The sequence below is a fragment of the Cellulomonas sp. genome (assembly GCF_015234515.1).
In the GTDB taxonomy this organism is placed as follows: Bacteria; Actinomycetota; Actinomycetes; order Actinomycetales; family Cellulomonadaceae; genus Cellulomonas.
Map to the genome: position 1 here is coordinate 57,672 of NZ_JADGMY010000014.1, position 56,371 is coordinate 114,042.

The following is a 56,371-nucleotide window of genomic DNA, read 5'->3' on the forward strand; positions in this document are numbered from 1 at the left end:
AGGAGTACGTCGCCCTGGCGGAGGCCGCCGTCGCTGCGCTCGACGCCGCCCCGACTGAGCGCCGCCGCACGCTCGAGCGGCTGCGGCGCGTGCGTCGCGAGATCGCGCGACGTGACTTCTTCCCCCCGCCGGAGCGTGAGCATGCGGCCCGGGCGCTGGACGACCTCGCGGAGGGTGTCGCCGACGACGAGGCGGTGGTCGCGACCGGTCGGGTCCGGACGGAGCGGGGGGCCGTGTCATGAGGTGGGCGACGCGCGCGGGCGTGCACATCGACCGTGCGGCGAGCGCGTGGCTCATCCGGCGGTTCGTCGACCCGGACGCACAGTTCGTCTTCGTCACCGACGCGGACCAAGTTCCGCCCGACGCGACGCCCTTCGACATGCGTGGCGTCGACCTCGGCCACCACGGCGGGGAGTGCACGTTCGAGACGATCGTGCGGCGCCACGACCTCGTCGACCCGGTCCTGGTGCGCATCGGGCAGATCGTCCACGAGGCCGACCTCGACGACGGCCGGTACGACGCGCCCGAGGCCGCCGGCCTCGACACGGTCCTCCGGGGCCTGTCGATGACCGGTGACGACGAGCGGACCCTCGCGCTCACCGGCCCGGTGTTCGACGGCCTGTACGAGTTCTTCCGCCGCGAGCTGCTGCTCAGCCGCGAACCCGCCTGACCCCAGCTCTCCTCGACGGACCGAGAGGCACGCCCTGATGAGCACCGACCCCACGCAGGCCACCAGCCCGCCCGGCACGACGAGCGGTGACCTGGTCCCCTTCCGGACCGCGGTCCGTGCCTGGTTCACGATCTCCCTGCAGACGTTCGGCGGCCCGGCGGGTCAGATCGCCGTCATGCAGCGCACGCTCGTCGACGAGAAGCGGTGGATCGGGCAGCGGCGGTTCCTGCACGCCCTGAACTACTGCATGCTCCTGCCCGGCCCCGAGGCGCACCAGCTCGCCGTGTACACCGGGTGGCTGCTCAACGGGTTCCGCGGCGGGCTCGTCGCCGGCACCCTGTTCGTCCTGCCGGGCGTCGTGGCGCTGCTGGTGCTGTCCGCGGTCTACGTGGCGTTCGGCGAGACCAGGGCCGTCACGGCGCTGTTCGCCGGGCTCGCGCCCGCCGTGCTGGCGATCGTCGTGCAGGCGGTGGTGCGCCTGGGGCGCCGGGCGCTCGCGGGCCCGGCCCTCGTGGCGCTGGCGGTCGCGTCCTTCGTCGCGCTGACCGTGCTCGGCGTGCCGTTCCCGCTGGTCATCGTCGCGGCGGGCCTCGTCGGTTGGGCGCTGCACCGCGTCGCGGCGCACCTGCTGACCGCTCGTGCGGGCCACGGGACGCAGGACGACGGGCCGCCGCCGCTCATCGCCGACGACGCGCTGCACGCCGCGGTCCCCTCGGGGCGGCGCACCGCCCTGACCCTCGTCGTCGGGATCACCGTGTGGCTGCTGCCGGTGCTCGCGGTCGTGCTGCTCACGGGCTCCGACAGCGTGCTGTCGCAGCAGGGCGTGTTCTTCTCCGGGACGGCGCTGGTCACGTTCGGCGGTGCGTACGCGGTGCTCGCGTACGTCGCGCAGCGCGCCGTCGAGACGTACGGCTGGCTGGCCCCGGGGGAGATGGTGCGCGGTCTCGCGCTCGCGGAGACCACGCCCGGACCGCTGATCATGGTCGTGCAGTTCGTCGCGTTCGTCGGCGCCTTCCGCGACCCGGGGGCGCTGGACCCGTGGCTCGCGGCGACGGTCGCGGCGCTGCTGACCACCTGGGTGACGTTCGTGCCCAGCTTCCTGTTCATCTTCCTCGGTGCGCCGTACGTCGAGCGGTTGCGCGGCAACGCACCGCTCGGCGCCGCGCTCACGGGCATCACCGCCGCGGTGGTCGGCGTCATCGCGAACCTCGCGGTGTACTTCGCGTTGCACACGCTGTTCGCGTCGAGCTCGCAGGTGTCGCTCGGCGGCCTGCGGCTCGAGGTGCCGGACCTGGCGTCCGTGCAGCCGGTGGCGGTCGTGATCGCGCTGGTCGCGGCCGTGCTCGTCTTCCGGCTGCGCTGGTCGGTGCTGCGCACGCTGGGGGTGTGCGCGGCCCTCGGGGCGTCGGCAGGGGTCCTCGGGCTCGTGGGCTGACTGTGAGGATGCGCGGCGCCGCGTCAGGTCAGCTGGAGCGTCGTGACGCAGGTCGGGCTGGCGTCCGTCGTGCTGAACGGCACGGCACCGCGCAGCCGGCGTGGCCCACCTCGATCGTGCGCCCGCCGTGACGTGAGGAAGGGCCCCGCGACGGTGTCGCGGAGCCCTTCCTCGCCTGGTGTCAGGCCTCGACGGTGACCGCGACGACCACGGGCTGCGGGCCGCCCCGGCGGCGCAGCACCCGCTCCGCCGCGCGGCGCACCACGGCGTCGAGGGCGTCGGGGTCCGTGAACGTGGAGGCGGGCGCCTGCGAGAGTGCCTGGCGGATCGCGCCGTCGACCGCCTCCTGGGAGGCCGTCGCGTGCGCGACACCCGTCGAGATGAGCTCGACCGGCTCGGCCAGCGTCGCAGCGTCGGAGTCGACCACTGCGACGACGGTCACCACACCGCCGTCACGCAGCTCGCGGCGCTGCGCGAGCAGCCGCTCGTCGGTGCGTCCGACGACCCCGTCCTCGACGAACACCTCGGCCGCAGCCACGCGGCCGACGATCGTCGCGCGGCCGTCGACCATGTCGATGACGTCGCCGTCACGCGCCACCACGACGTTCGCCGCGTCCATGCCGGTGCGCACGGCGAGGTCCGCGTTCGCGCGCAGGTGCTTCGACTCGCCGTGGATCGGCATGACGTTGCGCGGGCGCAGCGTGTTGTACAGGTACACCAGCTCACCCGCGCTCGCGTGCCCGGAGACGTGGACGCGGGCGTTGCCCTTGTGCACGACGCGCGCGCCGCGGTCCGTGAGGCTGTTGATGACGCGGTAGATCGCCGTCTCGTTGCCCGGGATCAGGGACGAGGCCAGCAGGACGGTGTCACCCTCGCCGACCTCGATCTGGTGCTCGCCGCGGGCCATGCGGGACAGCGCCGCGAGCGGCTCGCCCTGCGACCCGGTGCACACGTAGGTGACCTTGTGGTCGGGCATGCGCTCGAGCTGCTTGGTGTCCACGACGACCCCGTCGGGGATCGTCAGGTAGCCGAGGTCCTGCGCGATCTTCATGTTGCGCACCATCGACCGGCCGACGAAGCCGACCTTGCGGCCGTGCTCGACGGCGGCGTCGACGACCTGCTGGATCCGGTGCACGTGGCTGGCGAAGCTGGACACGACGACGCGGCGCGGCGTGTTGGCGAACACCTCGCCGATCGCGGGCGTCAGGTCGCGCTCGGAGATGGTGAACCCGGGCACCTCGGCGTTGGTGGAGTCGACGAGGAACATGTCGATGCCCTCGTCCGACAGCCGGGCCAGGTGGCGGACGTCGGTGAGACGCCCGTCGAGCGGGAACTGGTCCATCTTGAAGTCGCCCGTGTTCACCAGCATGCCGGCGGGCGTCCGGACGGCGACGGCGAGGCTGTCGGGGATCGAGTGGTTCACCGCGACGAACTCGAGGTCGAAGCCGCCGATCGTGAGCCGGTCACCGGCCGCGACCTCGACGGTCGCCGGAGTGATCTTGTGCTCCGTGAGCTTCGCGCCCAGGAACGCCAGGGTGAGCCGGGACCCCAGGACCGGGATGTCCCTGCGCTCCCGCAGGAGGTACGGCACGCCGCCGATGTGGTCCTCGTGCCCGTGCGTGAGCACGATGGCGTCGATGTCCTGCCAGCGGTCGGCCAGCGAGGTGAAGTCCGGCAGGATCACGTCGACCCCGGGGTGGTCCTCCTCGGGGAAGAGCACGCCGCAGTCGATGACGAGCAGCCGGCCGGCGTGCTCGAGGACGGTCATGTTCCGTCCGATCTCGCCCAGGCCGCCGAGCGGCGTGATGCGCAGTCCGCGCGGCGGCAGGGCGGGCAGCCGGTTCTGAGGTGTTCGCTTCATGGTTCTCCTCTACACAGCGGTGGCCGACACGGCCACGGGAAGGTCAGGGCGCGACGGTGCGCGCATCGGGTGACGACAGGTCAGGCGGCGCCGACGAGCAGCTCGGGCAGGGTGAGCGTCGGACGGTCCCGCCGCAGCGCCTGCAGCACCCAGCGGTCGCGCATGAGCGCGAGCCGCGTGCCGTCGGTGCGGGTGACGAGCTCGACACCACGGGCGCCGGCCAGCGCGGCGACGTCCTCGTCGGTGGCGAGGCGGGCGAGTCCGTACGACAGGGACTGGGTGCGCACGGGCGCACCGAACTCGTGCTCCATGCGGAACGTCACGACCTCGAACTGCAGCGGCCCGACGGCGCCGAGGATCGGCTCGCCGTCGCCCCGGTCGGCCGAGATCAGCAGCTGGACGACGCCCTCGTGGGCGAGCTGGGCGATCCCCTTGCGGAACTGCTTGGAGCGTCCGGGGTCGGCAGCACGCGCGGTGACGAAGTGCTCGGGCGGGAACGACGGCATGGCCGGGAACCGCGTCGCGGGTCCCTCCGGGTCGTACAGGGTGTCGCCGACCGCCAGGGCGGTGGCGTTGACGAGCCCCACGACGTCGCCGGGGTACGCCGTCTCGACGATCTCGCGGTCGCGTCCGAAGACGGTGGCCGCGTGCTTGGTGGCGAAGGAGCGTCCGGTCTGCGCGTGCACGACCGGCATGCCGCGCTCGAAGACGCCGGACACGACGCGGACGAACGCGACCTGGTCGCGGTGCTGGCGGTCCATGCCCGCCTGCACCTTGAACACCACCGCGCTGAACGGGTCGTCGACCGCGCGCTCGCTGCCGTCGGCGGTCTCGCGCGGGCCCGGTGCGGGCGCGAACCGCAGGACGGCGTCGAGCAGCTCACGCACGCCGATGTTCGTCAGCGCCACGCCGAACAGCAGGGGGGTCGTGCGCCCGGCGAGGAAGGACGCGACGTCGGGCGCGGGCAGCAGCCCGGCCTGGTCGATCGCGTCGGCCGCGTCGGCACCGAGGACGTCGACCGCCTCGTCCGGTGCGAGGTGCTCCTCCTGCGCGAGGGTGGCCCCGCCGGGGGCGCGGTGGTACGTCGTCACGGCCCCCGTGCGGGGGTCGAGCAGGCCGCGGAGGTTGCCGGACTCGCCGACGGGCCACGTCACGGGCGCTGCGACCAGGCCGATCCGCTGCTCGAGCTCGTCGCAGAGCTCCAGGGCGTCCTTGCCGGGCCGGTCCCACTTGTTGACGAACGTCAGCACCGGGACGCCGCGCGTGCGGCACACCTCGAACAGCTTGAGGGTCTGGGGCTCCAGGCCCTTCGCCGCGTCCAGCAGCATGACGGCGCAGTCCACCGCGGTGAGGACCCGGTACGTGTCCTCGGAGAAGTCGGCGTGCCCGGGGGTGTCCAGCAGGTTGATCACCGTGTCGCCGTAGCGCAGCTGCAGGGCGGCCGACGAGATCGAGATCCCGCGCTTCTGCTCGATCTCCTGCCAGTCGGACACGACCCCGCCGCGGCCGGCCTTGCCGTGCACCGCACCCGCGCGCGCGATGGCGTGCGAGTGCAGCGCGAGCGCCTCGGTGAGGGTGGACTTGCCCGCGTCGGGGTGGGAGATGACGGCGATGCTGCGACGGGGCGCAGGTGCGACGTCCTGAGGATCGGTGCTCACTGCTTCGGTTCCGTCCCGACCTCGTGGCGTGCGTGCTCCGTGCGCAGCTCGTCCGCGAAGGCCTCGGCGTTCTCGAGCTGCTGTCGCAGGCTCGCGCAGCGCTCGTCGACGGCGATGCGGAACGTGTCCAGCCGGTCGACCAGCGTGCTGCGTTCCGGTGCGGGCGTCGCGGTGTCGGCGAGCGCGTCGATCGTCTCCAGCAGCTCGCGCATCTCCTCGAGGGAGAAGTCCAGCGGCTTCATCCGGCGGACGAGCTGCAGCCGGGTGATGTCGGCCTCGGAGTACAGCCGGAACCCGCCCTGGGAGCGTGCCGACGGGACGACCAGCCCGACCTCCTCGTAGTAGCGGATGGTGCGCAGCGACAACCGCGTCCGTTCGGCGACCTCGCCGATCTGCTTGTGGGCGGCGCTCACGCAGTGCCCTCGGTCGTGGTCATGGGACCAAATCTACCGCAACGGAAGAGTGGTCGACGCACCCCTTGTCGAGGGCTGAACATGCGTTTAGTGTGTTGAACATGGGTTCAACGCCGCCGGCGGAGCTCGCGCCGCACCGCGACCTGACGACCCGCGCGCGCATCCGCGACGCGGCGGTCGCCCGGTACGCGCGGGAGGGGTTCGGCGTCGGGCTGCGGGCGATCGCCGAGGACGCCGGCGTGAGCGCGGCGCTGATCCTCCACCACTTCGGCTCCAAGGACGGGTTGCGCGCCGCGTGCGACGCGCACGTCCTGCGCCTCGTCCGGGAGGGGAAGGAGCAGGCGCTCGTCACGGGCGGGGTGCAGGACCTGCTCCTGCAGCTCGCGTCGATGGACCAGTACGCGCCGCTGGTCGGGTACGCGCTGCGCAGCATGCAGGCCGGGGGAGCGCCCGCGCGCGAGTTCGTCGAGCACTTCGTGGCCGATGCCGAGGTCTACATCGCCGCGGCGGTCGCCGCCGGCTCCATGCGACCCAGCCGCGACGAGAAGGCGCGCGCCCGCTACCTCACCGTGCAGGGCCTGGGTGCGCTGCTCCTGGACATGACGCTGCACCCGCCGGACGACCCCACCGACGTCGTCGGCGTCCTCCACCGGTACCGCGACCGGATGATGCTGCCCGCGATGGAGCTGTTCACCCACGGCCTCATGACCGACGACCGCATCCTCGACGCGTACCTGCGCTACGTCGACGACGCCCCCGAAGGGCAGGGGGCCGCCGACCGCGCCTGACCGTCCGAGCCCACCGCCGATCACTCCCGAGAGGGTGCAGCCATGGCAACCGACCACACCACGTCCCCCGTCATCGAGGTGCGGGGACTCACCAAGTCGTTCGGCGCCGTGCGGGCGCTGGACGAGCTCGACCTGGAGGTCGCGCCCGGCGAGGTCCACGGGTTCCTCGGGCCCAACGGCTCGGGGAAGTCCACGACGATCCGCGTCCTGCTCGGCCTGCTGCGCGCCGACGCCGGGACCGTGCGGCTGCTGGGCGGCGACCCGTGGTCCGACGCGGTGGCGCTGCACCGGCGCCTCGCGTACGTCCCGGGCGACGTCAACCTGTGGCCCAGACTCACGGGCGGCGAGGTCATCGACTTGCTGGCGAGCCTGCGCGGCCCAGTCGACCGCTCCCGCAGGGCCGAGCTGCTCGAGCGATTCGACCTCGACCCCGGCAAGCGGGCGCGGACGTACTCCAAGGGCAACCGGCAGAAGGTCGCGCTGGTGGCGGCGCTGGCGTGCGACGTCGAGCTGCTCGTCCTGGACGAGCCGACGTCGGGCCTGGACCCGCTCATGGAGCTCGTGTTCCAGCAGTGCGTCCGCGAGGCGGTCGCCCGCGGCACGACCGTGCTCCTCTCGAGCCACATCCTCGCCGAGGTCGAGAAGCTCTGCGACCGCGTCACGATCGTCCGCGCCGGTCGGACCGTGCAGAGCGGCACGCTGCACGAGCTGCGCCAGCTCACACGCAGCACGGTGCGGGTCACGACCCCGCAGGGGCCGGCGGTCCTCGCCGGCGTCGCGGGCGTGCACGACGTCGCGTCGGACGGCGGGCGGCTGACCTTCACGGTCGACGACGGGGCGTTGTCGCAGGTCATGGCGGTGCTCGGTGCGGCCGGGATCAGCGACCTCGTCGTCACGCCTCCCACGCTCGAGGAGCTGTTCGTGCACCACTACGGGACACCCGCCGCTGCCGTCGCCGCGACGAGCGCCGCGGGCGGTGCGCGATGACGACGACCACCCGGGCGCGCGCGGACCGCGTGCCCGGGGAAGGGGCGCCGAGCGCCACCGGGCCGAGCACCGCGTGGGCGGGGACCGCGCGGCTCGTGCGGCTGGCGCTGCGGCGCGACCGGCTGCGGATCGTGGTGTGGGCGCTCGCCGTCGGTGGGCTCGTCGGGTACCTCGCCGCAGCCATCCCGGTCGCGTACCCCGACGCCGCCGCGCTGCAGACGCGCGCGGCGATCATGAAGGAGCCGTCGGGCGCGTTCATGACCGGCCCGGGGTACGGCCTGGACGACTACACGTTCGGCGCCCTGCTCGCCAACGAGCTCCTCGGGATGGTCGCGGTCGCGGTCGCCGTGATGTCGATCCTCGCGGTCGTCCGGCACACCCGCGCCGACGAGGAGGCGGGACGTGCGGAGCTGCTGCGCGCCGGAGCGGTGGGACGGGGCGCCCCACTGGCGGCGGCCCTCGTCGTCCTCGTCGTGGCGAACGCGGTGGTCGCGCTCGTGCTGCTCGCGGCCCAGCTCGCAGCAGGTCTCGCACTGCCCGACTCCCTGGCCGTCGCGGTCGGCTGCGCCGTGGTGGGCGTGGTGTTCGGGGCCGTGGCCGGCGTGACCGCGCAGCTGAGCGAGCACGCCCGGACCGCGTCCGGTGCGGCCGGTGGCCTGCTCGGGCTCGCCTACGTGCTGCGCGGCGTCGGCGACGCGACGCAACCGGGTGGCAACGCGCTGTCGTGGGCGTCGCCCGTCGGGTGGGCGCAGCAGACCCGGGCGTTCGTCGACCTGCGGTGGTGGCCGCTGCTGCTCGGGGTCGCGCTGGCCGGGGTCCTGGTCGTCGTGGGCTTCTCGCTCGCGGCGCGGCGCGACGTGGGCGCCGGGCTCCTGCCGGCACGGCGCGGCCGCCCTGACGCCCGGCGCGGGCTGCTGAGCCCCGCGGGACTGACCCTGCGGCTCGAGCGGGCCTCGATCGCGTGGTGGGCCGTCGGGCTGCTGGTGTTCGCCGTCCTGACAGGGTCGATGGGACAGGGCATCGTCGACGCCTTCGAGTCGCAGCCCGAGCTCGCCGCGGTCATCGGCGGGGCGAGCAGCGGCGACGTCCTGGGGTCGACGCTGTCGGCGTTCCTCGGGTTCTTCGCGATGGCTGTCGCGGTGTACGGCGTCGTCTCCGTCAACCGCCTCACGCGGGAGGAGACCGAGGGGCGGACGGGCGTCGTCCTGTCGGCATCCGTGAGTCGCTCCGCCTGGTTGTGGGGGAGGCTCCTGGTGACGGTCGCAGGCACCGCCGCGCTGCTGGTCGCCTCGGGCCTCGGTCTGGGACTGGGGGCGGCGACCGCGACGGGGGACGCCGGTCTGGTCGCCGAGCTCGCGGTCGCGAGCCTCGTCCACCTGCCGGTCGTCCTGTGCTTCGTCGGCCTCGCAGCCGTCGCGCACGGCCTGCGGACGGGAGCGTGGTGGGTCTGGCTGCTGCTCGTGGCCTCGATCCTCGTCGGCCTGTACGGGCCGCTGCTGGGTCTGCCGGACGCGGTCGTCGACGCCGCCCCCTTCGCGCTGGCGCCGCAGGCACCGCACGAGGCGGTCACGGTGCTGCCGCTCGTCGCGACGACCGCGGTGGCCGGGGTGCTCGCCGCCGCGGCGACGGCGGCGCTGCGGCGGCGGGACCTCACCGCCTGACCGTCGGGCGCAGGCCTCGCGCATGGCCCTACCCTTTCCTTGCGCGGTCCGGTCCGGCCCGGCGCTCCGGCACGGACGAAGGTGGCTCATGGCAGGCGGTCTGGCTGCGCTCCTGGACGACATCGCGACGCTCGCGAAGCTGGCGGCGGCGTCGGTCGACGACGTCAGCGCGGCCGCGGGCCGTGCGAGCGCGAAGGCTGCGGGCGTCGTCATCGACGACACCGCGGTGACGCCGCGCTACGTGGCGGGCGCGGCGGCGAACCGCGAGCTGCCGATGATCTGGCGGATCGCCCGCGGTTCGCTGCGCAACAAGCTGCTGTTCATCCTCCCGGCGATCCTGCTGCTGAGCCAGTTCCTGCCGTGGCTGCTGACGCCGATCCTCATGGTCGGCGGCACGTACCTCGCGTTCGAGGGTGCCGAGAAGCTGTGGGAGGCCGTCAGCGGCAAGCAGCACGACAAGCCCGCGGTCCCCGCGCCCGAGCAGGGCCCCGAGGCCGAGACGCGCATGGTCTCCAGCGCGATCCGCACGGACTTCATCCTGTCGGCCGAGATCATGGTGATCGCACTCAACGAGGTCGCCGACGAGGAGCTGGTGGCGCGCGCGATCATCCTCGTGGTCGTCGCGCTGGCGATCACGGCCGTCGTCTACGGCATCGTCGCGCTCATCGTGAAGATGGACGACGTCGGTGTGCGGCTCGCGGCGACCCGCCACGGGCTCGTCGCCGGCTTCGGCCGCGGCCTGGTCAACGCCATGCCGAAGGTGCTGGCGGTCCTGTCGACCGTGGGCATCGCGGCGATGCTCTGGGTCGGCGGTCACATCCTGCTCGTCGGTGTCGACGAGCTCGGGTGGCACGGCCTGTACGACGTCGTGCACCACCTCGAGGAGGCCGTGCACGGGGTCGCCGGTGTCGGCGGGTTCCTCGCGTGGCTCGTCAACACGCTCGCCTCGGCGCTCATCGGCGTGGTCGTCGGTGCTGTCGTCGTGCTCGTCATGCACCAGGTGCACAAGCGTCGGCACCCGCACCCCGACGGTGACGCTGACGCGGCGCCCGCGACGCACTGACGCCGCAGGCCGTCCTGGGGCTCAGTCCGTCGAGGGTCCGAACCTCTCGGCACGGATCGCGCGCGCGTCGTGCCCGAGGACCAGCAGCATCCGCGTCATGGCCTCGACGAAGCCGGTGGGTCCGCACACGTAGCAGACCGGCTCCAGCGCGGCCGGCCAGCCGTGGTGCGCGAGGTCCCGCAGCCCGATGCGGGCGGGTGGGCGCGCTGCGTCCGGGGGAGCCGCGCGCGTGAACCACACGTCGGCGTCGACGCCGTCGAGGGGCCCGCGCGTGAGCTCGTCGAGGAACAGCGCGTCGGTCGGCATGCGCACCGAGTACAGGACGCGGAACGGGGTCCGGTCGCCCGCGGCACGACGCGCTCGCACCATGGCGACGAGGGGCGTGACCCCCGACCCCCCGGCGAGCAGCAGGACGGGCGCACCCTGCGCGGTGCCGGGCTCCCAGACGAACCAGCCGCCCACGGGGCCGCGGACCTCGATCCCGGCGCCCACCGGCAGGTCGTCGACGAGGTAGGTCGAGACCTCGCCGCCCATGACGCGCTGGACGGTCACGTGCACGTGGCCCGGGTGCGCGGAGTCGGTCGGGGCGCTGACCGAGTAGGCGCGCGACGCGGTGTAGCCGTCGTCGGCCGTCAGTCGCAGGTCGACGTGCTGCCCGGCGCGGTGGCCGGGCCAGCCGGGCGCCTCCAGGACGAGCGTGCGGGCGCTCGGCGTCTCGTGCCATGCGTCGACGACGCGCGCGACGCGCCACCCCGCGGTGGTGGCGAAGCGGTCGCCCAGGCGGGCGGCGCGCGGTGCGGCGTCGGGGGCCTCGTCGGCGGTGACGGCGGCCGTCACGGGTCGCCCTGGTAGCGCTGCTCGCGCCACGGGTCGCCGTAGTCGTGGTAGCCGTTGCGCTCCCAGAACCCCTGCTGCTCGGCGTCGAGCAGCGTGATGGAGCGAACCCACTTGGCGGACTTCCACAGGTACAGGTGCGGGACCAGGAGCCGCGCGGGGCCGCCGTGCACCGGGTCGAGCGGGCGGCCGTCGTAGGTGTGAGCGACCCACGCCTTGCCGCCCAGGAGGTCCGCGACGGGCAGGTTGGTGGTGTAGCCGCCGTAGCACCCGACGAGCGCGTACTGCGCGGCGGACGGGACGTCGGCCAGCAGCACGTCCAGGCTGACGCCGCGCCACCGGGTCCCGAACTTCGACCAGCGGGTCACGCAGTGCAGGTCGACGAGCGTGTCCTGCTGGGGCAGCGCCATGAGGTCGGACCACGTCCAGCGGAAGGTCGTGCGGTCCTCGGTGCTGACCTCGAGCTGCCAGGTCCTGCTGTCGACGTTCGGGGTCGGGCCCGCGGACAGGACCGGGAAGTCGTGGACCTGGTACTGCCCCGGTGGCAGCGCGACGCCCGACGTGCGGGGCCGGCCGCGGAAGCCCGGCGTCAGGGCGGGCGGCTCGGCGCTCGGTGCGTCGCTCGGCGTCACGCGACCATGAAACACCCGCGGTGCTTCGTGGCGACAGCCCCTGACCGGCCGGCGGGCGTGCCGCCACAGGACCAGGAGGGCGAGGTACCGTGGCAGTGGTCGGAGCATCGAAGGAGCGGACGTGACGAAGCAGCCCCGCGAACGGCTGGACGCGACCGCCTGGCTCGCGCGCTATCTGGTGGGCCCGGCGCAGGTCAGCGACCCGCGCCGCACCGGACGCGACACCACCGAGGCCGAGCGGCAGCGCGAGGGGGCGCTGCACGACGGCTTCGAGCGCGTGCGCGACGCGTCCGGCCGCGTGTACCTCGTGGCCAAGGGCGACGACGCCTGACGCGTCCTCAGGGCGTGACCGGGTGCAGCCGCCGCTCGGCGACGTCCGGCGACAGGGGCAGCACGTCGTCCGTCAGGGGATGCGGCGTGCCGAAGCGGTGGGCCGTGACGCTGACCGCCTGCTCCCGCAGGAAGGGCAGCAGCTCCACGCGGCCTGCCTCGGTGACGGGGTGGTCCCACACGGCGACGTCGGGCCGTCCGGCCGTCACCGCCGGGCCGGCCGCGGCCCCGACGAGGCGAACGCGCCCGCCGTCGAGCGCCCGCCCCCGGGCGGCCCAGGCGTCGGCGTCCTCCACGTGCACCGGCCCGACGGCCTCGACGGCGGCAGCGATCCGCTCGGGCAGCTGCGCCGGCACCGAGACGACGACGGGTGCCGTCGCGCACGCCGCGGCGGCGACCACGCGCACGAGGTCCGCGACGGGAGCGCCGGCGTCCTGGCGGACCAGCACGGGCGCCACCACGGGCACGTGTCGCAGCACGTCGCGCTCGCAGGCCAACGCGCTGACGTCGTGCGCCGCGAACACGTCCCGCACCGCGGCCGCGTCGCTGCGGGTCGCCCGCTCGACGCGGTCGGCGTCCGCGGCGGGCAGCTCGCCGCGTGCTGCGGTGACGAGCGCGGCCACGGCGAGGGCGACCACGTCGGCGCCGACGGTCGCCGGCGCCGACTCCCACGAGCCGAGCGACAGGAGGTAGCTCGGGCCACCCGCCTTGGCACCGGGGCCGACGGCCGACCGCCGCCACCCGCCGAACGGCTGCCGGCGCACGATCGCACCGGTCGTGCCGCGGTTCACGTAGAGGTTCCCGGCCTGCACCCGGTCCAGCCACGTGCCGATCTCGTCGGCGTCGAGGCTGTGCAGGCCGGACGTCAGGCCGTAGTCCACGTCGTTCACCAGGTCGATCGCGTCGTCCAGCGTCGCGGCCGTCATGACGCCCAGCACGGGACCGAAGTATTCGGTGCGGTGCGTGCGGGACCCGCGCCGGACCCCCGTCACCACGCCGGGGGTCCACAGCCGGCCGGCGTCGTCGAGCCGCCGCGGCGCGAGCGCCCACGCCTGCCCCGGTTCCAGCTCGGTCAGACCGGTGAGCAGCTTGCCGGTCGCGGGCGCGATGAGCGGCCCCATCTGCGTGCGGGCGTCATCCGCCTCCCCGACGACCAGCGACGACACGGCGTCGAGCAGCTGGGACCGGAACCGCCGCGAGGTCCCGACCGCCCCCACCAGCACCACGAGCGACGCCGCCGAGCACTTCTGCCCCGCGTGCCCGAAAGCGGAGGCGACCACGTCCCGCACCGCGAGGTCCAGGTCGGCGCTCGGTGTCACGACGATCGCGTTCTTGCCGCTCGTCTCGGCCAGCAGCGGCAGGTCCGGTCGGAACGAGCGGAACAGCTCGGCCGTCTCGTACGCACCGGTGAGGATGACGCGGTCCACGCACGGGTGGGCGACCAGCTCGCGGCCGAGCGCGTCCTCGTCGACCTGCACGAGCCGCAGCACGTCGCGCGGCACGCCCGCCTCCCACAGCGCGTCGGCGAGCACCGCGCCGCACCGCTCCGCCGGGGCGGCCGGCTTCAGGACGACGGCCGACCCGGCGGCCAGGGCGGCGAGCGTCGAACCCGCGGGGATCGCGACGGGGAAGTTCCACGGGGGAGTGACGAGCGTGAGCGCGTCCGGCACGAACGTCGCACCGTCGACGCGGTCCAGGCCGCGGGCGAGCTCGGCGTACCAGTGGGCGAAGTCGACGGCCTCGGAGACCTCGGGGTCGCCCTGGTCGACCGTCTTGCCGGCCTCGGACGCCATGACCTCCAGGAGGTCACCCCGGTGGGCCTCGAGCGCGGCGGCGGCCCGGTCGAGGATCGCGGCGCGGTCGGCCGCCGGCCGCGCACCCCAGGCCCGGCCGGCCCGCTGCGCGTCGCGGACGACGGCGTCGAGGGTGGCGGCGTCGTGCACGCGCGCGTCCTCGATGCCCGCGCCCAGGCGCGATGCCGGCACGCGCGCCAGGAGCTCGCGCACCCACGCCCGGTTCTCCGGGACGGACGGGTCGGTGTCGGGGGTGTTCGTGAACGCGCCCGGCGCCGACGGCGGCACGGCGGCGTGCCGGTCGGGCACGCGGTGCCGCCCGGGCACGGGCGTGCCGACGTCCGCGAGCGACGCGAGGAACCGGTCGCGCTCGCGGGCGAACAGCGCGTCGTCGTCGGCGAGGTCGAACACGGCGGACATGAAGTTGTCGTCCGACGCGCCCTCCTCGAGCCGGCGCACCAGGTAGGCGATCGCGACGTCGAACTCCTGCGGCGCGACCACCGGGGTGTAGAGCAGCAGGCTGCCCACGTCGCGCCGCACGGCCTCCGCCTGCCCGGGTGCCATGCCGAGGAGCATCTCGATCTCGACGCCGTCCTGCACGCCGCGCTCGCCCGCCAGCAGCCAGGCGTGCGCGACGTCGAAGAGGTTGTGCCCGGCCACACCGAGGCGGACGTTCGCGACGTGCTCGGGACGCAGCGCCCAGTCGAGCACGCGCTTGTAGTGCGCGTCGGTCTGCCGCTTGCTGCCCCACGTCGCCAGGGGCCAGCCGTGCAGCTCGGCCTCCACGCGCTCCATCGGCAGGTTCGCGCCCTTGACGAGCCGCACCTTGATGCCGGCACCGCCCGCCGCCCGTCGGCGTGCCGCCCACTCCTGGAGCCGCTGCATCGCGGGCAGCGCGTCGGGCAGGTACGCCTGCAGCACGATGCCTGCCTCCAGGCCGGTGAGCGACGGCCGGTCCAGCAGGCGCGTGAACACCTCGACGGTCAGGTCGAGGTCCTTGTACTCCTCCATGTCGAGGTTGACGAACTTCGGCGTCGGGGACGCCGCAGCCTGCTCGAACAGCGGCACCAGGCGCTCGACGACGTCCGCCGCCGACTCCTCGAACGCCCACGGCGCGTGCGGCGCGACGACCGCCGACACCTTGACCGACACGTAGTCCACGTCGTCGCGGGCCAGCAGCCGGCGGGTGCCGGCCAGCCGGCGCGCCGCCTCCCGGCGGCCGAGCACGGCCTCGCCCAGCAGGTTGACGTTGAGGCGCGTGCCGTCACGGCGCAGGCGGCCGATCGCGGCGCCCAGCCGGCGGTCCGTCGCGTCGACGACGAGGTGACCGACCATGTGCCGCAGCACGCGACGGGCCACGGGCACGACGACGCCCGGCAGGGCGGGAGCAAGCGTGCCGCCCGCGCGCAGGGCGGCGCGCAGCGGCACCGGGAGGAACCGCGGGGGGTGGGCGGCGAGCTCGCGCAGCCGCCGGGCGGCGACGGCGTCGTCCTCGGGGCGGACGACCCCGTCGACGAACCCCACCGCGAACGCCAGGCCGTCCGGCTCGCGGAGCAGGCCGGCGAGGTTCCGGGCCGCGGGGTCGACAGGCTGCTCGGCCGCCACCGCCAGCCACCGGCGGACGAGCGCCACGACCGCGTCCGCGTGCGTCGCGGGGTCGGTCATGGTGCCTCCTCAGGCGCGGGCGCAGTCCTGGCAGGTGCCGAGGAAGTCGATCGAGTGCTCGACGTCCCTGAAGTCGTGCTGGGCGGCCAGTGCCTCCACGAGCTGCTCGAGCTCGGGGGCCGCGACGTCGACGGTGCGACCGCACGTGCGGCACACCAGGTGGTGGTGGTGCTCGCCGCGCGGCTCGCAGCGCAGGTACGTGTGCTCCCCGGTGGGCTGCAGCAGGACCTCGAGCTGGCCCTGCTCGACCATCGCGTTGAGCGTGCGGTAGACCGTCGCCAGGCCGATCTCCTGGCCGCGCTGCTGCAGCATCTGGTGAATCTGCTGGGCGCTGCGGAACTCGTCCACGCTCTCGAGGAGCTCCGCGATCGCCACGCGCTGCCGGGTCACCCGCTGGCCGATCATCCGCGCACCTCCTCAGCGTGCCGCCTGACGTTCTCAACCCGGACACCGTAGTTGAGAATTCCGTCGCGCGGGAGACCGCGGGATCATCCGTGGGCCGTCGCGACGCCGGCCGGTGAGGGCGCGATGCTGCGACGAGTCGGCGGCGGCGTTCGGCCGGGCGTTCACCCGGGCCACGGGCAAGCCGCCCGGAAGCGTGCGGGGCAGGACCGGCGGCCTCGCCTGGCGTCAGGTGACCGCCCCGAGCTGCCAGGGGACGAACTCGTCGCGCCCCAGGTCCAGCTCCTCGCTGACCGTGGCACGCCCCGAGGCGACGTCCAGGACCAGGTCCAGGATCTCGTCCCCCACCTGGTCGAGCGTGGCCTCGCCGGTGACGACGCGCCCCGCGTCGAGGTCCATGTCCTCGCGCATGCGCTCGAACATCTCGGTGCTCGTGGCCACCTTGATGCAGGGCGCGGGCTTCGAGCCGAGCACCGACCCGCGGCCCGTCGTGAAGACCACGACGGTCGCACCGCCGGCCACGATGCCGGTGACGGAGACCGGGTCGTAGCCCGGGGTGTCCATGAACGTGAAGCCCCGGTCGACCACCGGCTCGGCGTACTCGTACACCGCCGTCAGCTCCGCCGTACCGCCCTTGGCGACCGCTCCGAGCGACTTCTCGAGGATCGTCGTCAGGCCGCCCGCCTTGTTGCCCGGTGACGGGTTGTTGTCGAGCGTGCCGCCGCCGCGCTGCACGTAGTCCTGCCACCAGTCGATGCGGTCCAGCAGGCGCCGGCCGACGTCCTCGCTCACGGCGCGCCGCGTCAGCAGGTGCTCGGCACCGAAGACCTCCGGGGTCTCGGCCAGCACGCTGGTGCCGCCCTGGGCCACCAGCAGGTCCGACGCGCGGCCGAGCGCGGGGTTGGCCGTGATGCCCGAGTAGCCGTCGGAGCCGCCGCAGTTGAGCCCGAGGACCAGCTCCGAGGCCGGCACGGTCACGCGGCGGCGCGTCTCGAGGTCGTCGAGCATCGCGCGCACCACCTCGACGCCCGCGCGGACCGTCGCCCGGATGCCGCCGGACTCCTGGATGGTGAGGTGCTCCACGAGCGTGTCCGGGGATGCCGGCAGGTCGGTGAGCATCCCCTGCACCGTGAGCATCTCGCAGCCCAGGCCGAGCACCAGCAGGCCCTGCACGTTGGGGTGGGTGGCGTACCCGCGCAGCGTCCGGCGCAGCACCTGCCCGCCCTCGGACTCCGGCACCAGCCCGCACCCGGAGTCGTGCGTGAGGGCGACGGCGCCGTCGACGTGGGGCCAGGCGTCCATCACCGGACCGCGGAACTGGTCGGCGATCATGCGGGCCGTCGACGCCGAGCAGTTCACGGACGTCACGATGCCGACGTAGCTGCGGGTGCCGACGCGGCCGTCCGCGCGACGGAACCCCGCGAACGTGCGTGTCACGGTCGCGGGCGGCAGGCTCGTGCGCGCGGTGCCGAACTCGTAGTCGTGCGTGACACCGTCCATGCCGAGGTTGTGGGTGTGCACGTGGGCGCCGGCCGCGACGTCAGTGGTGGTGCGACCGATGACCTGGCCGTACTTGCGCACCTGGGTGCCGCCGGGCAGGGCGCGGACCGCGAGCTTGTGGCCGCGCGGCACGTCGTCCGTGGCCGTGACGACCGTGCCGCCGACCGCCACGGACGTCCCCGCTACGACGTCGCCGACGGCCACCGCCACGTCGTCGTCGGGGGCGAGGAGGAGGGCGGCGCTCGGCCTGGCCGGCGGGACGGTGCCGGGGCGTCCGGGGGAGACGAGAGGCACGGCGAGGAGTCCTTGGGTCGATGGTCGGGGAATCGACCGCATCTTGGCACGCGTGGCCGGGGAGTACTCGCGCGGTTGTGGTCCGTGCAGCTAGCGCTGGTGGTCCGGCAGGTCGAGCAGGCCGCTGAGTGCGTAGTCGATGCGTTGCATCGCGTCCAGCTGCAGGTAGCCGACGAGCTCGCCGAGACGCGCCTGCGGGTCGACGGCTGTGAGCGCGTCGCACAGGGCGAGGGTCTGGCCGTGCCCCGGGATCTCGATGGCGGGCCGGAAGACGAACGGGCGCGCGCGAGTGGACGTCGGCACCACCAACCAGGTGCTGAGGTGGTCGAACCGGGAGGCGAGCACCACGACGGCGAACCGCGGCCCGCGCTGCTCGTGCCCGCGAGCGTCGTGCGCTCTCAGGCGGTGGACGTCACCGCGCATCAGCCGGCGAGGTCACGCAGGACGGATGCGACCTCGGCGCGGTCCTCGGGATCGGCAGCGGTGGCGCGGGCGTCGATCTCGGCCTGACGCCGCCACTGCTCGCGGCGCAGGAGCGCGATGCCGTCGCGGATGACCGCCTCCACAGGCTCGCCGCGCTCGGTGCTGAGGGCGTTGAGCTCGTCCCGTGTGGAGGTGCGGACGCGAACCGTCGTCGTCTCGGCCATTCCGCAAGTCTACATGGCGTCTACAAAGTCGGTCGGCACGGACGGCGCCCCACAGCACGTCGTCACGACACGCCGGGGGCCCGTCACGCGCCGAGTGACCGCCGTCGGGCCATGATCGAGGGACGGGGCCGTCGGGGGGACCGGCGCGGGTCGCCCCGCGGCATCGACGGAGCTGACATGACCACCACGCGCGACGCGCAGCTGCCCGAGTACACGCCCGAGGAGCAGGCGGAGATCCTGCGCGACGACCGCGGGGTGCCCGTGGGCGTCGTCGCGAAGTCGCGGTGGACGCCAGCCAAGGTCGCACTGTGGGTCGTGATCTCGCTGGTCGGGGCCCTGGGCTGGACGATGCTGGCGATCGTCCGCGGGGAGCGGGTCAACACCATCTGGTTCGTCGTCACCGCGGTGGCGACGTACGCGATCGCGTACCGCTTCTACGCGCTGTACATCCAGCGGCGCATCATGCGTCCCGACGACACCCGCGCGACCCCGGCCGAGCGCGTCAACAACGGCCGGGACTTCGACCCGACCGACCGGCGTGTGCTCTACGGGCACCACTTCGCGGCCATCGCCGGGGCCGGGCCGCTCGTCGGGCCGGTCCTCGCCGCGCAGATGGGCTACCTGCCCGGGACGCTGTGGATCATCCTCGGCGTGGTCGTGGCGGGCGGCGTGCAGGACATGCTCGTGCTCTTCTACTCGATGCGCCGTGGTGGGCGGTCCCTGGGGCAGATGGCCCGCGACGAGATCGGGCGGTTCGGGGGCACCGTCGCCATCGTCGTCGTGTTCGTCATGCTGATGATCGTGCTGGCGGTGCTCGCTCTGGTCTGCGTCAACGCGCTCGCCGAGTCCCCGTGGGGCGTGTTCTCCGTCGGCTGCACCATCCCGATCGCGCTGCTCATGGGCCTGTACCTGCGGTTCGTGCGGCCCGGGCGGGTCACGGAGGTGTCGGTCATCGGGTTCCTCGCGCTGATCGCGGCCATCGTCGGCGGGCGCTGGGTCGCGGAGTCGTCCTGGGGGGAGTTCTTCCTGCTGTCGCCGACGACGCTCGTCGTGTGGATGGTGATCTACGGGTTCCTCGCCGCCGTGCTGCCCGTGTGGCTGCTGCTGACGCCGCGCGACTACCTGTCGACGTTCATGAAGGTCGGCACGATCGTCGTGCTCGCCGTCGGCATCGTCGTGGTGCGGCCGGTCGCGCAGATGCCGGACTTCACGGAGTTCGCGTTCAACACGCAGGGTCCCGTCTTCGCCGGTGCGCTGTTCCCGTTCCTGTTCATCACCATCGCGTGCGGCGCCCTGTCCGGCATGCACGCCATGGTGTCGTCGGGCACGACTCCCAAGATGATCCAGAAGGAGTCGCAGGTCCGGATGATCGGTTACGGCGGCATGCTCATGGAGTCGTTCGTCGCGGTCATGGCGCTGGCCGCCGCGGTGTCGCTCAACCAGGGCGTGTACTTCTCGATGAACATGTCGCCCGCAGCGATCGAGGCGACCGCCGGCGAGCAGTTCTCACCCGACGCGTCACCCGAGGACAACGCGGCTGCGGCCGTCGCGAACCTGCGCGTCTCGGACCCCGCGGGCAACCAGCCGGAGATCGCGTGGGACACGGTCGTCGACGGCGAGGACGTCACCCTCACCGGCGCCGCCGCGCTCGAGGCGGTCGCGAGCGACGTCGGTGAGCCGTCGGTCGTCTCCCGCACGGGCGGTGCGCCGACGCTGGCGGTCGGCATCGCCAACGTCATGCACAACGTCGTGGGTGGCAAGGCGATGATGTCGTTCTGGTACCACTTCGCGATCATGTTCGAGGCGCTGTTCATCCTGTCCGCCGTCGACGCCGTCACGCGCGTGGCCCGCTTCCAGCTCGGTGACGCCATCGGCAACGCGATACCGCGGTTCCGGGATCCCAGCTGGCGGCTCGGGTCGTGGCTCACGACGGGCGTCGTCGTGGCCGCCTGGGGCTCGCTGCTGCTCATGGGCGTGACCGACCCGAACGGCGGCATCCGCACGCTGTTCCCGCTGTTCGGCATCGCGAACCAGCTCATCGCCGCGTGCGCCCTGACCATCGTCACCGTGATGGTCGTCAAGAAGGGCTACGTGCGGTGGGCGTGGATCCCGCTGCTGCCCCTCGCGTTCGACACCGCGACCACCTTCACCGCGTCGTACCAGAAGATCTTCTCCAGCGACCTGGCCGTCGGGTACTGGGCGCTGCACCAGGCGACGAAGGACACGATCGCTGCCGGCGGGCTCGACGGGAAGGCCCTCGCCGACGCGAACGCGACCGTCCGCAACACCGCGATCCAGGGGACGCTGTCCATCGCGTTCGTCGTGCTGGTGGCGCTGCTCATGGTGACCGCGCTGATGGCGGTCGTGAACGCGCTGCGGGCGGGAGCGGCCCAGGGCCAGGACGTCGGGACGAGCGAGGACCCGCCCGCGCCCTCGCACTTCTACGCACCGTCCGGGCTGGGGGCCTCGGCACTGGAGCGCAAGGTCGAGGCCGAGTACGCGGTCGTCGGGGACCCGCGCCTGCTCGCGGGCGGGAAGCACTGACATGAGCGCGACGGCGGACGACGCAGGACGCGACCGGATCGCGCTCTCGCGCGTGCGGGGGGTGCGCTGGATTGCACTGTCACGCGTGTGGGGGGTGCGCTGGATCGCACTCTCGCGAGTGTGGGGGGTGGGGCGGGGGGTGCGGTGGTACGTGCGGGAGCTGACGGGGGAGGCCGCGTACGACCGGTACGCCGCCGCGCACGCCCGCTCGCACCCGGCCCACGCACCCCTGACCCGGGCCCAGTGGTGGCGCGCCCGCGACGACGCCCGCGAGTCCATGGCCCACGAACGCTGCTGCTGACCACCCCACCCAGGGCGCGAGAGTGCAATCCAGTCACTCAGTCATTCCCGCGAGAGTGCAATCCAGTCACTGCCGGGGACGGTCGTGGCGCTCGTGGAGGTGGACTGGATTGCACTCTCGCGAGGGAGGGGGTCGGTCGCTTTCGTGAGAGGGCAATCCAGTCACGCCAAGTCGGGGGTACCGCTTCTCGGGGAGTGCGCTGGATTGAGCTCTCACGCCCTGAAGAGGGAGGTCCTTCTCGTCAGGCCGGAGGGAGGGGCGGTTCGGGGGTCAGCGGGGGTCAGCGGGGGAAGCGTAGGCCGCTCGCGCGGCGGACCGGGCGCTCGACGGCGGCCCGGACGGCGGCGGCCGAGCCGACGACGCGGACGTGCTCGCGCGCCCGCGTGATCGCCGTGTAGAGCAGCTCGCGGGTCAGCAGCGGGGACGACGCGGGCGGCAGCACCACGGTGACCAGCGCGAACTGGCTGCCCTGCGCGCGGTGCACGGTCATCGCGTGCACCGTCTCGACCGCGGGCAGCCGGTGCGGGCGCACGAGCCGCGGCGCGCGCGGCTCGCCGAACGCCGCGACCACCCCGCCCTCGCCGTCCGCCACGACCACGCCGGTGTCGCCGTTCGACAGGCCCGTGGTCCGGTCGTTCGTCGTGACGAGCAGCGGGCGGCCGACCGGCCAGGGACCCGGGTGCAGCTCGCCGGAGGTCTGCTCGACCCAGCGCTGCGCGAGCGACGCCCACCGCGCGACGCCCGCCGGTCCGCGCCGGTGCGCCAGCAGCAGGCGGTGCGTCCCCAGCGCCTCGAGCGCCCCGGCGGCGTCACCGGCACGCGCCGACGCGGCGACGCGTGCACCCGTCGCCTCGATGTCGAGTCGCAGACCGGGGACCTCGTCGTCCTGCGGCACGTCGCCGGCCGGCTCGACCAGCCTCGCGTGCGCCCCGCCCGCGCGCAGCAGGTCCAGCGCCGCGTCGGCGTCACCGCGTCGGACCGCGTCGGCGAGGGCACCGAGCTCGTGACCGAAGCGGTGCGGCACGACCAGACGCACCACGCCACCGTGCAGCGCCGCCACGTCGCGGGTGTCGTCGAGCGTGTCCGGCAGAACCCCGTCCGGGCCGCCGCCGTCGCCGGGCACCAGCGGGCCCGCCGCCCCTCGCGGGGTCACCCCCGGGACGTCGTCCGGCAGCACCTCCACCAACCGGACGGGCAGCGGTCCTGCGGGCACCGGACGCGCCACGAGGTCGCCCAGCACTGCGCCGACCTCGACCGACGCGAGCTGGTCCGGGTCGCCCACGAGGACGAGCCGCGCGTCCGGCCGCAGCGCGTCGAGCACGCGCGCGAGCAGCGGGAGCGACACCATCGACGCCTCGTCCAGGACGACCACGTCGTGGGGGAGGCGGTGCGTGCGGTCGTGCGCGAACCGCGTGCTCGACGGGCGCCACCCGAGGAGGCGGTGGATCGTCGAGGCGGTGAGCGGTTCCGCCGACCCGGTGCCCGACCCGGCTGCCATCCGCGCGAGCTCCGCGTTGACCGCCTCCTGCAACCGCGCGGCGGCCTTGCCCGTCGGCGCGGCGAGCGCCACCCGCAGGTCGGGCCCGGCGACGTCCCGCAGCACCGCCACGAGACGCGCGACGGTCGTCGTCTTGCCGGTGCCGGGGCCCCCGGTCAGCACGGTCAGGCGTGACAGCGCGGCAGCTGCCGCGGCGAGCCGCTGCCGCGCGTCCTGCGGGCGGTCGAACCGGGCGTGCACCGCGGCGCGCAGCGCGTCGTCGTCGACGTCGAGCAGCGAGGCGAGCCGCGCGTCGACGTCGCGGCGGACCACCTGCTCGTCCCGCCAGTACCGGTCGAGGTACACGCGCCCGTCGACCCACCGGACGGGACGATCGGGGGGCCCGTCGACGCCGTCGGCGACGAGCGGGCTGGCGCGGACGGCCGCCGTCCACGGGTCGAGCTCGGGCCACGGGAGCTCGACGTCGGGTGCCGGCGCGTCCGAGTCCTCGGGCGAGCCCTCGGCGGCGAGCGTCGGGGCGTCGGCCAGGTCGACGCACACCGACCCCGACCGCACCGCGCGCACGGCGAGCGCGGCGGCCAGGTGCACCGTCGGGTCGACCTCACCCGTGAGCACGCCCAGGCGCTCGGCGACGCGCACGTCGGCGGACGTCAGGACGCCGGCCGCGGCGAACGTCGCGAGGAGGGCTCCCGCCCGCCACGGTCGGCGGGGGTCACCGGGGTCGACGTCCGCCCCGGGCAGTCGGTGCGGGGCCGTGCCCGTCGGGGGCTGCGCTGCGCTCACGATGCCGCCCTCCTGCCGTCGAGGAGGGCGGAGAGCGCCACGACCAGCGAGGCGGGCGGACGCCACGACACCACCCCGCACGGCGAGCCGTCGACCACGGGCGTCGCCGGACCGCACATGCCGCGCACGAACAGGTACGCGCCGCCGCCCAGGTGCCGCTGCGCGTCGTACCCGGGCAGCCGCCAGCGCAGGAACCGGTGCAGCGCGACCGTGTACAGCAGCAGCTGCAGCGGGTAGTGCGCGTCGAGCATCGCCACGCGCATCGCCTCGGGACGGTAGTGCCACGCGGTCAGCGGCTCGTCGGGCGGGCCCAGCCGGTTGGTCTTGTAGTCGACGACGACGTAGCGGGTGTCGCCGTCGACGTCGGCACGCAGCACCGCGTCGATGCTGCCCGTGAGGTAGCCGCGCAGGGCACCGGGCCGCGTCGCCGGGTCGGCGTGCAGCGCGTCGAGCCGGCCGGCGTACGCCGCGAACGGGTCGTCGGGCGCCAGGTGCGCACGCAGCAGGTCCGCGACGTCGCGCAGGGTCGCCGGGTGCCGCCCGGACCCGTCCAGGTCACCCCCCGCGAGCGGCAGCTCCAGGTCGAGCTCCGCCAGCCGGTCGTGCGGCGGGATCTGCGCGAGCGTGCGCCCTCCCAGCAGCGGCCCGCCCGGCGTGCGCAGCGAGGGCAGCAGGGCCTCGGCCAGGACTTCGGGGTCGAGGCCGAGCCCGCCGCCGTGCCCGGCCGCCTCGGCGCAGCGGGCGCGCAGCTCGCCCACGAGGTCGTCCGCGGACGTGTCCACACGCTCGAGCACGTGGTGCACGAGGGTGCCGAACGCCGTGCCACCCGGCAGGTCGCTGAGGGGCGACCGCACGGCGCGCAGCGTCGCCACCAGGACCGGGTCCGGCATGGTGCGCGCGAGGACCTCGGGGTCGGGCTCGTCGCTGTACCCGGCGTGGGGCGGACGCACGGGGACGGGCCCGTCGGCCTCGTCCTGGATCCCCGGCTCCTCCGGCTCGTCGGCGACACCGACACGGTCCGGTGCCGACGGCCCGGCGGGCCCCGCGTCGTGCGCGGCGGCCGTGATCCCCGAGTACGACGTGCGCCGCCACGTCGTGTCGACGCCCCGCCGCAGGTGCGCGACCTCGAGCGGCACGGCGTCACCGCGCGCCGGCTCCCACCGCACGACGGGCGGCGGCGCGTCCACCGTCTCGTGCACGACCGTCCCGCCCGAGCGGGCGGCCAGGGCGTCGAAGCCCGCCGCCGCCTGGTCGTCGCGGGGCACCGGCACCGTGGCCGGCGGCAGCCCCTGCGCGTCGCGGGCCCCGAGCGCGAGGCGGCCCACCGCGCCCGACGCCGACACCGTGCTGGGCGCCCACCACACGACGACCTGGCTGCTCGCCCGGGTCAGCGCGACGTACGCCAGCCGCAGGTCCTCACCCGCCTCCTCCGCCTGGTGGCGGGCCCGCGCGTCGTCGTAGCCGGGGCTGGCCGGTCCGCCGACGTGCAGGCGGCGGGTGCCGTCGGCGTCGTGGTACCGCAGCACGTTCGGCATGCGGGGGACGAACCGGTCCCACGCGAACGGGACCATCACCACCGGGAACTCCAGGCCCTTGGCGGCGTGCACGGTGACGACCTGCACGGCGGCCGCGTCGGTCTCCAGGCGCCGGCTGCGCTCCTCCGCGTAGTCGCCGGCGGCCTCGTCGATGCGCGCGCGCAGCCACTCGGTCAGCGCCGCCGCGCCCAGGCCCGCGTCCCGCGCGGCGGCGTGCAGCACCTCGCCCACGTGCCGCACGTCGGTGAGCGCGCGCTCGCCGTCGACGCGTGCCGCGAGACGCTCGTGCAGCCCCGCCGCGGCGCTCGCCTGCAGCAGGGCGGCCACGCCCTGAGCCGCCATGACGTGCGACCAGCCGCGCAGCAGGTCCGCCAGGTCCTCGCGCTCGACGTCGCTCGCACCGGCCAGGCGCGCGGCGTCCCAACCGACGAAGGGCGTCAGCGCGGCCGCGGCGACGCGCGCGGGGTCACCGGTCGACGCCAGCGCGCTCAGCAGCAGCAGCCAGTCGCGCGCCGCGGACGTCGCGAAGACGCTCGACAGCCCGGACACCACCGCCGGCACGCCGGCCGCCACCAGCGCCTCGCGCACGGCCAGCGCGTCGGCGTTGCGTCGCGCGAGCACGGCGACGTCACCGGGCAGCACGGGACGCCACGCGTCCCCGTCGCGCAGCCTGCTGCCGTGCAGGGTCCGGACGACCTGGGCGGCCACGTCGCGGTGCACGAGCGAACGCACCACGTCGACCCGGGGGGCCGCGCTGCCGGCGTTCACCGCCCGGCGCGTGACGCGCCGCACGACCACGGGCGGGCCGCCCTCGAGCCGGCGACCGGTGCGTGCGGCCTCGACCGGGTGCACGACGATCCGCGGGTCGCCGAGCGCCGCGCCGCCCACCAGGTGCGACAGCCCGTCGAGCACCGGCGGGTCGGCGCGCCAGCTGCGGCCCAGGGTCGACGTCGTCGCGACGTCGCGGGCCTCGAGGTAGGTGTGGACGTCCGCGCCCCGGAACGCGTAGATCGCCTGCTTGGGGTCGCCGATGAGCACGAGCGTGCGGTGCCCGTGGAAGGCGGCCCGCAGGATCTGCCACTGCACCTGGTCGGTGTCCTGGAACTCGTCGACCATGACGACCCGGTACGGCGCGCGCACGCGCTCCGTCGCGGCCGCACCGGTCGTCGGGTCCGTGAGGGCCGCGTGCAGCAGCGTCAGCAGGTCGTCGTAGTCGACCACGTGCGCGGCGCGCCGCCGCCGGACGATCTCGCGTCGCGCGGCCCGTGCCAGGCGGAACCGGTGGTCCGGGGGCGTGCCCGCGGGTGCGTCGTCCGGCGCGAGCAGTGCCGCGTGGTCGCTCACGGCGGCGCGCGCCACCTCCCGCGCCTCGGCCACCGTCAGGACGGGCCGCTCGGCCCCCGCGTACGCGGCGAGGTAGAGGTCGTCGACGACCTCCGTCTCGAGGTCCGCGACGTCGGGCAGGAGCGTGGCGCCGGGCTCGACGACGCCCCCGCCCGTGGTCGTGCCGAGCGCCCGCAGCATCTGCTGGCAGAAGCCGTGGGTCGTCGTGATCGTGGCCGCGTCCACCTCGGACAGCGCGACGGTCAGCCGGTCGCGCCGACGGACCAGCTCGGCGTCGTCGACGTCCGCGAGGTGCCGCACGAGCACGTCGTCGCTCGTGCGGGCCCCGGGGTCGCGCAACGCGCGCTCGGTGTCGACGAGCCGCGCACGCACGCGGTCACGCAGCTCGCTCGTCGCCATGCGGCCGAACGTCACCAGCAGCAGCTCGGGCAGGCGCGCGTGACCCTCGGCGACGTACCGGGCGGCGAGCGCCGCGATCGTGAAGGTCTTGCCGGTGCCCGCGCTCGCCTCGAGGACCGTGGTCCCCGTGGGCAGCGGGCCGCAGACGTCGAACACGTGCGGGCCGGTCGTCGGGCTCACGCCGGCCCCCGTCCCTCGTGCGTCAGGAGCGTGTCCCACACCGTGCGCGCGAGCGCACCGAACAGCGTGGGCTCCTCGGGCCACGCCGCACGGTCCGCCGGCCCGGGGTCGCCCGCCACGCCCGTGAGCGTGAACCCGTCGCCCCACGCGAGCACGTGGTACTCGTCGGTGTGCTCGAAGCGGTCCCGCAGCGCGTGCTCCGCGTCGGCCAGCGCACCGGCCGGGTCGTCGTGCCCGTGGCGGCGCTGGGCGTAGGTGCCCGCGGCGGCCACGGGCAGGGGGAGCGGCGCGCACATCGCGCGGTCACGCACGGCGACGAGGTCCGCCAGCAGGCGCCGGGCGTCCTCGACGGCCGGGGGTGAGAGCCACGACGTCGCGGCCGTGGCGCGCGATCCCGGGCCCCGCCCGACGGTCGCCGCACCCCGCACCGCAGGCGCCCCCGGGCTCGCGGCCAGCGCCAGCAGCCGGACCCACGCGCGCAGCCGGTGCTTGGCACCGAGCCGCGCGTACACCGCGCGGACCAGCACGTCCCCGTGGACGCCGGGCACGGTGCCGGCCAGCGTGCGCCCGCCCGGCAGCGCGATCGTCACGTCGACGGTCGTCGCCGGGACCGCCAGCACCGGGACGGCGGCGTCCGCGACCGCCGCGACGCGCGTCGCGACGTCGGCCAGCGCCGCACCCCCGAGGTTGCCGGGGGGCACCTTGCCGCGGCGGCGCTCGGCCGCCGCGGCCCTGGTCAGGTCGACGCCGTCGAGCACCGCCGCGAGCAGCCGGTCGCCCGTGGCCCACCCGTCGAGCGGTGCCAGCGTCAACGGCAGCCGGTCGTCGAGCTCCTCGGTCTCGCCCGGCACCAGCACGCCCAGCCGGCGTCGCACGAACGCCTTGACGGGGTGCTCGAGCGTGGAGACGAGGTCGTCGAGGTCGACCACCGGCTCCTCGAGCGGGGGCAGCGGCGTCGTGAGCAGCGGCGGTCGCGGGTGGCGGGGCTCGCGCGCCACGGCCGCCGCGCGGCGGTCCACGTCGTCGAAGCTGAACGGCCCGGGCCGCCCCAGGGCCCCGGGGACGAAGTTGCGCTCGTCGACCGTCTGCAGCGGGTGGTGCACGACGAGCACCTCGCGCGCCGTGCGGCCGGCCGGTAGCGCGACGGCCTCGTCGACCGCGTCCAGCAGCTCACCCACGGGCACGGCCGGGGGACGCGGCGCGCCGGTGCGCTCGTCGGCGCCGCTGTGCACGACCACGAGGTGGTCGCCCGCGGCCATGACCGCGTCGAGGAACAGCTGGCGGTCCTCCGTGCGGCGGTCGCGCTCACCGACGAGCGGCTCGCGCGCGAGCACGTCGTCACCGTCGGGTGCGCCCGTGCGGGGGAACGCGCCGTCGTCCATGCCGAGCAGGCACACGACGCGGTGGGGCACCGCGCGCATGGGCTCCAGCGAGCAGACCGTCAGGGCGCCGGTGCGGAAGCCGGCGCGCGTCGGGCGGCCCGCCAGGCGCGGTTCGAGCAGCGCGACGACGTCCGGCAGACGCAGGGGCACGTCGGCGCCCGCGGCGGACGAGCGCGCGTCGGTGAGGACCCGGCGCGCCTCGACCTCCTGCCACGCGTCCGTCGGGTCGGCGGCCGCGAGCAGGACGAGCGCGCGCTCCAGCGTGTCGAACCACGCCGCGGCCGGGCGGACGCCCTCGAGCTCGTCGAGCAGCGCGGTCAGCCGGTCGACCAGCTCGGCGAACCGGCCCGCGAGGTCCACGTCCGTGCTGTCGACGTCGTCCAGCGGCAGCGCCGACCCGACGAACCGGTGGTCCTCCTCGGCCATCGCGACACCCAGCAGCAGGCGGTCGGTCGCCGTGCGCCACGTCCCCTGGGCGACCGCGCCCAGGCCGTACCGCGCGCGACGGTCCTGGTCCTCGCCCCAGCGCACGCCCGACTCCAGCGCCCACGCGCGCAGCCGCTCGGTGTCCGCGTCGTCGAACCCGAAGCGCCGACGCACCGCGGGCAGCCCGGCGAGGTCCACGACGCCCGACGCCGTGACGCGGGAACTGGCGAGCGACAGCAGCGCGGACAGCACGCGCAGCAGCGGGTTGGTCCGTGCCGGCGCGCGGTCGGCCACGCGGACGCGCAGCGTGCGGCCGGGGTGCACGGCGGGGCGTGCGGCACCCCGCGACGCGCCCGCGTCGTCCGCCTCGCCCGGCGTCGCGGCGGCGCCGAACGCCGCGACGACCAGCGGCGCGAACGCCTCGACGTCCGGGCACAGCACCACCACGTCGCGCGGCTGCAGCGTGGGGTCGTCCGCGAGCAGCCCCAGGACGGCCTCCCGCAGCACCTCGACCTGACGGCCGCGCCCGTGGCACGCGTGCACCTGGACGGTGCGGTCGTCCGCGGCGGCGGCCGCGCGGGTCGTGGGCCGCTCGTCCGCGCGCAGTGCCGCCTGCAACGCGCCCAGGACCGTCGACGGCGGCGGCGGGGCCGGGTGGTGCGTGACCTGCGCACCGGTCGCGGTCAGCCGCACCCCGAGCTCGGTCGCGTCGCGCGCGGCCGACGCGAGCAGCGGGTGGCCGGCCACCGCCGGCACGTCCGCACGCCGTGGCGCCGGCGGCAGCGAGGGCCGCGGGCCCACCGCCGCCGCGCGCCGCCACAGGACGGGCGACGGGTGCGGCAGCCACAGGTGCACGTCGCGGTGCACCGCGAGCGCGGTCAGCACGTCGAGGTGCGCCTGCGGCAGCCGGGTCGGGCCGAGCACGGAGAGCCGCGGCGGCAGGTCGCACCGGTCCGGGTCGTCGCGCAGCACGCGGCACGCGTCGGCGAGCAGCTCGGCAGGGCTCGGCGCGTCGACCGCCGCCCGTACCGCGCGCCACAGCGGCGCCTGCCAGGCCACGTCCGCGGGCAGAGGGGCACCCGCGCCGTCCTCCGGGCGGCCGGCGGCCCAGGCGACCACCAGCGACGGTCGCTGCGTCGCGTACGCCGCGAACGCCCCCGCGGTCCGCTGCGCCAGACGCAGCCGCCGTCCGGCCCGCACGGCGTCGCGCGCCCCGGGGTCGTCCTGCAGGTGCCGCGCGAGCGGCGCCGCCCACGGCGTCCCGGACGCGACCGCGTCGTCGAGCGCGCGCAGCACGTGCCACACCAGGCGCTCGGGCTCCCACGGGTCGTCGTCGCGCGCCGTTCCGGTGGCGGCGGCCACCGCGTCGCGCACGAGCCGCGTGGGCGGGTCGAAGTCGATGCGGGCGCACACCCCGGCCTCGCCGTCCGGTCCGGCACCGAGGCGGTGGGAGAGCCGCTGCGCGACCCACCGCTCGACGCCGCGCGTCGGCACGGCGACGACCTCGCGCGCGAACGGGTCGGTGCCCGGTGGGACGTCGGCGAGCAGCGCGGCCAGCGTGTCCACCAGGACGTCCGTGCGCTCGGACGTGTGGACCCGCAGCAGGCCGGGGGAGCCGTGCACCCGTGCCTGCCCCGTCGTCGTCACGCGTCGCACGCTAGCGAACCGCGCCGACACCGCAGGCCCTGTCCACAGCCTGGGTCTGCACGGCGCCGCGCTCGTGCGGGGTCAGGGCCAGAGGCCGCGCGAGCGCAGGACGTCACGCAGGAGGTCCGCACGGTCGGTGACCAGGCCGTCCACACCCAGGTCGAGCAGGCGGTGCATCTCGGCCGGGTCGTTCACCGTCCACACGTGCACGTGACGGCCGGCCGCGTGCGCCGCGCCGACCGTGCCCGCGTCGACGACGCGCAGGCGCCCCTGCGCGACCGGCACCTGCAGCGCGTCGACGTCCCGCAGCGCGCGGGCCGCCAGGCGCCCCGCACGGGCCCGGTGCGACACGAGGAACCGCCTGACCTCCGCCGACGCCGCCGACGTGGCCACCGGCCGGCTGAGGTGCGCGAGCGTCTCGCGCCGGCGGGACCCGGAGAACGAGGTGACGCACACGCGGTCGTGCGACGCGGTGCGCTCGATCGCGTGCGCCACGGGCACGATCGCGTGCTCGCTCTTGACGTCGATGTTCACGCGCAGGCCGGGCCACGTGCCGAGCACGTCCTCCAGCCGCGGCACGGGGTCGACGCCGCCGATGAGCGCGCGCCCGACGACCGACCACGGCAGCTCGGAGACGAGCCCCTCCGCGTCGGTCGTGCGGTCCAGCGTCTCGTCGTGCAGCGCGACGGCGACGTCGTCGGACGTCGCGTGGGCGTCCGTCTCGACGTACCGGAAGCCCAGGTCGACCGCGGCGCCGAAGGCCGTCAGCGAGTTCTCCCGCCCGTCGAGCGCGAAGCCGCGGTGGGCGAGCGCGACGACGCCGCCGGGGTCGTCGAAGTACGGGTGGGTCGCGAGCGCCGGCGCGCGCTCAGGGCTGTCGTCGACGTCGTCACCCGTGTGCACGTCACCACTGTCACCCGCCCGGGGCGCGGGAGCGGCGGCGGCGGCCGGGTTTTCACCCGGTCGCCGCCGTCCCGTCATGCCGCGGCCGTCCGCGTGGCCTGCGGCAGCAGGCGCTCGACGACGTCCGCCAGCGTCACGACGAGCGTGCGCTCGCCGCCGGTCACGACGGCCAGGTGGTGGCGCCCCTCGCGCATCCCGGCGAACGCGGTCGCGACCAGCGTGCCTGCGGCCAGCTCGTACACCGGGCGGACGAAGGGTGCGGCGGGTGCGTCGGGCGGGCTGGTGAGGGTGTCGCGCACGTGCACGATGCCGGTGACCCGGCCGTCGCCGACGAGGATGCGCAGGTGCCCGCTGTCCAGTGACGCCCGCTGCACGTCGGCGACGGTCGCGGACGTCGGCACCGTCACGGGGACCGCGCCGGGGGCCGCCAGGTCCTCGACCGTCATGCGCTGCAGCTCGAGCGCCTGCGAGAGCTGCGCCGAGAACGCGGCGTCCAGCGCGCCCACGTTGGCCGAGTGCTCGACCAGGTGCCGCAGCGACGCCGGGTCGGTCGTCGCGGACATCTCGTCGACCGGCTCGACGCCCAGGCGCCGGATCAGGCCGTTCGCCGCCTCGTTGAGCGCGCGCAGCACGGGCCGCGTGGCCCACATGAAGCCGCGCATGGGCAGCGCGAGCAGCCGCGCCGAGGTCTCCGGGTGGGCGATCGCCCACGACTTCGGTGCCATCTCGCCCACGACGAGGTGCAGGAACGTGACGATGACGAGCGCGAGCACGAAGCCGGCGACGTCCGCCGCGACCGCGGGCACACCCCACGACGCGAACAGGGGCGTCAGCCAGTGGTGCACGGCGGGCTTGGTGAGGGCACCCAGTGCCAGCGTGCACGCGGTGATGCCGAGCTGCGCACCGGCCAGCAGGACCGTCAGCTCGTGCGAGCTGCGCAGCGCGGCGCGCGCGCTGCGGCTCGTGGCCGCCTCGTCCTCGAACCGGTGGCGGCGCGCCGCCAGCATGGCGAACTCGACGGCCACGAAGAAGGCGGACAGCGCCACGAGGGCGACGGTCACCGCCACGACGACCCAGGGGTTGCTCATCGGTCCGCCTCCTGGTCGTGGGTCGACGGGGTGGTCCCGCCGGTGGTGCCGGTGCCGTCGTCCGCGTCGTGGACGCGCAGCCGCACCCGTGCGGGCACGTGCCGTTCGACGTCGAGGACCTCGATGCGCAGGACCTCGAGCGGAGGCGCGTCGGGGTCACCGAGGTGAGCGGGGTCCGGTGGCAGGGGGACGTCGACGACCGTGCCCTGCGGCGGCAGCGCGCCGTGCGCGTCGATCGTCAGGCCCGCGATCGTCTCGTAGTCCCCGCGGGGCAGGTCGCGGTCGAGCGCGCGCTCGACCTCGTCGACGTGGACGTCGCCCGCGACGAGCCACGAGCCGTCGTCCTCGCGGGTGGCGTCGGCCGCGTCCAGCGGGTCGTGCTCGTCGTGGATCTCCCCGACGAGCTCCTCGGCCGCGTCCTCCAGCGACAGCGCGCCCGCGAACCCGCCGTACTCGTCGATGACGACGGCCAGCTGGTTCTGCGTCCCCAGCAGCAGACGCACGGCGTCGGGCAGGGGCATGGACTCCGGCACGAGCGCGGCCGGGCGCTGCAGGTCGGCGGCGGTCGCCCCCGGGTCCGTGCACCGCAGCACGTCGGGCAGGTGCACGACGCCGGTGACGCTCTCGTCGTCCAGCACCGGGTAGCGCGAGTGCCCGTGGGACATCAGCTCGCGCAGGCGGGTGACGGACGTTCCCGGCTCGACGACGTCGACGCGCGAGCGCGGCACCATGGCGTGCTCGACGTCCCGCTGGGGGAAGTCCAGGATGCGGTCGAGCAGGACGGACAGCTCGCGCGGCAGGTCGGGGGAGCCCGCGACGAGGTGCTCGAGGTCGCGTGCCGTCGCCGAGTGCTCGACGTCGTGCACGGGCTCGATGCCGAGCAGCTTGAGCAGCGCGTTGGACGCGGCGTCGAAGATCCGCACGAGCCAGCCGAACGCCCGCAGGTACCAGACCGTGGACGTCGCCAGGCGCACCGCCGTGGCCTCGGGGCGGGCGATCGCGAGGTTCTTGGGGAACAGCTCGCCGAACAGCATCTGGACCAGCGTCGAGAACAGCAGCGCCAGGACGGTGCCGACCGCGATGCCGACACCCGTGGGCACGTCGACCAGGCCCAGGGCCTCGCCGATCGACTCGCCGATCAGCGGTTCGGCGACGTACCCGACCAGCAGGCCGGTGACGGTGATGCCGAGCTGGGCGCCGGACAGCATGAACGACGTGCGGCGCGTGACGTCGAGGGCCTTGCGTGCCCCCTCGTCACCGGCCTCCGCGCGCGACGCCAGCCGCGAGCGGTCGACCGACATGTAGCCGAACTCCTGCGCCACGAAGTACGCGGTCGCGGCCGTGATCGCCAGGACGACGAGCACGCCGAGCAGGAGGGTGAGGACCCACATCAGAGCCCCACCTCCCGTCGCGTCGTCGCGTCGCGGGGGTGGGGCACGGGACTGTGCCCCGGACTGTCGGGGTCCATCGGTTCTCCGCCTCGAGTAGGGGACGCGTGCGCAACGCGCGACGGGATGCGGAGGTTCCCCGACGTGCGGTCCCTGCCGCGTGACCTGCGTCACCGGCGGGCGCGGAGGCTGAGCCTCCCGGTGGGCAGCACCAGCAGCACCAGCACCAGCAGCACCAGCCCCTGCCGCCGTGCGGCGTCCGCCACGGCGGCCACCCTCCGGGTGCTGGGCATCCGGCGTCCCACGCGGCAGGCTGTCGGGATGACGACCGGCACGACGACCGGCACGACCACCGGCACGACGGCCGGTGACGCGCGGCTGCAGGAGCTGCGCCTGCTGCGCACGGTCCGCGACCGCATGGACCGGGACTACGCGCAGCCGCTGGACGTCGAGGCGCTGGCGCGCGGCGTGCACATGTCGGCCGGGCACCTGAGCCGCCGGTTCCGGGCCGCGTTCGGGGAGTCGCCGTACTCCTACCTCATGACGCGTCGCATCGAGCGCGCCATGACGCTGCTGCGACGCGGGGACCTGTCGGTGACGGAGGTCTGCTTCGCGGTGGGCTGCTCGTCGCTCGGGACGTTCAGCACGCGCTTCTCCGAGCTGGTCGGGATCCCGCCGTCGGAGTACCGCCGCACCGCCGCGGACGACGGCGCGGGCATCCCCAGCTGCGAGGCCAAGCAGGTGATGCGGCCGCGCCGTGATCGGTCAGGATCCGAGAAGCGGGCGACGGACGCGTCCTCCTAGCGTGGCGGGCATGGACCTCCTCATCCACTACACGTTCCTCCCCACCGACGACCCCGAGGCGTCGCTCGCGTTCTACCGCGACGTGCTCGGCTTCGACGTGCGCAACGACGTCGGCTACGGCGACATGCGCTGGATCACCGTGGGCCCGCCCGCGCAGCCGCAGACGTCGATCGTCCTGCACCCTCCCGCCGCCGACCCGGGCATCACCGACGACGAGCGGCGCACGATCGCCGAGCTCATGGCCAAGGGCTCCTACGCGTCCGTGGTCCTGGCGACGACCGACGTCGACGCGGCGTTCGAGCAGGTGCAGGCCGGCGGCGCCGAGGTGGTCCAGGAGCCGATGGACCAGCCCTACGGCACGCGTGACTGCGCGTTCCGCGACCCCGCCGGCAACATGGTGCGCATCAACCAGGTGGCCTGAGGCGACGTCGCGGTGTGCAGGTCGCCCCGCGCGGGTGATTCCGCAGCCGCGGCGGATCCTTCGAACAGGTGTTCGACTACCCTGGCACCATGTCCGACCACCCGCTGCCACCTCGACCCCCGGTCCGCGACGTCGCCAACAGCGAGGTCCCCGACGGCATCCCGACCCGTCCGCAGGGTGACGTCGCGGTCGTCGTGCGGCTGGTCTGGTCGGACGGCGGCGAGGAGTGGCGCGCGGCGCGGGCGATCCGCTGGACCCGCACGCACGTCATGGTGGCGTGGCGCGAGCACGACACCGACCCGCGCTCGGAACGGCACACCTGGCTGCGTGCCGGTGACGTCGCGCGCTCCGTCAGCTGGTTCGTGCCGCCGGAACGCACGCCCGCGTGAGGGCCCGGTGCCTCACGCCCGCGTGCGGCGGGCGACGACCTTGCCCACCTCGCACAGCAGGAACACCCCCACGGCGACGAGCAGCGCCAGGCCCCAGTCGCGCGGCGCGATGGCGGCGGAGCCGAACCACGCCTGCATGAACGGCGCGTAGGTGAAGAGCAGCTGCAGCGCGAGCAGCGACCCCACGGCGACCCAGACCACGCGGTTCCCGGTCAGGACGCGCCAGGTGAGGCTCGAGCCGTTGAGGAACCGGCAGGAGAACAGGAAGGCCATCTGGCCGAGCACGAGCATCGTGACGGCGGCGGTCCGGGCCACCGCGTCGTCCGCACCGAGCTCCTTCTCGACCAGGTAGATCAGCAGGGTGGCGCCGCCGATGAGCAGCGAGGCCCACACGACGACCACGAGCGAGGGCCGGGACAGCACCGCCTCCTTGCGTGAGCGCGGCGGCCGCTCCATGATCCCGGGCTCCGCGGGCTCGTACGCGAGCGCCAGCGACAGGGTCACCGCGGTCACGAGGTTGACCCACAGGATCTGGACCGGTGTCAGCGGCAGCGCCAGGCCCAGCAGCACGGCGACGAGGATCACGAGCGACTGCGCGCCGTTGGTCGGCAGCAGGAACACCACGGACTTGCGGATGTTGTCGTAGATCCGCCGTCCCTCCTCGACCGCCCGCTCGATGGTCGCGAAGTTGTCGTCCGCCAGGACGATCTCGGCGGCCTCCTTGGTCGCCTCAGTCCCCTTGATGCCCATGGCGATGCCGATGTCGGCGCGCGTCAGGGCGGGTGCGTCGTTGACGCCGTCGCCGGTCATGGCGACGACCTCGCCGTGCGACTGCAGCGCCCGCACGATGCGGATCTTGTGCTCGGGGCTGGTGCGCGCGTACACGTCGACGTCCTGCACGCGGCGACGCAGGTCCTCGGCGCTCATGGCCTCCAGCTCGGCACCCGTGAGCGCCTGCACGTCGTCGCCCGGCGGGACGATGCCGAGCTCGCGCGCGATGGCGACGGCCGTGCCCGCGTGGTCGCCGGTGATCATCTTCACCGCGATCCCGGCGCGGTGGCAGTCGGCGATGGCGGCGACGGCCTCGGGCCGTGGGGGGTCGACGATGCCGACGACGCCCAGGAACGTGAGCCCGGTCTCGACGTCCTCGAGCGTGAGCGCGGACGTGCCGGGTGCCGCCGGGCGCTCCGCGGCCGCGAGCACGCGCAGGCCCTGCGCGCCGAGCGCGTCGATCGTGCGCTCCCAGTGCGCGCGGTCCAGCGGCGTCGGCGCGCCGTCGGGGCCGCGCTGCGTGGTCGAGCGGTCCAGGAGCCGGTCCGGGGCACCCACGACGTGGAGGCGCAGCGTGCCGTCCGCGAGGCGGTCGAGCGTCGCCGAGAGCTTGTGGGCGGACTCGAACGGCACGGCGGCGAGGCGCTGCGCGCCCGCCGTGTCGGCCCCCGTCTTGAGGGCGAGCGTGCGCAGCGCCGCCTCGGTCGGCTGCCCGACGATGGTCCACCGGCCGTCGTCCCCGGCCGTCACCCGGGCGTCGTTGCACAGCGCGCCCGCGCGGACCAGCGCGTCGAGGTCCGCGTGCTCGGCAAGCGACGCGGGGGAGCCGTCGAGCGTCACGCTCCCGGTCGGCTCGTAGCCCAGGCCCTCGACCGCGTACGTGCGCTCCGCGGTGACGACCGTGCGGGCCGTCATCTCGTTCCTCGTCAGCGTGCCGGTCTTGTCCGAGCAGATCGTCGTGACGGAGCCGAGCGCCTCGACCGCGGGCAGCTTGCGCGTGATCGCGTGCTGCCGCGCCATCTGCTGGACGCCCAGCGCCAGGGTGATGGTGACGAGTGCCGGCAGGCCCTCGGGGACGGCCGCGACCGCGAACCCGATGGCGGCGGAGACGAGGTCCGGGAGCGCGAAGTCGTGGACGACCCGACCGACGACGAGCATGACGAACGCCATGGCGAGGATCCCGCGCGACAGCAGCGTGCCGAGGCGCGCGAGCTGCTGCGTCAGCGGCGTGTCGAGGTGGTCGACGCCCGCGATCAGCGCCTGGATGCGCCCGATCTCGGTGCGGGCGCCCGTGGCCGTCACGACGCCGCCGCCCGTGCCGGCCGCGACGATGGTGCCCGAGAAGAGCATGCTCGAGCGGTCGCCGACGCCCGCGTCGGCGCCGACGGGGGCCACGTCCTTGACGGCCGGCACCGACTCGCCCGTCAGGGCCGACTCGTCGACCTGCAGGTTCGTCGCACGCACGAGCCGCACGTCGGCGGGCACCTTGTCGCCCGAGCGCACGCGCACGACGTCACCCGGCACGAGCGTCTCGGCGTCGACCTCGGTCCACCGCCCGTCGCGCCGCACGGTCGCGGTCAGCGAGAGCATCGTGCGGATCCCGTCGAGCGCGCGCTCGGCCTGCCCCTCCTGGAGGAAGCCCACCAGCGCGTTGACCAGCGCGACGACGAGGATGACGCCGAAGTCGACCCAGTCACCGAGGAACGCCTTGAGGACGGCGGCGGCCAGCAGGATGTAGATGAGCACGTCGTCGAAGTGGGACAGGAACCGGCGCAGCGCCGAGGGGCGCGGTGCCGTGGGGAGCCGGTTGGGGCCGACCGCCTGCAGGCGGGCTGCCGCCTCGCCGGCGTCCAGCCCCGCGCGCGTGGTGCCGAGCCGGTCCAGCACCTCGTCCGGCTCCTGGGCGTAGGGCAGGTCGTCGACGCCGTCCTGCACGGCGGGGTCCGTGCCGCGTTCGACGTGGTCGTGTGCCGTGCTCGTCATGCGTCACCTCGGTCGGGTGGCAGTGCCGGACGTCCTCGCATCGTGGCACGCCAGGGGGTGTCGCGACAGAGGTCGGGGCCGCACCCTGACGTGCAGGGTGCGGCCCCGGGGGCCCTGGGTGAGCCTCAGACGTACATCGGCGTGAGCGCCTCGTAGTCCTCGACGGTCCCGCCGCGCAGCACGACCTCGATGATCTGGCGACCCAGCGGGTCGAGGTCGTCCGTCATGAACTGCTTGAGCTCGGAGCAGAAGAAGTCCGTGAGGATCTTCGCGCCGGCGTCGTACGCCTCGAGCCCGACCTGCGACTGGTACTCGGGCTGCAGGAGCGTCGGACGGATCTGCTGCCCGTCGAGCTTGACGTCCTTGGGCCGGTAGCCGAACAGCGCGCAGCGCGCGGGGGTCAGCTGCTCGGGCTGGATGCGCCCGCCGCCGCGCCGGGCCAGGTACTCCCGCGTCAGCCACTCGGCGGAGAACCCGACCTTGTACGCGCCGATGTGCTGGTTGGGCGTCAGCACGTACCGCGTGCGGTCGTTCTCGACGATCTGGCGCAGCAGCAGGTTCGCCGCGGCGACCTTGGTGCCCGTGGAGAACGGCCAGTAGGACCCGACGCCCTCGGCGACCATGCCGCCGTGCTTGAGCGTCTTCTTGACGTCCTTGCTCTCGCCGATCGACGGGTTCTTGTCCCCGCGCGGTGCGATGAGCCGCCAGATCCACGCCAGCGACGGCGGGATGAGGTGCATCATCCCCATGATCCCGTAGCTCGGGTTGTCGCGGGTGCACAGCGGCATCCGGACGCCGAACGTGCGGACGTCGACCTCCTTGGGCTCGGAGATGACGTTCTTGACGAAGGTCCGCGGGATGACGACGCGCGGGTTCGGGCACGGCTTGCCGTTGGAGTCACGGGTGTGCTCCCAGGGGAGCGCGGTCGCGTCGGGGACGCCGTCGATCGACAGGAAGAGCAGGGGCTCCTCCGGCTGGATCACCGCGCGCTCGAACGCCGGGTCCTCGCCGTAGCTCGTCAGGTTGTCGACGCGCACGAACCAGCCGGCCTCGGCGTCGGCGACCACGAGGCGGCCGTTGCCCTTCTGCACCGACGGGTGGCACAGCGTCATGTCGTCCGTCACCGGCGCGAGCGCCGACGTCTCGCCGAGCGTGATGTGGTACGGCTCGTCGCGCACGACGTTGGTGCCCACGAGGATGCGGCCGTCGTCCTCACGCCGGATCTCCTGGCACATCTCGGACTTGCCGCCGCCCGACGCACCCTCGTGCATGATCACGGTCTCGTTCTCGTACGGCGTCGTCACGCGCACGCTCGACGCGTGCGCCGTGAGCCAGCCCTCCTGCTCGCCGATGTCGAGCAGCACGGAGAAGACGCCCTTCTTGGCGCTGGGCCCGGGGTACAGGTTGTACGCCCACACCTCGTGCAGCTCGCGCGAGCGGTTGTGGACGACCACCTGGCGCCCGTCGAAGTGCGTGTGCCGGAACGGGGGCGCCACGTACAGGATCGAGCGGGGTGTGAACGGGCCGATCTCGTCGAAGGTCACCCACCCCTGCAGGTCCACGAGCGTGAGCGCGAAGAACGCGCTGTTCAGCGGGACGATCGCGAGCGACGGGTAGCCGAAGTGCGGGCCGCCGGCCTTGAACGGCACGACCACGAGCTCCTGCGTGCCGAGCCACTCGAGCGTCTCGGTGCGCGTCGGGTCGAACTCCTTGCCGAAGACGTCGCGGTAGCGCGGCTTGTCGGTCGGCAGGTCGTCGGCGATGCGCATGCAGTCCGGGTCGCGCCGGCGCATGTAGTCCTCGGGGTAGTTCACGGCGACGCCGTTGCGGCACCGCGTGACCGTCGCCTCGGTGACCATCTCGCCGTTCACGTCGTACTCCACCGTGAACACCGGGCCGCCCTCGGGGCCCAGTGCCAGCTGGTAGAGCTCCTCGCGCGTCGCGGGGATGACCAGGCGTGGACTGGCCTCGAGGGCAGCGCGCACGTCGGGTGCTAGAGACACGCCCGCCAGGGGACCGGTCACGGTGACGCTCATGGCAGCTCCTTCGCCTTGGGGACCGGGCGCGGTCGTCGAGGCGTCACCCGGCGGACAGCCCGCAGCGACCAGCGTCGCGGCCTGCCCTTTACCAAGAGATTACGACTGGTGGCTGCGGGGGCGACAGGACCTTCGGGCATGCGGGGGCCCGCCGGGTGTCCGTCCCGTGCCGTGCCGGCGGGTGTCAGACGCTCTCGGACGGGGCTGTGGACGGGCCGGTCGGCGGGCCCACGGGCGGCGGCGCGCCGGTCGTCGCCGAGGGGGCGGACGCGGTCCGGCGGCGACGGCGCCACACCACGACGGCGGCGCCGACCAACGCACCCAGCACGAGCCACGGCAGCAGCACGCCCACCACGACGAGGAACCCACGCACCGTGGCGGTGAAGGCCGCCCAGCCCGTCTCGAGGCCGTCGAGGAACGTCGCCGGGGACTCGTCGACCGGCTCGGGTGCGCGCTCGGGCGCGTAGATCTCGACGTCGACCGTGGACAGTGCGACCCGGTCCGCCAGGCGTGCGCGCTCGGACCGCAGGCGCTCGAGGTTGGCCTGCCGGTCGGTCAGGGCGCTCTCGGCCTCGATGATCTCCCGGGTCGTCGACGCGCGACCCAGGAGACCCGACATGCGCTCGACGGACAGCTCGGTCGCCGCGATGCGCGCGTCCAGGTCCTCGGCCGCGTTCGTGACGTTCTCGGTCTCGACCAGGAACTCCCTGACCTCGCCGATCTCGCCCAGGTCCTCGGGCAGGTCCGCCATCGACCTCGACGGCACGCGCAGGGTCAGCGACGCGCTGCCGGGGTCACCCTGCCCCGAGCCGGAGCGTTCGTAGCGGGCGTCGACGCGGCCCTCGAGCCGGGTGACCAGGACCACGACCTGGCGGGCCGCCGCGACGGGATCGGGGGCGGTCATGGTCGCGCGGGCCGTCTGCACGACCTGCTGCCCGTCCTCGCCGTCGGCGTCCTGGGCCGTGTCGTCCCCGCCCTCGGCCCGGCCGCCCTCGGCGCTGAGGGCGGCGACGTCGTCGGCCGCGGCCTGGTCCGCCGCGCCCTCGGAGCTGCCGCCGGCGCTGCACCCCGTCAGGGCGGCGAGCACGGCGACGGTGGCCACGAGGGTGCGGGTGCGGTGCGTCATGGCCGCACGCTAGGGGCGGGACGCGCCGCGCGGGCCGGAACACCGGGATCGTGACCGCCTCGTCACCGGATCGCGCCCGCTCCGAGGCCCGGCTCACCCGTCCGGCCCTGGACGGGGCCCGCACCGGTCGCGCCGTCCCGGGGTTGTCGGGTGTCCGCATACCCCACCGCCGACCACAGGTGCGTCGCGGCGAACGCGCGCCACGGCGACCACGCGCGGCCGGCGGCCGCGACCTCGCGCGCGTCGGGCACGTCCAGCGCGCGGCGCAGGACCAGGTCTCCCCAGGGGAAGGCGTCGCGGTCCCCGAGCGCGCGCAGCGCGACGACGTCCGCCGTCCACGGGCCGATGCCCGGGATCGCCAGCAGCTCCGCCCGGACCTCGCCGAGGGGTGCGCCAGGGGCCAGGACGAGGCCTTGCGCGCACCGGACGGCGAGCGCGTGGACGGCGCGTGCTCGGACGTGCGGCACCCGGAGCACCGCCTGCAGCGCCACGGGGTCGGCTGCGGCGAGGTCGTCGGGGCGCGGGAACGCCGTCAGTCCCGAGACGTGCGGCCGGCCGTAGGCGGCGGCGAGCCGGCCCCCGGTCGTGCGCCCAGCGCGCAGGGACACCTGCTGGGTGAGCACCGCCTGCACGGCCGCCTCGAAGCCGTCGGGGTGGCCGGGGACGCGCAGGTGCGGGCGGGCCGTGAGCAGCGGACCCAGCACGGCGTCGTCGCCGAGCGCCTCGTGCACCGGGGAGAGGTCGTCGTCGAGGCCGAACCACCGCGCGGCCAGGTGGTCGCCGGCCTGTGGCCGGCCGGGTCCGTCGAGGTGCACCTCGACCCCGGCGGTCGTCAGACGGGCGGTGACGGGCACCGGACCCGCGCCGAGGTCCACGAGGCGCCGCACCGTGCCCGCGGCCACGTCGACCTCCTCGACGCCGGGCACGGCGCGCGCCGCGATCGACGCGAGGGCTGGTCCGGGCTCCAGGGGCATGCGCACGACGACACGCTAGCTGCGGGCCCTTGGTCGGCCCCGGCGTCTCTGCCTGCCGAAACGCGACGGCAAAGTCCTGGTCGCGAACTGGTCGCATGTTCGAGATGCGGAGGTCACGTGGGAGTGCCATCCTCTGGGAACAGTCGATCGCGGTACCACCGCGACCGGCCGTCTGCGGGTCCGACACCCACGTCATTCCGCACGTAGCAAGGGTCCGGCGAGAGCCGGGCCGGCCCCCCGGGGTCAGAGAGACCGCCACGCCTCGTGCCGGCGAGACGGCTCTCCCGCCAGGTCCCGCTCCCTGCGCCAGGGGGCGGGACCGGTCGTGTCGGGACGGCTGCGCGACCTGTGCCCCCGGGTGGGTGCCCGACGTCCTCCCGTGGGGGGACAGGCCGGTCCCGCAGGCCGTCCGCGGACCGATGCGCACCGGGCCGCCGGACGCCAGGATCGTGGCATGGCGGTCTGCGACACCCTGGACGACCGGCCCGTCACCGTGGCCGGCCCGGCGGGAACCCGCGTGCTGGCGCTGGCGGTCGTCGCCGGGCTCGTGTCGGGTGTGCTCACGTCGTTCGGGCAGGCGGTCCTGCCGGGGCCCCTCGCGGGCCTGGCGAACGCGGTCGCACCGTGGCTCGTCGTGCCGTTCGCGGTCGGTGCCCTCACGCGGCGCTGGGCGTGGGCGCTCGTGGCGGGAGCCGTCGCGTGCCTGGGCCAGGTCGTCGGCTACTACGTGACGGCGGACCTGCGCGGCTTCCCGGTCGGCACGACGCGGGCCCTGTGCTGGCTGCTGGCGGGGCTGCCGGGCGGGGTCGTCGCCGGGGTCGCGGGGTGGTCGTGGTGGCGCTCCGGGCGTGGTGCCGCGTCCGTGTGGTCCGGGCGGGAGCGCGGGCTGGGCGGCGCCGTGCTCGTCGCGGTCTGGCTGGCGGAGGCGATCGTGACGTACGCGATCGGGCTGCGGTACCCGGGCCACGCGCTCGTGTTCGCCGGGGTCGCGGTCGTCGTGCTCAGCCTGCTCGGGCTGCGCGGACGGCAGCACGGGGCGGTGGCGCGGTGGCTGGGGCCGGTCGCCGTGCTCGGGTGCGTGGGCTTCGGAGCGCTGTAGCGGGGCCCCCGCGTGTCGGTGGTCCGCGGCAGGATGGCGTCCGTGACGACGTACGCGGTGGTGCCCGCACCGTTCGGGCCGGTGGCCGTCGGGGTGACGGACGGCGCGCTGACGGACGTGCGGTTCCCGCACGCGGACGGCTCCGCGGCCACCGACGGCCTGGGGGAGCGCGTCGACCCGGCGGACGACCCCGTGCTGGCCGGCGCGGTGCACCAGCTCGCCGCGTACCTCGCGGGTGAGCTCCGGGAGTTCGACCTGCCGCTGCGCTACCGCGGCAGCGCCTTCCAGCAGCGCGTGTGGGAGGGTCTGCGCGCCGTCCCGTACGGCACGACGACGACGTACGGCGCCCTCGCGACGTCGCTCGGGCTCGACCCGCGGACGACGGCACGCGCGGTCGGTGCCGCGAACGGCGCGAACCGGCTGCCGATCGTCGTGCCGTGCCACCGCGTGATCGGCGCGGACGGCACGCTCACCGGGTTCTCGGGAGGCGTCGAGCGCAAGCGCGTGCTGCTCGCGCTGGAGGCGCGTGTCGCGTCGGGCACCGGCACGCTGTTCTGAGCAGCGGACGAGGCCGTGCCGATCGACCGGAGGACGCAGATGACCGTGATGGTGGCGCTGCTGCGCGGCGTGAACGTGGGTGGCGCCACCCGCGTCCCGATGGCCGACCTGCGACGCGTCGTCACGGACGCCGGCTACGGCGCCGTGCGCACCTACGTCAACAGCGGCAACGTGCTCCTGACGGCGGGCGGCACGGACACCGAGGAGGTCGCGGCGGTGCTGCGCGCGGCGTTCGCCGAGGCATTCGACCTCGGCCCCGACGTGGTCGTCCGCACGCGGCAGGAGCTGCACGCCGTCGTCGGCGCCAACCCGTTCCTCGACCGCGACGACGACCCGACGCACCACCACGTCGTGTTCCTGCCCGGCACGCAGGTCGCGCGGGTCCCGGAGGTCGAGGTCACGGGACCCGAGGACCTGGCTGCCGTCGGCCGCGAGCTCTACCTGTACCTGCCGCACGGCATCGGCCGCAGCGAGCTCGCGGCGCGCCTCTCGCGCCGCGGCGGCCCGCGCGGCACGGCGCGCAACTGGCGCACCGTGACCACGCTGGCGCGGATGGCGGACGAGACGTCCTGACGCCGCTCAGCCCTGGCCGCCGACAGGACCCGACGGCGGCAGCGGCAGCGCCTGACCCTGGTGGACCGCCGCCGCCGCGCGTGCCTTGGCCTCGCTCACGTCGACGCCCCACAGCTCGGCCAGCGCGAGCGCGTCCTCCCACACGTAGCCCGCGGCCCACAGGGCCTCCAGCCGGGCGCCGGGCGTGTCCGTCGTCATCGAGCCGGGCGCGACGGGCGGCGCCAGCCCGTCGAGCAGCATCTGCCCGGCACGCGCCTTGGTCTGCGTCGTGTCCGTGCCCCACAGCTCCTCGAGCGCGGTGACGTCCTCGATCTCGAACCCCGCACCCCACAGAGCGTCGTGCTGCTCGCGCGTGTAGCCGTCCGGCATGACGCTCCACTCGAGGCCGACGGCCCGGACGACGTTCTCGACCGTCTGGGCCATGGGCGAGTACGGGTTCGCCGCTGCAGCGGCGCCGGCGCCGGTGACGGCCAGGGTCGACGTGACCACCCCGACGGCGGCGATGCGCGCACCCCGGCTGGACCTCAGACGGGCGGCCGCACGGTGCGACGCCGGTTGCGCGGCCAGGCGTGCCTCGACGCGCGCCGCCACCTCGGCGGCGTCGGGCGCCGACGCGTCGTGGGAGCGCAGCGACCGGGCGATGCGCTCCGCCAGGAGGTCCCGGTGGGGGTCGTCGGTCGTCCGCGACGGCCCGTCGCCGTCGCGGGCGCCGGGGACTGCTCGCAGGTGCTCGGTCATCAGGACTCCGTGGTGAGGTCGGCGACCCGCAGCGTGGCGAGCGCGCGGGACGCGTGGGAGCGGACGGTCGCGGCAGAGGTCCCCAGGACCTGGGCGATCTCCGGGTCGGCGAGGCCCTCGTAGTACCTCAGCACCAGGACGGTGCGTTGGCGCGGGGGCAGCTCGGACAGCCGCCGCCACAGGGCGTCGTCCTCGACGACGCGGTGCGCGTGGTCGTGCGCGGGGTCGGCGTGCGCCGCGAGCACGTCGTCGCTCGACGGGTGCACGGTGCGCACGTGCCAGCGCCGCCGCCACGACCGGTGCTCGTTGGTGACCATGCGGCGCAGGTACAGGTCGGGCCGTTCCATGAGCCCGATGCGGGTCCAGCGCACGTGCGCCCGCAGCAGGACCTCCTGCACGAGGTCGGCCGCGGTGTGCCCGTCGCCGGTCAGCACCGTGGCGTACCGCAGCAGCCCGGGCAGGTGGGCCCGCACCACCTCGTCGAGGTGGTGCTCCGGTGTGCCGCTCGCGACCGAGCCGGTCGCGGCGTGCAGCGGCCGGACCACCGGGACCGCGGCGCTGTCGGGGCGGGCCGTCTGGGTCCACACGCTCATCGCGTCACCTCCCGGCGCCCGTCGGCGAGCGCGTCGAGCGCCCCCGTCGGGTCGTGGACGGCGTCGGCGCCGGGTGGGGGCACGGGGCGCGCGTCGAGGCACCGCAGCAGCAGCCGCTCGACCACGCGCGCCCGGCGGACCACGTCGTGACCGTCGATGGAGCCGGGCAGCACCCGCACCTCGACCGTGTCGCGCAGGGGCCGCGGGCTGACGAGCTGCGTGAGGTTGACGTCGGCGTACTTGGTCAGCCCGACCGTGTGCGCGTCGCGCTGCAGCCGCGCCCAGCCCTCGGGCGTCGGGGGGTGGTCGCGCTCGACGAGGTCGACGAGTGCTCCGGGCAGCGGTGCCAGCCGGCGGCACGCGGGGTTGGTGCCCAGCGCCTCCCACAAGGGCTCCCGCCAGTGCGCGAACAGCCGCACGAGGTTCGCGAACGCCGCCGGGTCCCGGAAGGGCCCGCCGTCGACGTGCACGTGCACCGCGGCCTCGTGCGGCACGGTGAACCCCAGGTCGCGGGCTGGGGCCAGGAGGTTCTCCAGCGCCCGGGCGTGGGCGCGCTCGAGCGGCGGCGTCACGACCTCGCACGGCCGCTCACGTCCCGGGGGCAGGGCCATCGCGACCGCGATGCTCGCGCCCGTCGCGTCGTTGACGCGCGCGGCACCGGGGAACGCCTCGACCGTGGCACCGAACAGGTCGGCGACAGGCCGCAGGACCTCCGCGAGCGGCGCGTCCGGGTCCGCGTGCCGTTCGACGAGGCGCAGGAGGCGCGGGTCGTCGCACAGCACCCGGTACCACCCCCGGTGCCCGGGCAGGTCACGCCTGCCGGGCACCGGGGCGAGGTCCGCCTCGATGGTGACGTCGTCGACGAGCCGGGCCAGCGGCCGGCCGCGCCCGTCGACGACGTCGAAGGCGGGGGACAGGTGGCGGAAGACGCCGACGCCCGGCACGGCCGACGGCTCGCTGTCGGTGTGGAAGGACCGTCGCACCGCACCGCCGCTGCGGGCGGCGAGGACGTCCGCGAGGGCCTGCCGGTCGGACCCCACGGGTGCGAGCAGCTCGATCTCGACGCCGGTGCGCAGCGTCAGGCCGTCCGTCTCGATGGTCGTCTCCTCGCGGTGCAGGTGGTCCAGCATGCCGGACGTCATCGGGTCAGGACCCCGAGGTCGCGGTGCCGCTCGGCGCGACGGGCAGCGTCTGCCCGTCGACGAGCGCCTGGCCGGCCCGCGCCTTGGTCTCGGCGTCGTCCGTGCTCCACAGGGCCGAGAGCTTCTCGACGTCCTCGTACGTGTACCCGGCCGACCACAGCGCGTCGAACGCGACGGACGTGGCGTCGGCACCGGCCTCGGGGTAGGTGCCCGGTGTGATCGGCAGGGTCTGCCCGTCGGCGAGCAGCTGCCCGGCACGGGCCTTCGTCTCGATCATGTCCAGGTCCCACAGCTCGGAGAGGTGCTGCGCGTCGCCCCACGTGTAGCCGGCGTCCCAGAAGGCGGCGTACTGGTCGGGCGTGTACCCCTGCGGCATGCCCTGCCACTCGATGCCGACGCTCTGCAGCGCGCCCGACACCGTGCGCGAGACGGCCGACTCGGGTGCGACGGCCAGGGCGCCTCCCGCGCAGGCGACGGACATGCCCGCGGTGAGGGCGCCGACGGCCACGAGCCGGCGACGGCGTCGGGCGGGGCTCGGGGTGGGGGTCGGGTTCATGGTGGCTCCTCCAGGTTCGGTGACTGCGTGCACCGTGGAAACGCGGCTCGCGTCCCGGATGTGGAGCGGTCGCGTGAAGTGCTCGCCCCGCGGACGTCCCGGCGGCGCGCGGCGCCACCTGCGGATGCGAGCCGGGCGGACCGGTGCGACGGTGGCTGACGACCTGGACGAGCGAAGAGGACGGTGGGCCGGTGCGGGCACTGACGTGGCAGGGACGCGAGCAGGTGCGGGTCGAGGACGTCCCCGACCCCCGGGTTCAGGAGCCGACCGACGCGGTGATCCGTGTGACGTCGACGGCGGTGTGCGGCTCGGACCTGCACCTGTACTCGGTCCTCGGAGCGTTCCTGAAGCCGGGTGACGTCCTGGGCCACGAGGCGATGGGCGTGGTCGAGGAGGTGGGCCCGGAGGCCGCTCGGCGCCTGAAGGTCGGCGACCGGGTCGTCGTCCCGTTCGGCATCGCGTGCGGCACCTGCCACATGTGCGCGCTGGGCCTGCAGAGCCAGTGCGAGACCACGCAGGTGCGGGGCGCCGGCAAGGGGGCGGCGCTGTTCGGGTACACCTCCCTCTACGGCAGCGTGCCGGGCGGGCAGGCGCAGTACCTGCGCGTGCCGCAGGCGCAGTACGGGCCCGTCGTCGTGCCCGACGACGGGCGGCCCGACGAGACGTACCTCTACCTCTCCGACGTCCTGCCCACCGCGTGGCAGGCCGTCGCCTACGCGGACGTGCCGCCGGGCGGCACGGTCGCGGTCGTCGGGCTGGGTCCCATCGGCCAGATGGCCGCGCGCATCGCGCTGCACCGCGGGGCCGAGCGCGTCATCGGGATCGACATCGTCGCCGAGCGGCTGCTCATGGCGTCGCGCCACGGCGTCGAGGTCCTCGATGCAGCCCGCACGGACGACGTCGTCGGCGCGGTGCGGGACCGCACGCACGGCCGGGGGGCGGACGCCGTCGTGGAGGCCGTCGGCATGGAGGCGCACGGCTCGCCGCTCGCGGCCGCGGGTCAGCGCGCCGCAGCCTTCCTGCCGGACACCCTGGCGCGCCCGCTCATCGAGAGGGCGGCCGTGGACCGCATGGCGGCGCTGCACACCGCGATCGGGGTCGCGCGCCGTGGCGCGACGGTGTCGGTCGTCGGTGTGTACGGCGGCGCGCTGGACCCGATCCCGATGATGGACGTGTTCGACCGCCAGCTCACCCTCCGCTTCGGGCAGGCCAACGTGCGGCGCTGGTACGACGACCTGCTGCCGCTCGTGGCCGACCCGTCCGACCCCCTCGCGGTCGCGGACCTGCGCACGCACCGCGTGCCGCTCGAGCAGGCTCCCCAGGCGTACGACGTGTTCCAGCGCAAGGCCGACGGCTGCATCAAGGTCGTCCTCGACCCGTCGTCGTGAGCGACGCAGCACCCTGCGGGAGGTACCCATGAGAGTCGTGGTCGTCGGTGCGAGCGGCAACGTCGGCACGGCCGTCCTGCGTCGGCTCGCGCAGGACTCCACCGTGACCTCGGTGGTCGCCGTCGCGCGTCGGGCACCGCAGGACCGCCCGCCGCCGCCGTACGACCTCGCGACGTGGGTGGCGTGCGACATCGGTGCCGACGACGCGGCCGACCAGGTCGTCACCGCGCTCGCGGACGCGTTCGCCGGCGCGGACGCCGTGGTCCACCTGGCGTGGGCGCTGCAGCCCACGCACGACCGTGCGCGCCTGCTGGCGACGAACGTCGTGGGGACGCACCGGGTGGTGCGCGCGGCCGTGCGGGCCGGGGTGCCGCACCTCGTGGTCGCGTCGTCCGTCGGGGCGTACTCGCCGTCGCCGGGTGACGTCCCACGGGACGAGACGTGGCCGACCGACGGTGTGCCGTCCTCGCAGTACAGCGTCGACAAGGCCGCGGTGGAGGCGCTGCTGGACCGTGCGGAGGCGCAGACCTCGCTCGTGGTCGCGCGGGTGCGCCCGGCGCTGGTCTTCCAGCGTGCGGCGGGCCACGAGATCGCCCGCTACTTCCTGGGACCGTTCGTGCCGGGGCGGGTCCTCGACGGGCACGTCCCGGTCCTGCCCTGGCCGCGCGGCGTGCGCGTCCAGGCCGTGCACGCCGACGACCTCGCCGACGCGTTCCGCGAGGCCGTCGTCCGCCAGGTGCGCGGCGGGTTCAACGTCGCCGGACCGGGGGTCGTGCGTGGCCCGGACGTCGCCGCGCTCGTGTCCGACGGGCGCCTGCGTGAGGTCCCCGCCGCCCTCGCACGCGCCGCGCTGTCCGCCGGGTGGCGCGCGCGGGTGGTACCGGTGGGGCCCGGGTGGCTCGACCTGGGGATGTCGGCGCCCGTGCTGGACACGACCCGTGCCGAGCGTGAGCTCGACTGGCGCCCGCGCTTCACGGGCGTGCAGGCGCTCCACGAGATCGTCCGGGGCATCGCGGACGGTGCCGGCACGGCGAGCCCACCGATGCGGGCGCGCGGCGGCTGACGGCGTGCGGCGACCGTCGCCACGCGGCACGCTGGGCGCATGACGTCGCCCGACCTCACCGAGGTGAGCACCGACCCCGACCGCCACGTCCTGGGCGAGCCCGACGCGCCGGTGACGATCGTCGAGTACGGCGACCTCGAGTGCCCGTACTGCCGTGACGCGGAGCCGGTGCTGCGCCGGCTCGTGGAGGAGTCCGGCGGGCGGGTCCGGCTGGTGTGGCGGCACTTCCCGCTCTTCCAGGTGCACCCGCACGCGCTCGCCGCGGCGCTCGCGGCCGAGGCCGCGGGGGCGCAGGGGCAGTTCTGGTCGATGCAGCAGCTGCTGTTCGCGCGCCAGGACGCCCTCACCGACGACGACCTGGCGGGCTACGCGCGCGAGCTGGGCCTCGACCCGGAGCAGATCGTCGGCGCACCGGCGGACCGGTACGCGCGCGCGGTGCAGGCCGACTACGAGAGCGGCATCGAGCTGGACGTCCCGGGCACGCCGACCCTGGTCGTCGACGGTGTGCCGTACCAGGGTCGCATCACGCTCGAGGACCTGCGGGCGGTCGTCGACACGGCGTGACGCGGTGGGCGCGGGTGGCCGCCGCTGGGCACCGTGGGCCACCATGGGCTCGTGACCGCCGCGCCCGACCTGCCCACCCCTCTTCCCGTGCCGCGCACGGCGCTGGTGACCGGCGCCGGTCGGGGCATCGGCCGCCGGCTCGCGCTCGCGCTCGCGCGCGAGGGCTACGCGCTGGGACTGGTGGCCCGCACGCGTGAGCGCCTCGAGGAGGTCGCGGACGAGGCCCGGGCGCTCGGTGCGCCGGTGACGGTGGCCGCGGCGGACCTGGTCGACGCGACCGCGGTGGCGGACGCGGTCGCGCGCGTCGAGGCGGGGCTGGCCTCGCAGGGTGGCATCGGCCTGCTGGTCAACAACGCCGGCGTCATCGAGCACGCCGAGCTCCCGTTCGCGGCGGACGACGTCGAGGACGTGTGGCGCGTGGTCGAGACGAACGTGCGGGGTCCGCTGCTCGCGACGCACGCCGTGCTGCCCGGGATGCTCGCGCGCGGCGGGGGCCGCGTGCTCAACATGAACTCCGGTGCGGGGCACCGCGCGATGACCTCGTACACGGGCTACGCCATCAGCAAGGGCGCTCTCGCGCGCCTGACGACGCAGCTGCACCGCCAGTACGCGGACGCAGGTCTGCGGGTGCTGGACCTCGCGCCCGGGGTGGTCGCGACCGACATGACCGCGGCGATGCCGGTGCACGCCGAGCGCACGGACTGGACGTCGCCGCAGGAGGTCGCGGCCCTGGTCCTGGGGTTCGCGGGCGGTGACCTCGATGCGCTGTCGGGGCGCTTCGTGCGTGCGGGCGTCGACACGGTGGCGTCCTTGCGCGAGCACGCCGAGGCGATCGTCGCCGCGGACGCCCGCACGCTGCGGCTGGCGACCTGGGGGCCGGACGACCCGGCCGTGTGACGTGACCGGCCGCCGCGGCGGCCGCGGCGTCGGACGGGGCGTCAGTCCGCCGGGCGCGGGGCGACGGGCTGCTCGACCTGCCGCCAGGGCAGGGGCGGCAGGGTCGGCGGCAGCTGCGGCGGCGTGCACAGGGACAGCCGCTCCCCGAGCCAGCGCAGCAGCAGCGAGCCCGCCACGGCAGCGACCAGGGAGCCCGCGAGCACCCCGATCTTGGCGTGCTCGAGGAGCACGGGGTCGTCGAACGCGAGCTGCGCGATGAACAGCGAGATCGTGAAGCCGATGCCGGCCAGCACGGCACCGCCCATGAGGTGGCCCCACCGCACGCGCCCGGGCAGGTCACCCAGGCCCAGGCGCAGCGCGAGCGTCGCGGCGCCCGTGATGCCCACGGCGTTGCCGACCACGAGCGCGACGGCGACGCCGATGGTCAGTCGGGACGAGAAGGCGTCGGCGAGCGTGGCAGGGTCGAGGCGCACGCCCGCGTTGGCCAGGCCGAAGAGCGGGACCACCACGTACGCGCTCCACGGGTGCAGCGCGCGCTGGAGCCTGTCGCCCGTCGGCACGGCCGCGCGCCCGGCGAGCTCCGCGGCGTGCTCGCGGTCCGCGCCGCCCTCGGACAGGAAGCGCCGCGCGTGCTGGGCGACCGCCTCGCGCCGTCGCTCGTGCGGCAGCGACGTCGGCACGAGCAGCCCGACCAGGACGCCCGCGATCGTCGCGTGCACACCCGACGCGAGCACCGCCACCCACAGGGCCAGCCCGACGGCCACGTACGGCGCGAGGCGCCACACGCCGCGGCGTCGCAGCACCACCAGCACCACGACGAGCACGCCGGCCGCCGCGAGTGCCCGCGCGTCGACGTCGTCCGTGTAGAACACCGCCATCGCCGCGATCGCGCCGATGTCGTCGACGATCGCGAGGGTGAGCAGGAACAGCCGCAGCCGGTCGGGGCAGCGCGGCCCGAACAGGGCCAGGACCCCCACGAGGAACGCGGTGTCCGTCGACATGACGACGCCCCACCCGTGGGCGGCGTCCGTGCCGGCGTTGAACGCGAGGAAGATCAGGACCGGCACGACCAGCCCGCCGACGGCGCCGAGCGCCGGCACGGCGACCGCCCGGGGGTCGCGCAGCTCTCCCCGGGTGACCTCGCGGTTGATCTCGAGGCCGACGACGGCGAAGAACACGGCCATGGCGAGGTCGTTGACCCAGTGCTGCAGGTCGAGCTCGAGGCGCGCGTCCCCGAGGAACACGCCCGCCGGTGCGTGCCACAGGGCCGTGTACGCGTCGCGCCACGGGGAGTTGGCCCACACGAGCGCGGCGAGCGTGGCCACGAGCAGCACGACCGCACTGCCGGCCTCGGTGGCCAGGAACGTGCGGAGCGCGGGCGCGACGGTCGCCCGGCGCGGGTCCTGCCCGCGCATCACCCGAGCGCGGAGCGCGGGCCACCGGGCGGCCGCGCTCAGCGCGGTCCCCCGGCCGCGGGCGGCGCCGTCAGGGGGTGGACCACGGGCTCAGAGCGCGGGCGACGACGCGTCGGCGGGGACGTGCGCGCCGTGCCCCGCAGCGCGCAGCGCGTCCCGCAGGCGCTCGGCCGCCGCGTCGAGGTCCGCCGCGGGCACGTCGTGCCGCGCGTGGTCGAACGAGAGGCTCGACTCGTCCCAGGCGGGCAGCACGTGCAGGTGCAGGTGGGGGACCTCGAAGCCTGCGACGAGGAGCGCGGCGCGCGGCGCGTCCCACGCGGTGCGCTGCGCACGCCCGACCGTCTTGGCGACGGTCACGAGGTGGGCCAGCAGGTCGTCGGGGGCGTCGGTCAGCTGCTCGACCTCGTCACGGGGGACCACCAGGGCGTGACCGTCGGTGATGGGGGCGATGGTGAGCAGGACGACCGCGCGGTCGTCGGCCCAGACGAAGCGTCCGGGGATCTCGCCGTCGATGATGCGGGTGAACAGCGTCGGCATGGGCCACACGGTAGCGCGTCGACTTCCGAAGGGCTCCTGAAACGTTTACGGCGATACGGGAGTCTTGTCCCTGCGCCGATGACGGCCTAGGAATCGCATGTGCGTCTGCAAACCGTCCCCGTGCCCACCCGTCCGACGACCGCGCGCGTGAGGTCCGCCGCCGCCGTCGCCCTCGCGATCGGCCTGCTCGCCGCGTGCTCCGCGGGCACCGAGCCCCAGACCGGCGACGCCGCGCAGGTCACCGCGGCCGAGACCCCCACGATGCTGGCGAGCGCCCCGGTCGAGATGGCGGCCATGGAGCCGCCCGAGTGCCTGTCCGAGGGCATCGCCTACGCCACCGTGGGCAAGGACGCGGCCACGACGACGGTCGCGTGGGCCGGGTCCGGCGACCGCGGCGTCCTGTTCGCACCCCAGGTGGACGGCGACGTCTGCCAGTGGTCGGGCGAGCTCGCCCGGCTCGCGGGCGCCGGCTACCTCGTGGCCACGTACGACTGGGGCGCGTCCGGCGAGGTCGGGTTCCAGGCCGCCCTGGACGTCCTGAAGGCCACGGGCGCGCAGAGCGTCGCGTTCGTCGGCGCGTCCGCCGGGGGCACGCTCGCCGCCGGGATGGCCGACGACCTGGGAGCCGTCGCGGTCGTCGCGCTGAGCCCGCCGGCCGTGTACGGCGAGGTCGACGCGCGGGCCGAGGCCAACCAGTTCACCGGCCCGCTGCAGGTGTTCTCCTCGACCGACGACCCCCAGGTGCCCGCGGCCGACAGCGCGCTCGTCGTGCGCAACGACAAGACGTCGATCGTCACCGAGGTGTCCGGCACGGCCCACGGGATCGAGTTCATGGCGCCCGACGGCTACCACGCCGACCACGTGCGCACGACGATCGACGAGGCCCTCACGATCGGCTTCGGCGAGGGCTGAGCCGCCAGGTCCCGACGTCGGCCGCGCCCGTGCCCCGGGCGCGGCCGACGTCGTCTCACAGGTAGCGCAGCGGGTCGAACTCCTCGAGCGGGATGATCCGCAGCCGCGGCAGCTGCACGTTGAACGCCGAGACGTCGGTCTCCAGGTCGAACGTCTGCAGCCCACGGGCCGTCAGGCCGGCGAGCGACTGGCTCGTGAACTCGCGGAACGCGAGCAGCCCCACGCGCCGTCCCGCGTCCACGAGCTGGGCGACCTCCGGAGCGAAGTCGCCGTCGTGGCTCGCGAGCAGGACGTCACCGTCCCGGTCGGCGATCGCGTCGAGCGTGCGCTTGATGCCGATGTCGACGACCTTCTCGTACGACTCGCCCGACAGCGGGATCGGCACGAACCCGATCGCCGTGAGCGCCTGCACGAACGACATCGGCAGCGAGCCGTTCGACGCGTTGAGGAAGAACAGCGCCTTGACCGGCTGGTCCCACGTCTGCTGCGCGAAGCTCAGCACCCGCTCCCACCGCGGACGCTGCTCCGGCGTCGGTCGTCCGCCGAGGATCGAGGAACCGAGCGTGGCGTCGATGTTCTCGCCGTCGACCAGCAGGTAGGTGGTGCCCGTCTCGCTCATCGCACCAGCGTAGACGGGCCGCGCCGAGCCGGGTCCCGTGGTGTCATGATGCGTCGTCGGCGGGGTCCGACGGCGACGACGCGTCGCGGGGCGCTGCTCCCGTGCGAGGAGGGGGACCGGCCATGCCCGATCACGACGTCGCCGCGAGCGAGCGATCCTCTCCCTCCGACGTCCGCACGTCGGTGGCCGCGTGGGAGGCGCTGTTCCGCGCCCAGGTCGCACTCGTGCGCCGGTTCGCGCGCCACGACGTGTGGGGCGGCATGAGCATGCGGGAGTACGACGTGCTCTACACCCTGTCGCGTGCGGACGGCCAGGCGCTGCGGCTGCGGGAGCTCGCGCAGTCCAGCCTCCTGACCCAGCCCAGCCTGTCGCGGCTCGTCGACCGGCTGGAGAGCGACGGGCTCGTCCAGCGTGAGCCCGTCGAGGGGGACCGGCGCGGCACGGCGGTCCACCTGACCGCCGAGGGGCGGGCGCGGCAGCGGGAGATCGGGCGACGGCACGCCCGGGCGATCGACGCGCTCGTCGGCGGTGCGCTCGACGCCGACGAGCTCGCGACCCTCGAACGGCTGTGCACCCGGCTCCGGCTCGCCCAGGCCGACCTCCCCGACCCGGTCGGTCTGACGGACGACGGCGCCGCCGACCTCCGACGTGCCGACGGGGACCTCTGACCCACGACACGCAGGCACCCCCCGGCAACGATGGGATCCCGTGGGCACGAGGGCCTGCGGGGGGACGGCGAGGAGGGCACGATGCGCATCCTGGTGACGGTGGCGTCGCGCCACCATGGCACGTGGGAGATCGGCGAGGTCATCGCGCGACGGCTGCGCGAGCGCGGCCACCAGGTCGACCAGCACGCACCCGAGGACGTCACGAGCATCGCCGACCACGACGCGGTCGTGATCGGGTCTGCCGTCTACACGGCGCACTGGCTGCCCGCCGCGCGCGACCTGGCCCAGCGGCTCACCGACGAGCTGCGTGCGCGCCCGGTCTGGATGTTCTCCTCCGGCCTGGCGACACAGCCCGCCAACTCGGCGAACTCCCCGCTCGAGGTCGCGGCACTCCGGGAGCGCATCGGCGCACGGACGCACCGCAGCTTCCGTGGGCGTCTGGACCGGTCCCTGCTGTCGTTCACCGAGCGCGCGATCATCGCCGGCGGCCGTGC

General features: G+C 74.9%; 51 protein-coding genes (2 of these 51 only partly in view). 23 read left to right on the top strand and 28 right to left on the bottom strand.

Annotated elements, in window-relative coordinates; genetic code table 11:
- The 3 genes in view from IR158_RS05005 to chrA are tightly spaced (at most 37 nt apart) and all read left to right on the top strand, a layout consistent with a single transcriptional unit that may run on beyond the window.
- Positions 1–242, top strand: partial view of a Chromate resistance protein ChrB gene (locus tag IR158_RS05005; protein WP_291810321.1) — the 3' end only. It extends 298 nt beyond the left edge of the window; the window shows 242 of its 540 coding nt (coding positions 299–540); its start codon lies off the left edge, out of view; its stop codon occupies positions 240–242.
- On the top strand, positions 239–670 hold the full coding sequence (locus IR158_RS05010) for a chromate resistance protein ChrB domain-containing protein (RefSeq protein WP_291810323.1): 432 nt from the start codon (positions 239–241) through the stop codon (positions 668–670). Before IR158_RS05005 ends, IR158_RS05010 begins: the two co-directional genes overlap by 4 nt.
- A gap of 37 nt (positions 671–707) precedes the next feature.
- Entirely contained in the window at positions 708–2,105 is a 1,398-nt protein-coding gene (gene chrA, locus IR158_RS05015) for a chromate efflux transporter (protein ID WP_291810325.1), read from the top strand.
- A gap of 181 nt (positions 2,106–2,286) precedes the next feature.
- On the opposite strand, the gene IR158_RS05020 is transcribed toward chrA, so the two are convergent.
- From IR158_RS05020 to IR158_RS05030, 3 genes are all read right to left on the bottom strand, one after another.
- Positions 2,287–3,966 carry a ribonuclease J gene (locus IR158_RS05020; RefSeq protein ID WP_291810327.1) on the bottom strand — a complete coding sequence of 560 codons (1,680 nt, stop codon included), beginning with the start codon at positions 3,964–3,966 and terminating at the stop codon, positions 2,287–2,289.
- Between the two features lie 80 nt (positions 3,967–4,046).
- A complete protein-coding gene (locus IR158_RS05025) occupies positions 4,047–5,624 on the bottom strand; it encodes a peptide chain release factor 3 (RefSeq protein ID WP_291810329.1) in 1,578 nt (525 codons plus the stop codon).
- Entirely contained in the window at positions 5,621–6,037 is a 417-nt protein-coding gene (locus IR158_RS05030; protein ID WP_291810331.1) for a MerR family transcriptional regulator, read from the bottom strand. The genes IR158_RS05025 and IR158_RS05030 overlap by 4 nt, the downstream gene beginning before the upstream one ends.
- Positions 6,038–6,138: 101 nt before the next feature.
- Between IR158_RS05030 and IR158_RS05035 the strand changes: the two genes are divergently transcribed.
- From IR158_RS05035 to IR158_RS05050, 4 genes are all read left to right on the top strand, one after another.
- Positions 6,139–6,825: a TetR family transcriptional regulator gene (locus IR158_RS05035; RefSeq protein ID WP_291810333.1), complete on the top strand. Its 687-nt coding sequence runs from the start codon at positions 6,139–6,141 to the stop codon at positions 6,823–6,825.
- A 42-nt stretch (positions 6,826–6,867) separates the two neighbouring features.
- Positions 6,868–7,812: an ABC transporter ATP-binding protein gene (locus tag IR158_RS05040; RefSeq protein ID WP_291810336.1), complete on the top strand. Its 945-nt coding sequence runs from the start codon at positions 6,868–6,870 to the stop codon at positions 7,810–7,812.
- Complete coding sequence (locus tag IR158_RS05045) at positions 7,809–9,473, top strand: polyketide antibiotic transporter (protein WP_291810339.1); 1,665 nt, start codon at positions 7,809–7,811, stop codon at positions 9,471–9,473. The genes IR158_RS05040 and IR158_RS05045 overlap by 4 nt, the downstream gene beginning before the upstream one ends.
- Positions 9,474–9,561: 88 nt before the next feature.
- Positions 9,562–10,536 carry a DUF808 domain-containing protein gene (locus tag IR158_RS05050; protein ID WP_291810340.1) on the top strand — a complete coding sequence of 325 codons (975 nt, stop codon included), beginning with the start codon at positions 9,562–9,564 and terminating at the stop codon, positions 10,534–10,536.
- Positions 10,537–10,557: 21 nt separating this feature from the next.
- Here IR158_RS05050 and IR158_RS05055 read toward each other — a convergent pair whose 3' ends face one another.
- On the bottom strand, positions 10,558–11,373 hold the full coding sequence (locus IR158_RS05055) for an FAD-binding oxidoreductase (RefSeq protein ID WP_291810343.1): 816 nt from the start codon (positions 11,371–11,373) through the stop codon (positions 10,558–10,560).
- Positions 11,370–12,002, bottom strand: a complete 633-nt coding sequence (locus tag IR158_RS05060; protein WP_291810346.1) for a sulfite oxidase-like oxidoreductase — start codon at positions 12,000–12,002, stop codon at positions 11,370–11,372. The genes IR158_RS05055 and IR158_RS05060 overlap by 4 nt, the downstream gene beginning before the upstream one ends.
- A 121-nt stretch (positions 12,003–12,123) precedes the next feature.
- Between IR158_RS05060 and IR158_RS05065 the strand changes: the two genes are divergently transcribed.
- The gene (locus tag IR158_RS05065) at positions 12,124–12,333 is read left to right on the top strand and encodes a hypothetical protein (RefSeq protein ID WP_291810348.1); all 210 of its coding nucleotides are present in this window, start codon (positions 12,124–12,126) and stop codon (positions 12,331–12,333) included.
- A 7-nt stretch (positions 12,334–12,340) separates the two neighbouring features.
- On the opposite strand, the gene IR158_RS05070 is transcribed toward IR158_RS05065, so the two are convergent.
- The 5 genes from IR158_RS05070 to IR158_RS05090 form a co-directional block, all read right to left on the bottom strand.
- Positions 12,341–15,790: a bifunctional proline dehydrogenase/L-glutamate gamma-semialdehyde dehydrogenase gene (locus tag IR158_RS05070; RefSeq protein ID WP_291810351.1), complete on the bottom strand. Its 3,450-nt coding sequence runs from the start codon at positions 15,788–15,790 to the stop codon at positions 12,341–12,343.
- A gap of 9 nt (positions 15,791–15,799) precedes the next feature.
- Positions 15,800–16,195: a Fur family transcriptional regulator gene (locus IR158_RS05075; RefSeq protein WP_291810355.1), complete on the bottom strand. Its 396-nt coding sequence runs from the start codon at positions 16,193–16,195 to the stop codon at positions 15,800–15,802.
- A gap of 225 nt (positions 16,196–16,420) precedes the next feature.
- Entirely contained in the window at positions 16,421–17,986 is a 1,566-nt protein-coding gene (locus IR158_RS05080) for a UxaA family hydrolase (RefSeq protein ID WP_291810357.1), read from the bottom strand.
- A 90-nt stretch (positions 17,987–18,076) separates the two neighbouring features.
- A complete protein-coding gene (locus IR158_RS05085) occupies positions 18,077–18,409 on the bottom strand; it encodes a type II toxin-antitoxin system PemK/MazF family toxin (RefSeq protein ID WP_291810360.1) in 333 nt (110 codons plus the stop codon).
- A complete protein-coding gene (locus IR158_RS05090) occupies positions 18,409–18,633 on the bottom strand; it encodes a hypothetical protein (RefSeq protein WP_291810362.1) in 225 nt (74 codons plus the stop codon). The genes IR158_RS05085 and IR158_RS05090 overlap by 1 nt, the downstream gene beginning before the upstream one ends.
- Before the next feature lie 177 nt (positions 18,634–18,810).
- On the opposite strand from IR158_RS05090, the gene IR158_RS05095 reads away from it, so the two are divergent.
- On the top strand, positions 18,811–21,177 hold the full coding sequence (locus IR158_RS05095) for a carbon starvation CstA family protein (RefSeq protein ID WP_291810365.1): 2,367 nt from the start codon (positions 18,811–18,813) through the stop codon (positions 21,175–21,177).
- A gap of 1 nt (position 21,178) precedes the next feature.
- The gene (locus IR158_RS05100; RefSeq protein ID WP_291810368.1) at positions 21,179–21,478 is read left to right on the top strand and encodes a YbdD/YjiX family protein; all 300 of its coding nucleotides are present in this window, start codon (positions 21,179–21,181) and stop codon (positions 21,476–21,478) included.
- A 280-nt stretch (positions 21,479–21,758) separates the two neighbouring features.
- Here IR158_RS05100 and IR158_RS05105 read toward each other — a convergent pair whose 3' ends face one another.
- The 7 genes from IR158_RS05105 to IR158_RS05135 all read right to left on the bottom strand — a co-directional run bounded on the left by IR158_RS05105 (position 21,759) and on the right by IR158_RS05135 (position 34,344).
- Positions 21,759–23,759: an AAA family ATPase gene (locus tag IR158_RS05105; protein WP_291810370.1), complete on the bottom strand. Its 2,001-nt coding sequence runs from the start codon at positions 23,757–23,759 to the stop codon at positions 21,759–21,761.
- Positions 23,756–27,217, bottom strand: coding sequence for a UvrD-helicase domain-containing protein (locus IR158_RS05110; RefSeq protein WP_291810373.1), 3,462 nt, complete (start codon positions 27,215–27,217; stop codon positions 23,756–23,758). The genes IR158_RS05105 and IR158_RS05110 overlap by 4 nt, the downstream gene beginning before the upstream one ends.
- Positions 27,214–30,672: an exodeoxyribonuclease V subunit gamma gene (gene recC, locus IR158_RS05115; RefSeq protein ID WP_291810375.1), complete on the bottom strand. Its 3,459-nt coding sequence runs from the start codon at positions 30,670–30,672 to the stop codon at positions 27,214–27,216. Before recC ends, IR158_RS05110 begins: the two co-directional genes overlap by 4 nt.
- Positions 30,673–30,753: 81 nt before the next feature.
- The gene (locus IR158_RS05120; RefSeq protein WP_291810377.1) at positions 30,754–31,575 is read right to left on the bottom strand and encodes a glycerophosphodiester phosphodiesterase family protein; all 822 of its coding nucleotides are present in this window, start codon (positions 31,573–31,575) and stop codon (positions 30,754–30,756) included.
- A 74-nt stretch (positions 31,576–31,649) separates the two neighbouring features.
- Positions 31,650–32,663 carry a CNNM domain-containing protein gene (locus tag IR158_RS05125; RefSeq protein ID WP_291810380.1) on the bottom strand — a complete coding sequence of 338 codons (1,014 nt, stop codon included), beginning with the start codon at positions 32,661–32,663 and terminating at the stop codon, positions 31,650–31,652.
- Positions 32,660–34,054, bottom strand: a complete 1,395-nt coding sequence (locus tag IR158_RS05130) for a hemolysin family protein (protein ID WP_291810382.1) — start codon at positions 34,052–34,054, stop codon at positions 32,660–32,662. The genes IR158_RS05125 and IR158_RS05130 overlap by 4 nt, the downstream gene beginning before the upstream one ends.
- Before the next feature lie 167 nt (positions 34,055–34,221).
- Positions 34,222–34,344, bottom strand: a complete 123-nt coding sequence (locus IR158_RS05135; RefSeq protein ID WP_291810384.1) for a hypothetical protein — start codon at positions 34,342–34,344, stop codon at positions 34,222–34,224.
- A 28-nt stretch (positions 34,345–34,372) separates the two neighbouring features.
- On the opposite strand from IR158_RS05135, the gene IR158_RS05140 reads away from it, so the two are divergent.
- From IR158_RS05140 to IR158_RS05150, 3 genes are all read left to right on the top strand, one after another.
- Positions 34,373–34,855, top strand: coding sequence for a helix-turn-helix transcriptional regulator (locus IR158_RS05140; RefSeq protein ID WP_291810386.1), 483 nt, complete (start codon positions 34,373–34,375; stop codon positions 34,853–34,855).
- Between the two features lie 10 nt (positions 34,856–34,865).
- On the top strand, positions 34,866–35,276 hold the full coding sequence (locus IR158_RS05145) for a VOC family protein (RefSeq protein ID WP_291810387.1): 411 nt from the start codon (positions 34,866–34,868) through the stop codon (positions 35,274–35,276).
- An 89-nt stretch (positions 35,277–35,365) separates the two neighbouring features.
- Positions 35,366–35,665, top strand: coding sequence for a hypothetical protein (locus tag IR158_RS05150; protein ID WP_291810389.1), 300 nt, complete (start codon positions 35,366–35,368; stop codon positions 35,663–35,665).
- Between the two features lie 12 nt (positions 35,666–35,677).
- Here IR158_RS05150 and IR158_RS05155 read toward each other — a convergent pair whose 3' ends face one another.
- From IR158_RS05155 to IR158_RS05170, 4 genes are all read right to left on the bottom strand, one after another.
- Complete coding sequence (locus IR158_RS05155; protein WP_291810391.1) at positions 35,678–38,419, bottom strand: HAD-IC family P-type ATPase; 2,742 nt, start codon at positions 38,417–38,419, stop codon at positions 35,678–35,680.
- Between the two features lie 125 nt (positions 38,420–38,544).
- Positions 38,545–40,455: a DUF4914 family protein gene (locus IR158_RS05160; RefSeq protein WP_291810393.1), complete on the bottom strand. Its 1,911-nt coding sequence runs from the start codon at positions 40,453–40,455 to the stop codon at positions 38,545–38,547.
- 184 nt (positions 40,456–40,639) lie between these two features.
- The gene (locus tag IR158_RS05165) at positions 40,640–41,581 is read right to left on the bottom strand and encodes a DUF4349 domain-containing protein (protein ID WP_291810395.1); all 942 of its coding nucleotides are present in this window, start codon (positions 41,579–41,581) and stop codon (positions 40,640–40,642) included.
- Between the two features lie 62 nt (positions 41,582–41,643).
- Positions 41,644–42,555 carry an AlkA N-terminal domain-containing protein gene (locus tag IR158_RS05170; protein ID WP_291810583.1) on the bottom strand — a complete coding sequence of 304 codons (912 nt, stop codon included), beginning with the start codon at positions 42,553–42,555 and terminating at the stop codon, positions 41,644–41,646.
- A 454-nt stretch (positions 42,556–43,009) separates the two neighbouring features.
- Between IR158_RS05170 and IR158_RS05175 the strand changes: the two genes are divergently transcribed.
- The 3 genes from IR158_RS05175 to IR158_RS05185 are packed head-to-tail and all read left to right on the top strand — an operon-like array spanning position 43,010 to position 44,785.
- Positions 43,010–43,654 carry a DUF6518 family protein gene (locus tag IR158_RS05175; RefSeq protein WP_291810397.1) on the top strand — a complete coding sequence of 215 codons (645 nt, stop codon included), beginning with the start codon at positions 43,010–43,012 and terminating at the stop codon, positions 43,652–43,654.
- Between the two features lie 33 nt (positions 43,655–43,687).
- Positions 43,688–44,212, top strand: a complete 525-nt coding sequence (locus tag IR158_RS05180; RefSeq protein WP_291810399.1) for a methylated-DNA--[protein]-cysteine S-methyltransferase — start codon at positions 43,688–43,690, stop codon at positions 44,210–44,212.
- Positions 44,213–44,251: 39 nt separating this feature from the next.
- Positions 44,252–44,785: a DUF1697 domain-containing protein gene (locus IR158_RS05185; RefSeq protein WP_291810401.1), complete on the top strand. Its 534-nt coding sequence runs from the start codon at positions 44,252–44,254 to the stop codon at positions 44,783–44,785.
- A 6-nt stretch (positions 44,786–44,791) separates the two neighbouring features.
- Here the strand turns inward: IR158_RS05185 and IR158_RS05190 are convergent, their stop codons facing one another.
- The 4 genes from IR158_RS05190 to IR158_RS05205 are packed head-to-tail and all read right to left on the bottom strand — an operon-like array spanning position 44,792 to position 47,814.
- A complete protein-coding gene (locus IR158_RS05190) occupies positions 44,792–45,523 on the bottom strand; it encodes a hypothetical protein (RefSeq protein WP_291810403.1) in 732 nt (243 codons plus the stop codon).
- On the bottom strand, positions 45,523–46,116 hold the full coding sequence (locus IR158_RS05195) for a SigE family RNA polymerase sigma factor (RefSeq protein WP_291810405.1): 594 nt from the start codon (positions 46,114–46,116) through the stop codon (positions 45,523–45,525). Before IR158_RS05195 ends, IR158_RS05190 begins: the two co-directional genes overlap by 1 nt.
- Positions 46,113–47,258, bottom strand: coding sequence for an amidoligase family protein (locus tag IR158_RS05200; protein WP_291810408.1), 1,146 nt, complete (start codon positions 47,256–47,258; stop codon positions 46,113–46,115). Before IR158_RS05200 ends, IR158_RS05195 begins: the two co-directional genes overlap by 4 nt.
- 4 nt (positions 47,259–47,262) lie before the next feature.
- Entirely contained in the window at positions 47,263–47,814 is a 552-nt protein-coding gene (locus IR158_RS05205) for a hypothetical protein (protein ID WP_291810411.1), read from the bottom strand.
- Between the two features lie 191 nt (positions 47,815–48,005).
- Here IR158_RS05205 and IR158_RS05210 point away from each other — a divergent pair, with 191 nt between their 5' ends.
- The 4 genes from IR158_RS05210 to IR158_RS05225 are packed head-to-tail and all read left to right on the top strand — an operon-like array spanning position 48,006 to position 51,726.
- Positions 48,006–49,202, top strand: a complete 1,197-nt coding sequence (locus IR158_RS05210; RefSeq protein ID WP_291810413.1) for a zinc-dependent alcohol dehydrogenase — start codon at positions 48,006–48,008, stop codon at positions 49,200–49,202.
- Between the two features lie 28 nt (positions 49,203–49,230).
- Positions 49,231–50,265 carry an NAD-dependent epimerase/dehydratase family protein gene (locus IR158_RS05215; protein WP_291810416.1) on the top strand — a complete coding sequence of 345 codons (1,035 nt, stop codon included), beginning with the start codon at positions 49,231–49,233 and terminating at the stop codon, positions 50,263–50,265.
- 39 nt (positions 50,266–50,304) lie between these two features.
- Complete coding sequence (locus IR158_RS05220; RefSeq protein WP_291810418.1) at positions 50,305–50,829, top strand: thioredoxin domain-containing protein; 525 nt, start codon at positions 50,305–50,307, stop codon at positions 50,827–50,829.
- Positions 50,830–50,880: 51 nt separating this feature from the next.
- Positions 50,881–51,726, top strand: a complete 846-nt coding sequence (locus IR158_RS05225; protein ID WP_291810419.1) for an SDR family NAD(P)-dependent oxidoreductase — start codon at positions 50,881–50,883, stop codon at positions 51,724–51,726.
- Between the two features lie 41 nt (positions 51,727–51,767).
- On the opposite strand, the gene nhaA is transcribed toward IR158_RS05225, so the two are convergent.
- Entirely contained in the window at positions 51,768–53,141 is a 1,374-nt protein-coding gene (gene nhaA / locus IR158_RS05230) for a Na+/H+ antiporter NhaA (protein ID WP_291810421.1), read from the bottom strand.
- 90 nt (positions 53,142–53,231) lie between these two features.
- Complete coding sequence (locus IR158_RS05235; RefSeq protein ID WP_291810422.1) at positions 53,232–53,678, bottom strand: HIT family protein; 447 nt, start codon at positions 53,676–53,678, stop codon at positions 53,232–53,234.
- Between the two features lie 147 nt (positions 53,679–53,825).
- Here IR158_RS05235 and IR158_RS05240 point away from each other — a divergent pair, with 147 nt between their 5' ends.
- Positions 53,826–54,590 (top strand): hypothetical protein, encoded by a 765-nt coding sequence (locus IR158_RS05240; protein ID WP_291810423.1) that lies wholly within the window; start codon positions 53,826–53,828, stop codon positions 54,588–54,590.
- Between the two features lie 55 nt (positions 54,591–54,645).
- Here IR158_RS05240 and IR158_RS05245 read toward each other — a convergent pair whose 3' ends face one another.
- Entirely contained in the window at positions 54,646–55,209 is a 564-nt protein-coding gene (locus IR158_RS05245) for an NYN domain-containing protein (protein ID WP_291810425.1), read from the bottom strand.
- A 122-nt stretch (positions 55,210–55,331) separates the two neighbouring features.
- Between IR158_RS05245 and IR158_RS05250 the strand changes: the two genes are divergently transcribed.
- Positions 55,332–55,877 carry a MarR family transcriptional regulator gene (locus IR158_RS05250; protein ID WP_291810428.1) on the top strand — a complete coding sequence of 182 codons (546 nt, stop codon included), beginning with the start codon at positions 55,332–55,334 and terminating at the stop codon, positions 55,875–55,877.
- A gap of 81 nt (positions 55,878–55,958) precedes the next feature.
- Positions 55,959–56,371, top strand: partial view of a flavodoxin domain-containing protein gene (locus tag IR158_RS05255; RefSeq protein ID WP_291810432.1) — the 5' portion only. The gene runs 133 nt beyond the window's last position; the window shows 413 of its 546 coding nt (coding positions 1–413); it begins with the start codon at positions 55,959–55,961; the stop codon falls past the right edge of the window.

Bases quoted from the DNA above. Each gene is read 5' to 3' on its own strand.
- IR158_RS05010 (WP_291810323.1), top strand. From the start codon at position 239: ATGAGGTGGGCGACGCGCGCGGGCGTGCACATCGACCGTGCGGCGAGC.
- chrA (WP_291810325.1), top strand. From the start codon at position 708: ATGAGCACCGACCCCACGCAGGCCACCAGCCCGCCCGGCACGACGAGC.
- IR158_RS05020 (WP_291810327.1), bottom strand. From the start codon at position 3,966: ATGAAGCGAACACCTCAGAACCGGCTGCCCGCCCTGCCGCCGCGCGGA.
- IR158_RS05035 (WP_291810333.1), top strand. From the start codon at position 6,139: ATGGGTTCAACGCCGCCGGCGGAGCTCGCGCCGCACCGCGACCTGACG.
- IR158_RS05040 (WP_291810336.1), top strand. From the start codon at position 6,868: ATGGCAACCGACCACACCACGTCCCCCGTCATCGAGGTGCGGGGACTC.
- IR158_RS05045 (WP_291810339.1), top strand. From the start codon at position 7,809: ATGACGACGACCACCCGGGCGCGCGCGGACCGCGTGCCCGGGGAAGGG.
- IR158_RS05050 (WP_291810340.1), top strand. From the start codon at position 9,562: ATGGCAGGCGGTCTGGCTGCGCTCCTGGACGACATCGCGACGCTCGCG.
- IR158_RS05070 (WP_291810351.1), bottom strand. From the start codon at position 15,790: ATGACCGACCCCGCGACGCACGCGGACGCGGTCGTGGCGCTCGTCCGC.
- IR158_RS05075 (WP_291810355.1), bottom strand. From the start codon at position 16,195: ATGATCGGCCAGCGGGTGACCCGGCAGCGCGTGGCGATCGCGGAGCTC.
- IR158_RS05085 (WP_291810360.1), bottom strand. From the start codon at position 18,409: ATGCGCGGTGACGTCCACCGCCTGAGAGCGCACGACGCTCGCGGGCAC.
- IR158_RS05090 (WP_291810362.1), bottom strand. From the start codon at position 18,633: ATGGCCGAGACGACGACGGTTCGCGTCCGCACCTCCACACGGGACGAG.
- IR158_RS05095 (WP_291810365.1), top strand. From the start codon at position 18,811: ATGACCACCACGCGCGACGCGCAGCTGCCCGAGTACACGCCCGAGGAG.
- IR158_RS05100 (WP_291810368.1), top strand. From the start codon at position 21,179: ATGAGCGCGACGGCGGACGACGCAGGACGCGACCGGATCGCGCTCTCG.
- IR158_RS05125 (WP_291810380.1), bottom strand. From the start codon at position 32,663: ATGAGCAACCCCTGGGTCGTCGTGGCGGTGACCGTCGCCCTCGTGGCG.
- IR158_RS05130 (WP_291810382.1), bottom strand. From the start codon at position 34,054: ATGTGGGTCCTCACCCTCCTGCTCGGCGTGCTCGTCGTCCTGGCGATC.
- IR158_RS05135 (WP_291810384.1), bottom strand. From the start codon at position 34,344: ATGCCCAGCACCCGGAGGGTGGCCGCCGTGGCGGACGCCGCACGGCGG.
- IR158_RS05140 (WP_291810386.1), top strand. From the start codon at position 34,373: ATGACGACCGGCACGACGACCGGCACGACCACCGGCACGACGGCCGGT.
- IR158_RS05145 (WP_291810387.1), top strand. From the start codon at position 34,866: ATGGACCTCCTCATCCACTACACGTTCCTCCCCACCGACGACCCCGAG.
- IR158_RS05150 (WP_291810389.1), top strand. From the start codon at position 35,366: ATGTCCGACCACCCGCTGCCACCTCGACCCCCGGTCCGCGACGTCGCC.
- IR158_RS05155 (WP_291810391.1), bottom strand. From the start codon at position 38,419: ATGACGAGCACGGCACACGACCACGTCGAACGCGGCACGGACCCCGCC.
- IR158_RS05160 (WP_291810393.1), bottom strand. From the start codon at position 40,455: ATGAGCGTCACCGTGACCGGTCCCCTGGCGGGCGTGTCTCTAGCACCC.
- IR158_RS05165 (WP_291810395.1), bottom strand. From the start codon at position 41,581: ATGACGCACCGCACCCGCACCCTCGTGGCCACCGTCGCCGTGCTCGCC.
- IR158_RS05170 (WP_291810583.1), bottom strand. From the start codon at position 42,555: ATGCCCCTGGAGCCCGGACCAGCCCTCGCGTCGATCGCGGCGCGCGCC.
- IR158_RS05175 (WP_291810397.1), top strand. From the start codon at position 43,010: ATGGCGGTCTGCGACACCCTGGACGACCGGCCCGTCACCGTGGCCGGC.
- IR158_RS05180 (WP_291810399.1), top strand. From the start codon at position 43,688: ATGGCGTCCGTGACGACGTACGCGGTGGTGCCCGCACCGTTCGGGCCG.
- IR158_RS05185 (WP_291810401.1), top strand. From the start codon at position 44,252: ATGACCGTGATGGTGGCGCTGCTGCGCGGCGTGAACGTGGGTGGCGCC.
- IR158_RS05190 (WP_291810403.1), bottom strand. From the start codon at position 45,523: ATGACCGAGCACCTGCGAGCAGTCCCCGGCGCCCGCGACGGCGACGGG.
- IR158_RS05195 (WP_291810405.1), bottom strand. From the start codon at position 46,116: ATGAGCGTGTGGACCCAGACGGCCCGCCCCGACAGCGCCGCGGTCCCG.
- IR158_RS05200 (WP_291810408.1), bottom strand. From the start codon at position 47,258: ATGACGTCCGGCATGCTGGACCACCTGCACCGCGAGGAGACGACCATC.
- IR158_RS05205 (WP_291810411.1), bottom strand. From the start codon at position 47,814: ATGAACCCGACCCCCACCCCGAGCCCCGCCCGACGCCGTCGCCGGCTC.
- IR158_RS05215 (WP_291810416.1), top strand. From the start codon at position 49,231: ATGAGAGTCGTGGTCGTCGGTGCGAGCGGCAACGTCGGCACGGCCGTC.
- IR158_RS05220 (WP_291810418.1), top strand. From the start codon at position 50,305: ATGACGTCGCCCGACCTCACCGAGGTGAGCACCGACCCCGACCGCCAC.
- nhaA (WP_291810421.1), bottom strand. From the start codon at position 53,141: ATGCGCGGGCAGGACCCGCGCCGGGCGACCGTCGCGCCCGCGCTCCGC.
- IR158_RS05235 (WP_291810422.1), bottom strand. From the start codon at position 53,678: ATGCCGACGCTGTTCACCCGCATCATCGACGGCGAGATCCCCGGACGC.
- IR158_RS05245 (WP_291810425.1), bottom strand. From the start codon at position 55,209: ATGAGCGAGACGGGCACCACCTACCTGCTGGTCGACGGCGAGAACATC.
- IR158_RS05250 (WP_291810428.1), top strand. From the start codon at position 55,332: ATGCCCGATCACGACGTCGCCGCGAGCGAGCGATCCTCTCCCTCCGAC.